The sequence below is a fragment of the Streptomyces luteireticuli genome (genome assembly GCF_041519305.1).
GTDB lineage: Bacteria > Actinomycetota > Actinomycetes > Streptomycetales > Streptomycetaceae > Streptomyces > Streptomyces luteireticuli.
Genome location: NZ_CP167927.1, coordinates 5,848,474 through 5,903,962 on the forward strand (window position 1 = coordinate 5,848,474; position 55,489 = coordinate 5,903,962).

Below are 55,489 nucleotides of genomic sequence, written 5' to 3' on the forward strand. Positions count from 1 at the left end.
GCGGGGCGGGGGCTGGCGACGCTGCCGGGCGCGGCGGTGGCGGGGCGTGACGATGTCGTGGGGGTACCGGTCGTCGCGCCGCGGCTGGTGCACCGCGTGGAGGCGCTGCGCACCGGGACGGGCTCCCCGGTCTTCTGACGAATCGCCGGCCCGTGCGCCTCGCCCCGGCTCAGCCGCCGGCTTCCGGGGGCGACGTGTCGGCGCCCAGCAGGGCCAGGAAGGCGGCGGCCGCGGGTGACGGGGTGAACCGGCTCCAGATGAGGCGCTCCACCCGCACCGGCCCGTCCGTGACCGGCACGCTCCGCAGGTCGTGCAGTTCGGCGGCGAACGTCGCGGGGAGCAGGGCGATACCCAGTCCGTGGCGGACCATCCGGGCCATGAGCTCGGCGCTGGACACCTCGAAGGCGACGTCGCGGCGCAGTCCGGCCGCGGCGAACGCCTCGTCCGACTGGGCGCGGGCGGCGCTGCCCTCGGCGAAGTCCACGAAGTCCTCGTCGACGAGCCGGTGGAGGTCCACCTCGCGCTCCCGCGCCAGCGGGTGGCCGGGGGCGACCACGGCGACGTGCCGCCCGTGGGCGAGTTCGCGGTCGCGGACGCCCTGCGGCCGGAATCCCGGCGGTACGCCGAGGAACCCCGCGTCCAGTCTGCCGTCGCGCACCTGCTCGACCATCCGCTCGCTGGAGACGGCCCGCAGGCTGATCCGCACCCGGGGGTAGCGCCGGCGGTACTCCCGCAGCACCGCCGGGAGGTCGACGGCCGTCAGGGTGGGGATCGATCCGACGGCCAGCCGGCCCCGTATCTCGCCGGTGGCCGCCGCCACCTCCGCCCGGGCTCGCTCGGCCGCTTCCAGGGCCTGGCGGGCGGCGGGCAGGAACGCCTCCCCCGCGGCGGTCAGCCGCACCCGGCGACTGGTCCGCTCGAACAGCCGGGCGCCCAATTCCTGCTCCAGCCGGGCCACTTGGTGGCTGAGCGCGGACTGGACGATGTGGCACCGCTCGGCGGCACGGGTGAAGTTCGCGGTCTCCGCCACGGCGAGGACGTAGCGCATCTGCTGGAGGTCCATCCATCCATCGTGAACCACGATGGATAAGGATGACAAACATGTCTTGGACTGATGGATGGGTGCCGGGAGATGCTGAAGTCAACGGCGGGCCACCGCGGTCGGCGACCGGCCGCCGCCGTGTCCCACCGGCGCTCCGGCGCCCCGAACCCGAGGAGTACCCATGCGCGTGATCGCCTTCGACCACCTCGTCCTGAACGTCACCGACATCGAGCGCTCGCTCGCCTTCTACACCGGCCCGCTGGGGCTGGAGCCGGTGCGGGTGGAGGAGTGGCGGGCCGGCAAGGTCCCCTTCCCGTCCGTGCGGGTGAGCCCCACCACCATCATCGACCTCTTCGCGTCCTCCGAGGGGCAGCCGGAAGGGTCCAATGTCGACCACATCTGCCTGGTGGTGGAGCCGCTCGACTGGCAGCAGGTCATCGATTCCGGTGACTTCACGGTGGTGGACGGCCCGGGCAAGCGCTTCGGCGCCCGGGGCACCGCGATCTCCCTCTACGTGCGGGACCCGGACGGCAACACCGTGGAACTGCGCTGGTACCCGCAGGACGCCGCCTGATGTTCGGATTCCTGGTCCGTCACTTCCGTGCCGTCGGGTTCACCCGCGACGCCGTCGGCCACCAACTGGCCGGGGAGGCCCGGTTCGCCGCCCGGCGGCCCGGGGCGGACGGCCTGCTGCCGTACGTCCCGCGGCAGCCCCGCCGTGTTCACGAGCGCGGTGTTCACGAGCGCGTCGGCGGGTGAGCGTCCGGCCCGAGGCGTATGACCACGTGCCCCGAGTCGAGGTCGACCGGCCCCCGCCCGGGGTCGCCGTCCCCGACGTCGTCGAGGCGCATCTCGCGGCGGTCGCGCTCCTCCCTGGTGCGCTTGTGGCCCGGGGCGAACAGTTCCATCAGCGCGTCGAACATCCCAACTCGCCTCCCGCGGGCGGATTTCCGCCCCGGGGGTGCAACGTCCCCGCCGGGCGGGACGGTTCCCCGGGTTGTTTCTGTACCTACTGGTATGTACGCTCGTGATCATGAGCACCTCCGAGCGACTCATCGAGAGCACCCGCGAACTGCTGTGGGAGCGCGGCTACGTCGGCACCAGCCCCAAGGCGATCCAGCAGCGGGCCGGGGCCGGGCAGGGCAGTATGTACCACCACTTCAGCGGCAAACCGGACCTCGCCCTCGCCGCGATCCGGCGCACGGCGGAGGAGATGCGGGCCAAGGCCGAGGAGCAGTTCTCCGGCCCCGGTACGGCCCTGGAGCGGATCTCCGCCTATCTGCTGCGCGAACGGGACGTGTTGAGGGGCTGCCCGGTCGGCCGGCTGACCCAGGACCCGGACGTCGTCGCCGACCCCGCGCTGCGGGCCCCCGTCGACGAGACCTTCGCATGGGTGCGCTCCCGCCTCGCGGAACTCCTCGGGGAGGGGTGCGAACGGGGTGAACTGGATGCCGCGCTCGACCCGGAGGCGACCGCGTCCACCGTCGTGGCGGTCCTCCAGGGCGGCTATGTGCTGGCCCGCGCGGCCGGCTCGTCCGAGCCGTACGAGCAGGCCGTCCAGGGCGTGTTGGGGCTGCTGCGGCAGCAGGCGCGATAAGGAAGCGGCACACATGTACGCGAAGCAGTACGAGATCACCCTGCCCGCCGACTACGACATGGGCATCATCCGCCACCGGGTCGCGACCCGGGGCCATGCCCTGGACGACCGTCCGGGGCTCGGCCTCAAGGCGTACCTCGTCCGCGAGCGGGGAGCGGCCGGTTCGCCGGTCAACCAGTACGCGCCGTTCTATCTGTGGCAGGACATCGGGGCGATGAGCCACTTCCTGGTGGGCGGCGGCGGATTCCAGGGGATCGTCGCGGACTTCGGGCGGCCGGTCGTCCAGCACTGGACGGGTGTCGCTCTTGAGGCCGGACCGGCCCGGGGCGCGGTGCCGCGCGCCGCGTCGCGGCGGCTCACACCGATTCCCGTCGGTGAACCGGGCGACTTGGCCGCGCTGTTCGAGCGCGAGATCGCGGAGTTGGAGGAGCTGTCCGGGAGGGATGGTCTGCATACGGCTGCGCTTGCCTTCGATCCGCGGGGTTGGCAGTTGCTGCGGTTTGCATTGTGGGAGGGGGAGGTTCAGGAGGGGGCGGCGGATCGGTATGAGGTGTTGCATGTGTCGTCGCCGGGGTTGGGGGCGATGGGGGCTGGGCGTCTTTGGTAGTTGCCCCGGTCCCGCCCTTTCACCGTTTCTTCCGGGGCGGAGCCCCGGGGCCCCGGCGGGGGCTGCGCCCCCTGCACCCCTGCTTCCGGGGCTTCGCCCCTGGCCCCCGTTTGTCGCGGCTTCGCCGCTCGTCCTCAAGCGCCGGACGGGCTGGGTTTCGCGCCCGGGCCGGATTCCAAAGCCCGGGCGCGCACTTCAGCCCAGGTGTGCACTTCAGCCTGGGCGCGCACTTCAGCCCGGACGGGCTGGATAGCCTGTCCGGCGTTTGAGGACTCCGCCCGGAGGGCGGATGGGGTCCGGGGTCTCCCCGGAAGAAACGGTGAAAGGGCGGGGCAGGGGCACATACCCAAGCCTGTCCGGCGTTTGAGGACAGCGCCCGCAGGGCGCTTCAGGGGGCCAGGGGGCGCAGCCCCCGGTGGGGCGCAGGGGCGAAGCCCCGCCCACCCGCGCGAAGCGCGGGCCCCCGCGCGCGGCAGCGCGCAGCGGGGTACCGCAGGGGCGCAGCCCCTACGAAAACGGATTAGGGCGGGGCGGGGAGCAACCCCCCTAGTCCCACGAACCCCGCGCCGCCGGCAACGCATCAAGCTCCGCCAAATCCCCCACCCCCAACCGCACCCCCGCCGCCCCCGCATTCTCCGTCGCCCACCGCTCCTTCTTCGTCCCGGGCACCGGTATCACATGCCGCCCCTGCGCCAGCACCCACGCCAGCGCGACCTGCGCCGCCGTCGCGCCGTGCCGGGCGGCAACGCGCCGCAGTCCGGCGACGATCGGCTGGTTCGCGGCCATCATCTCCGCCGTGAAACGCGGATGCCGCGCCCGGATGTCCTCCGGCTCGAACCCCTGCCCAGGGGTCAGCGTCCCGCTGAGGAAACCGTTCCCCAGAGGCATCGCCGCGAGCAGGCCGACGCCCCGGGAGGCGCACCACGGCGCCAGCGCGTCCAGCGCCTCCCGTGACCAGAGCGAGAGTTCGGCCTGCACGGAGCTGACGGGGAAGACCTGCTGCACCCGTTCCAGCTGGCGGATCGTCGCGTCGTAGAGGCCGCCGCGCGAACGGCGGTGCGTGCGGGCGCCGATGGCGCACCAGCCGAGGGCGCGCACCTTTCCGGCGGCGACCAGGTCCGCCATCGCGCCCCAGGTCTCCTCCACGGGGACCTCGGGATCGGGGCGGTGGAGCTGGTAGAGGTCTATGACGTCGGTCCGGAGGCGGCGCAGGGACGCGTCGCAGGCGCGTTTGACATAGCCGGGGCGGCCGTTGGCGACGATGTGCTGATCGCCGACGAGCAGTCCGCACTTCGTCGAGACGAACGCCTCCGAGCGCCGCTCGCGCAACACCCGCCCCACCAGCCGCTCATTGGTGAACGGGCCGTACATGTCCGCCGTGTCCAGGAGGTTCGCACCGGCGTCGAGGGCCGCGTGCACGGCGCGCAGGGCGCCCTCGCCGCCCTGTTGGGAGGCGGTGTACGCCCAGTGCATGGGCATGCACCCGAGGCCGATCGCGCCCACTTCGAGGGCCGTCGCACCGATTGTCCTGCGCTCCACCGGCCGTGCCCTCCCGTTCCCTCCTGCATCGGCGCGCCCCCAACTTAACCTTTGCGGACCGCGGCCCTTCGCCTAGCCTCCGGGCATGACCGCAGTTCACAGCAGCAGCAACGGCAGTAACACCGGTAACCGGCCGCTGGCCTGGCTGCCCTTCCGGCCCGAGGAGATCGATGGTCTCCCGGAGCAGCTCGAGTACGCCTTCTGGGACGGTACGGGGGAGTTCCCCACCGACCCCGCCCGCTGCGCCTTCTACTGCGTCCCCTACGCGGTGACCGGCACGCTGGCCGCCGCCGAGGTGTGCACCCGCCCGCTGCCGCTGATGCGCAACGTCCGTGTGGTGCAGGCGCTGACGGCCGGAGTCGACCACCTGCTCCCCGCCGTGGCCGCGCTGCCGGCCGACGCCGTGCTGTGCAACGCCCGCGGCCTGCACGACGCGAGCACCGCGGAGCTCGCGCTCACGCTGATCCTCGCCTCGCTGCGGGACGTCCCCGGCTTCGTCCGGGCGCAGGACGCGGGGGAGTGGCGGCAGGGCTTCCGCCCGGCGCTCGCCGACAAGTCGGTGCTCATCGTGGGGTACGGCTCGATCGGCCGTGCCGTCGAGGACCGGCTCGAACCCTTCGAGTGCGCGCGGGTGGTGCGCGTCGCGCGCTCGTCACGGCATACGGAGCGCGGTCCCGTGCATCCGGTCGCCGCCCTGCCGGACCTTCTGCCCGACGCCGACGTCGTGGTCGTCGCCACCCCGCTCACCGAGGAGACCCGGGGCCTGATGGACGCCCGTCACCTGTCGCGCATGAAGGACGGGGCCCTGCTCGTCAACATCGCGCGCGGCCCGGTCGTGGACACCGGCGCGCTCCTGGCCGAGTTGGAGAGCGGGCGGCTGCTGGCCGCGCTGGACGTCACCGACCCCGAGCCGCTGCCGCCCGGTCACCCGCTGTGGACGGCTCCCGGCGTTCTCGTCACCCCTCATGTGGGTGGTCCCTCGTCGGCCTTCGCACCGCGCGCCAAGGCGCTGCTCCGCGGCCAACTGGCCGGATTCGCACTGGACGAGCCTCTGCGAAACGTCGTAGCCACTGCCGCCTGAAGCCACGTACAGATACCGTTCGACTGCACTGCGTGTCCATAATCCCGTAGCTAGTTACGCTATGTATATGAGCTATGTCCCTGAGTGACGGGTCTGGTGTATCGTCCGGACCGGGGGCTGCGCCGGGCACCGTACGGCCGCAGCGAAGCACCGGAACTCAAGGGGGGCGACGGGCGATGCACGGCCAATGGACGATCAACCCGACGCGGCTCATCCACACCCGGCTCGTCGCCGACAGCGTGGCGACCCTGCTCCCGCGGCTTCCCCGGGCGGCCGCGCCGGAGGCGTTCCGGGCCCTGCCCGGGACGGCGGAGCGGTGACCGCCCAGGGAGCGGCCCTGCCCCGGCGGCCCGTCCCTGCCGGAGGGCCGGCCGGGGGGCCCGCCGGGGCCTCGGGAGTGGTGTCCCAGCTCCTGCTCGCCGTCGTGTGCGGGGGGTACGCGACGGGGGCCGCCTTCGGCTGGGGCTCGCCCGAGCTCGCCACCACCATGGGCGACTTCGGGCTCAGCGGGGCCGCGGTGCTCGCCGCGGTCTCCTGCTTCTGGTACGCGCGCACCCGCACCACCCGTTTCCGCCCCGCCTGGCTGCTGTTCGCCGTCTCCTCCGGCATGGCCGGCTTCGGCAACGCCGTCTGGGGCTGGTACGAGGTCGTCCTCGGGGCCCGGGTTCCGGCCACCTCCGCGGCCGACTTCGCCTTCCTGCTCTTCGCGCCGCCGGCCATCATCGGCCTGCTGGTCCTCGCCCGGCGCCCGGTCACCCGGGCCGGCTGGGTCTGTCTCGGCCTCGACTCCTGGCTGATCGGCGGCTCGCTGCTCACCCTCTCCTGGAGCCTGGCCCTCGCCCACACCGCGCACTTCGCCGGCGAGACGGTGGCCCACGCCGCCCTCTCCCTGGCGTATCCGCTGCTGGACATCGTGCTGGTCTCCATGGTGCTGGCCCTGCACTTCCGCCGCTCGTCCGCCAACCGCTCCGCGATCAACACCGCGATCGCCGCGCTGGCCCTGACGGTGCTGTGCGACGCCCTGTTCACCTCGCCCCTGCTGCGCGAGAACTACCGCTCCGGCCAGATCCTCGATGCGGGCTGGTTCGCGGGCTACATGCTGATGGCGTACGCGCCCTGGGTCGCCCGCGAGCAGCACGGGACGCCCGCCCCGGTCGTCCGCCCGCAGCGGGCCGTCCGGCCCATCGCCGCCCTCACGCCCTACCTCGCCGCCGCGGTCTGCACGCTGGGCATCCTCTACAACGTCCTGGACGGCCACCACGTCGACCGCGTCGTGCTGTTCACCGGCTGCACGGTCGTCCTGGCCCTCGTCGTCCGCCAGGGCATCATGCTGCTCGACAACATCTCCCTCACCCAGGAACTGGCCCAGCAGGAGAACCACTTCCGCTCCCTGGTCCAGGGCTCCAGCGATGTCATCATGATCGCCGCGCCCACCGGGATACTGCGCTACGTCAGCCCCGCCGCCGCCGGGGTCTACGGCCGCGAGGCCGAGGAGCTCGTCGGCTCCGAACTGGCCTCCCTCATCCACCCCGAGGACCTGGGCCGCGTCGTCCACGAGGTGCGCCGCTTCCTGGCCGCGCCGCCCGCCGACGAGCCCAGCACCCGCATCGAGTGCCGCTTCCGCTCCGGCGACGGCGAGTGGCTCAATGTCGAGTCCACCGTCAACCGGCACCATGGCGGCCTCATCTTCAACAGCCGTGACGTCACCGAACGCGTCCGTCTCCAGGCCCAGTTGCAGCACACCGCCGAGCACGACCCGCTCACCGACCTGCCCAACCGCGCCCTGTTCACTCGGCGCGTCCAGCAGGCCCTGGCCGGCCGGAGAGTGACCGACCCCGGCACCGCCGTGCTCTTCATCGACCTCGACGGCTTCAAGGCCGTCAACGACACCGTCGGCCACCAGGCCGGCGACGAGCTCCTCGTCCAGGCCGCCCGCCGGCTCCAGGAGTCCGTCCGCGCCGGGGACAGCACCGCCCGGTTCGGCGGCGACGAGTTCGCCGCGCTGATCATCGGCGACGGCACCCGCGACCCCGCCGCCCGGGAGTACCGGATCCTGGAGATCGCCGACCGGCTGCGGGTCACCCTCTCCCAGCCCTACGCGGTGGAGGCGGGCACCGAGGTCCGCGTCGCCGCCAGCATCGGCGTCGCCTTCGCCGAACCCGGCATCACCCCGGGCACGTTGATGCGCAACGCCGACCTCGCCATGTACCGCGCCAAGCAGGCGGGAAAGGGGCGCGTCGAGCTCTACGCCCCGCAGATGCAGGCCGACGTGGTGCGCCGCGCCGAGCTCGCCACCCGGCTGCGCACCGCCCTGCACGACGGCGAGTTCGCCCTGCTCCACCAGCCCGTCGTGGAGCTGGCCACCGGCCGGATCACCGCGGTGGCTGCGCAGCCCCGCTGGCGCTCGCCGCAGGGAATCCTGTTCACCCCGGCCGAGTTCCTGCGCGTCGCCGACCTCGACCGCGACGAGGAGAGCACCCGCACCGCCGAACTCGGGCGCTGGACCCTGGAGAAGGCCGTCGAGCAGGCCGCCCAGCGCCGCCGCGCCGGGCACTGCGTCCCGGTCTACGTCCGGCTCTCCGCGGCCCGGCTGATGGACAGCTCCCTGCCGCCCAAGCACCTGGAGTCGCTGCTCCTGCGGCACGGCATGCCGTCCGGCGGCGTCGTCCTGGAGCTGACCGGCGGCGACCCCCGGGTCCCGCTGGAGGAGCTGGAGCGCCGGCTCGTCTCCCTGCGCCGGTTCGGCGCCCGCGTCGCCCTCGACGGCTTCGGCAGCGGCTACGCGGCGATGACCGCGCTGCGCCGGCTGCCCGTCGACGTCCTCCGGCTCGACCGCGAGCTGGTGGACGGCGTGGCCGAATCCGCCCGGCTGCACAAGATCACCGCGGGGCTGCTGAGGATCGCCACGGACCTCGGCGTGCTCTCCGTCGCCGAGGGTGTGGACGACGCGGAGCAGGCCCGGGCCCTGCGCGCCATGGGCTGCACCCATGCCCAGGGCCTGGCGTTCTCCGGCCCGTTGGACGAGCACCGGCTGCGCCATGCGCTCGGCCGCGGCGTCTTCCCGGTGCCCGGCGAGGCCCCGGACGGAGACGGTGCGCGCGGCCCGCTGCCCCCGCTCGGGGGCGGCGGGAAGCGGGTGCTCGTCGGCGGCCCGCTGCCCGGCGGGGGGATGTTCCTGTCGGCGGGGGCGCGGAGCGGAGCCGCGGGGGGCGCGGGGGCGCTCGCACATGCTCCATTGCGCTCAAATAATGAGACGCCCGTCCCACCCACTTGACACCTCGCCCGCGACGGGGAGAGGGTCGGTCCCATGCGCACCCGAATTCTCGTACTTGGACAGCGCGTCGGCTGAAGCAGGCCGTCACCCACCGCCTGCTGATCGCACCGGCGCGCTCCCCTCGCTTGCCTTACGGCACGAGGGGTTTTTTGTTGCACAGACGCCCGCAAACACCGCGAAATCTGCGAAACCCCCGCAGCACCCTCCCCAGAAACCACCGTCAGCCACCACCGTCGAAGCATCCGTCAAGCAGTCCTGAAGCAGTCCTGAAGCAGTCCTCAGGCAGTCGAGTCTCCGAGAAGAGAATGTCGATGACCGAGCAGGCCACCGGGTCCCATCATCCGCAGCCGCGCAGCCGCGGCGGCGCTGCGCAGCAGCAGCCCGCGATCGTCGAGCGCGACGTCACGGGCGCGCAGTCGCTCATCCGCTCGCTGGAGGAGGTCGGGGCCGACACCGTGTTCGGCATTCCGGGCGGGGCGATCCTCCCGGCCTACGACCCGATGCTGGATTCCTCGAAGGTCCGCCACATCCTCGTCCGCCACGAGCAGGGCGCCGGGCACGCCGCCACCGGCTACGCCCAGGCCACCGGCCGCGTCGGGGTGTGCATGGCCACCTCCGGCCCCGGCGCCACCAATCTGGTGACGCCGATCGCCGACGCCCATATGGACTCCGTCCCGCTGGTGGCCATCACCGGCCAGGTGTCGTCCAAGTCGATCGGTACGGACGCCTTCCAGGAGGCGGACATCTGCGGCATCACCATGCCGATCACCAAGCACAACTGGCTGGTCACCGACGCGTCGGAGATCCCGCGGACGATCGCCGAGGCGTTCCACGTCGCCTCCACCGGCCGCCCCGGGCCGGTCCTGGTCGACATCGCCAAGGACGCCCTCCAGGCGAGGACCACGTTCGTCTGGCCGCCCCACACCGACCTGCCCGGCTACCGGCCCGTCACCAAGCCGCACGCCAAGCAGATCCGCGAGGCCGCCAAGCTGATCACCCAGGCCAGGCGGCCGGTGCTCTACGTCGGCGGCGGGGTGCTCAAGGCCCGTGCCACCGCCGTGCTCAAGGTCTTCGCCGAGCTGACCGGCGCCCCCGTCACCACCACCCTGATGGCGCTCGGCGCCTTCCCCGACAGCCACCCCCAGCACGTCGGCATGCCGGGCATGCACGGTTCGGTCGCCGCCGTCACCGCCCTGCAGAAGTCGGACCTGATCGTGGCGCTGGGCGCCCGCTTCGACGACCGCGTCACCGGCCGGCTGGACTCCTTCGCGCCGAACGCCAAGGTCGTCCACGCCGACATCGACCCGGCCGAGATCGGCAAGAACCGCGCCGCGGACGTGCCGATCGTCGGGGATGCCCGGGAGGTCCTCGCCGATCTGATCGTCGCGGTCCAGGCCGAGCACACGGCCGGCCACGTCGGCGACCACACCGCGTGGTGGGCCGACATCGACCGCTGGCGCCGTACCTACCCGCTGGGCTACGGCCACCCCGACGACGGCAGCCTCGCCCCGCAGCAGGTCATCCAGCGGATCGGCGAACTCGCCCCGGAGGGAACGGTGTTCGCCGCCGGAGTCGGCCAGCACCAGATGTGGGCCGCCCACTTCATCGGCTACGAGAAGCCGGGCACCTGGCTCAACTCCGGCGGCGCGGGCACCATGGGCTACGCCGTCCCGGCCGCCATGGGCGCCAAGGTCGGGGTGCCGGACCGCACGGTGTGGGCGATCGACGGCGACGGCTGCTTCCAGATGACCAACCAGGAGCTGGTCACCTGCGCGCTCAACAACATCCCCGTCAAGGTCGCCGTCATCAACAACGGCGCGCTGGGCATGGTCCGTCAGTGGCAGACGCTCTTCTACAACGAGCGCTACTCCAACACCGTGCTCCACTCCGGCCCCGCTGTGTTCAATGGTGGCTCCGCCACGGCCAACGGCAAGGAGCCCTGCTCCGGCACCCGCGTCCCCGACTTCGTCAAACTGGCCGAGGCGATGGGCTGCGTCGGGCTCCGCTGCGAGGACCCGGCCGAGCTCGACGCCGTCATCGAGCAGGCGAACGCCATCAACGACCGCCCGGTGGTGGTGGACTTCATCGTCCACCAGGACGCCATGGTCTGGCCGATGGTGGCCGCCGGCACCTCCAACGACGAGATCCTCGCCGCCCGCGGGGTCCGCCCCGACTTCGACGACGTCGTCGACGACTGACCGGGAGAACCGTTCATGACCAAGCACACGCTCTCCGTCCTGGTGGAGAACACCCCCGGCATCCTGGCCCGGATCGCCGCCCTGTTCTCCCGCCGCGGCTTCAACATCGACTCGTTGGCGGTCGGCGTCACCGAGCACCCCGACATCTCGCGCATCACGATCGTCGTCAACGTCGAGTCGCTGCCGCTGGAGCAGGTCACCAAGCAGCTCAACAAGCTCGTCAACGTGCTGAAGATCGTCGAGTTGGAGGACAACACGGCGGTCCAGCGCGAGCTCGTCCTGGTGAAGGTGCGCGCCGACAACGAGACGCGCTCGCAGATCGTCGAGATCGTCAAGCTGTTCCGTGCGAAGACGGTGGACGTCTCCCCGGAGGCGATCACCATCGAGGCGACGGGGGGCGGGGACAAGCTCGGCGCGATGCTGAAGATGCTGGAGCCGTTCGGCATCAAGGAGCTGGTGCAGTCCGGGACGATCGCGATCGGGCGCGGCGCGCGCTCGATCACGGACCGCAGCCTGCGGGCGCTGGAGCGGTCGGCGTAGCCGGGCGGTTTTTGGTCCCCCACCCCGCCCTTTCACCGTTTCCTCCGGGGCTCCGCCCCTCGGCCCGCATCGCCCTTCGGGCGATGTCCTCAAACGCCGGACAGGCTGAATCAGCCCGTCTGGGGGTTGCCCCCTCCGGGGAGCTTGAGGACGAACGCGGCGCAGCCGCGTTGCCCCGCGCGGCAGCGTGCAAGAAACGGTGAAAGGGCGGGCCAGGGGCAAGCCCCCTCCCGACTCCGTCCCGCACCCGACCGAATACCGAGACCCAACGACCAACCCCGTCCCACCCGTCATACGGTGGGACACACAACCCGTACACGAGGAGACAATTCACGTGGCTGCCGAGCTGTTCTACGACAACGACGCCGACCTGTCCATCATCCAGCGCCGCAAGGTCGCCGTCCTCGGCTACGGCAGCCAGGGTCACGCCCACGCGCTGTCGTTGCGTGACTCCGGCGTCGACGTCCGCGTGGGTCTGCACGAGGGGTCGAAGTCGAAGCAGAAGGCCGAGGAGCAGGGGCTGCGCGTCGTCATCCCGGCCGAGGCCGCGGCCGAGGCCGACGTCATCATGATCCTCGTCCCGGACCCGATCCAGGCCGAGGTCTACGAGAAGGACGTCAAGGAGCACCTCAAGGACGGCGACGCGCTGTTCTTCGGTCACGGCTTCAACATCCGCTTCGGCTTCATCAAGCCCCCGGCCGGCGTGGACGTCTGCATGGTCGCCCCGAAGGGCCCCGGCCACCTGGTCCGCCGTCAGTACGAGGAGGGCCGCGGCGTCCCGTGCATCGCCGCCGTCGAGCAGGACGCCTCCGGCAACGCCTTCGCGCTCGCCCTCTCCTACGCCAAGGCCATCGGCGGCACCCGCGCGGGCGTCATCAAGACGACCTTCACCGAGGAGACCGAGACCGACCTCTTCGGCGAGCAGGCCGTGCTCTGCGGCGGTGCCAGCGCCCTGGTCAAGGCCGGCTTCGAGACCCTGGTCGAGGCCGGTTACCAGCCGGAGATCGCCTACTTCGAGTGCCTCCACGAGCTCAAGCTGATCGTGGACCTGATGTACGAGGGCGGCCTGGAGAAGATGCGCTGGTCGGTCTCCGAGACCGCCGAGTGGGGCGACTACGTCACCGGCCCGCGCATCGTCAACGACGGGACCAAGGCCGAGATGAAGAAGGTCCTCGGCGAGATCCAGGACGGCACCTTCGCCGAGAACTGGATGAAGGAGTACAAGTCCGGTCTGCCCAAGTACAACGAGTACAAGAAGGCCGACCAGGACCACCTGCTGGAGACCACCGGCAAGCGGCTGCGGAAGCTGATGAGCTGGGTCGACGACAACGAGTGAGGCGGCTCCGGGCGGCGGGGGGCGTGCACCGGCGCGTCCCCCGCCGCCCGTTGTCCATCGTGTCCCGGCCCGTGGGGGTGATCCTGACGAAACGGCGCAGGACGTCCGCGGGCCCGCGGCTAGACTGCCGCACAACGAAAGCGCGTCAGGCTCACAGCGTCGTGCGTCTCCACGCGGCTGCGCCCCTTCACCGCCTGCGGCCGTCGGGACGGCCGTCGTCCCCCGTTGCCTTAACGGCACGGGAGGTACCCCCATGGACCAGTGAGGAAGACCCCGTGAGCACTGCTTCGACCCGCAAGCCCGTCGTACTCATCGCCGAAGAGCTCTCGCCCGCCACCGTCGACGCCCTGGGCCCGGACTTCGAGATCCGGCACTGCAACGGCGCGGACCGTGCCGAGCTGCTGTCCGCCGTCACCGATGTGGACGCCGTCCTGGTGCGCTCCGCCACCCGGATCGACGCGGAGGCGGTCGCCGCCGCCAAGCGGCTGCGGGTCGTCGCCCGCGCCGGTGTCGGCCTCGACAACGTGGACGTCGCCGCCGCCACCAAGGCCGGTGTCATGGTCGTCAACGCCCCGACGTCCAATATCGTCACCGCCGCCGAGCTCGCCTGCGGCCTGCTCATCGCCACCGCCCGCAACATCCCGCAGGCCAACTCCGCGCTGAAGAACGGCGAATGGAAGCGGTCGAAGTACACCGGCGTGGAGCTCTCGGAGAAGACGCTCGGCGTGGTGGGCCTGGGCCGCATCGGGGTGCTGGTCGCCCAGCGGATGTCGGCGTTCGGGATGAAGATCGTCGCCTACGACCCGTACGTCCAGCCCGCGCGCGCCGCGCAGATGGGCGTCAAGCTCGTCTCGCTCGACGAGCTGCTGGAGACGGCCGACTTCATCACCGTCCACCTGCCCAAGACCCCCGAGACGATCGGTCTCATCGGCGACGAGGCGCTGCACAAGGTGAAGCCCTCGGTCCGCATCGTCAACGCCGCCCGCGGCGGCATCGTGGACGAGGAGGCGCTCGCCGCGGCCCTCAAGGAGGGCCGGGTGGCCGGCGCCGGCCTGGACGTGTACGCGACCGAGCCCTGCACGGACTCGCCCCTCTTCGAGTTCGACAACGTCGTGGCCACCCCGCACCTGGGCGCCTCCACCGGCGAGGCCCAGGAGAAGGCCGGTATCGCCGTCGCCAAGTCCGTGCGCCTCGCGCTCGCCGGCGAGCTGGTGCCGGACGCGGTCAACGTCCAGGGCGGAGTGATCGCGGAGGACGTCAAGCCGGCCCTGCCGCTGGCCGAGAAGCTGGGCCGGATCTTCACCGCGCTGGCCGGCGAGGTCGCGGTCCGCCTCGACGTCGAGGTGTACGGCGAGCTCACCCAGCACGACGTCAAGGTGCTCGAACTCTCCGCGCTCAAGGGCGTGTTCGAGGACGTCGTGGACGAGACGGTCTCCTATGTGAACGCCCCCCTCTTCGCCCAGGAGCGCGGTGTCGAGGTGCGGCTCACCACGGGCTCGGAGTCCTCGGAGCACCGCAACGTCGTCACGGTGCGCGGCACCCTCTCGGGCGGCGACGAGGTCTCCATCTCGGGCACCCTGGCCGGCCCCAAGCACTTCCAGAAGATCGTCGCCGTCGGTGAGAACGGGGTGGACCTGGCCCTCGCCGACCACATGGCCTTCCTGCGCTACGTCGACCGCCCCGGTGTCGTCGGCGCGCTGGGCCGCATCCTCGGCGAGGCGGGGATCAACATCGCGGGCATGCAGGTCTCGCGCTCGGCCGAGGGCGGTGCGGCGCTGGTGGCGCTGACCGTGGACGAGTCGATCCCGGCGCCGGTGCTGGCCGAGATCGCGGAGGAGATCGGCGCGGCATCGGCCCGCGCGGTGAACCTGGCCGACTGAGTCCCGCCCGACCTGCGGAGAGGCCCGGCCGTCGTGCCGGGCTTTTTCGTGCCCTCGTTTAGTTGTACGATTCCAATGATTGGGATTTTGCAACTGTTGCTCTCCCGGGAGGTTGGCGTGACACCCGACCGCCGTTGGCTCGTCCTCGGCATCTGCTGCTCGGCCCTGTTGCTGGTCAGCCTCGACAACACGATCCTCAACGTGGCCCTGCCGTCGCTGCGGACGGATCTCCACGCCTCGGTCTCCGGGCTGCAGTGGACGCTCGACGCGTATGTCGTCGTGCTGGCCTCGCTGTTGATGCTGTCCGGCTCGATGGCCGACCGGTTCGGCCGCCGCCGGGTGTTCCTCACCGGGCTGGTGATGTTCACCGCCGGGTCGACGCTGTGCAGCCTGGCGCCGGGGCTCGGCTGGCTGATCGCCTTCCGAGCGGTGCAGGCCGTCGGCGGTTCGATGCTCAGCCCCGTCGCGATGTCGATCGTCACCAACGTCTTCACCGATCCCAAGGAGCGCGCCCGGGCCATCGGGATCTGGGGCGGGGTCGTGGGCATCAGCATGGCGGCCGGGCCCATCGTGGGCGGTGCGCTGGTGGGATCGGTCGGCTGGCGCTCGGTGTTCTGGATCAACGTGCCCGTGGGGCTGGGGGCGTTGGCGCTGACGCTGCGGTACGTCCCCGAGTCCCGTGCCCCGAAGCCGCGCCGCTTCGACCCGGCCGGACAGCTGCTGATGATCCTGTTCCTCGGCTCGCTGACCTACGGGATCATCGAGGGCGCGGCGGCGTTCTTCGGGATCGCGGCGGCCGCTCTCGTCGCGCTGCTCGCCGTCGGGATCCGGCGGGACGAACCCCTCGTGGAACCACGGCTGTTCCGCAGCGTTCCGCTGGCCGGGGCGACGCTCACGGCGGTGTGCACCTTCGCGGCGCTGGCCGGGTTCCTCTTCCTGACCATGCTCCAGCTCCAGGAGCGGCGCGGGCTCTCCGCGCTGGCGGCGGGGGTGCACCTGCTGCCCATGGCCGTCATGTGCCTGGTGCTCGCCCCGGTGTCGGGCCGGCTGGTGGGGACGCGGGGGCCCCGGCTACCGCTCGTCCTGGCCGGGGTGGCGCTGACGGCGAGCGGCGTGCTGTTCGCGGTGTTCCGCGCCGAGTCCTCCGACCCGCTGCTGTTCACCGCGTTCGTGCTCTTCGGGGCCGGGTTCGGGCTGGTCAACGCGCCGATCACCAATACGGCGGTGTCCGGTCTGCCGCGCTCCCGGGCCGGGGTGGCGGCGGCACTGGCCTCCACCAGCCGGCAGGTCGGTACGTCGCTCGGGGTCGCGGTCGTGGGCGCGCACGTCGGGGCCGCGGGCTGGTGGATCATCACCGGCTGCGGAGCGGCCGTCCTCGCCCTCGGTACGATCACCACCGGCCGCTGGGCCGCACGGACCGCCGAACGGGCGGCGGCCCGCCTCGACTGCGACGGCTGTGATCAGGCCAGGGTTCCGGTGACGACGACATGAGTACGAAGGACGAGACGGCGCGCCGGGCGTGGGGCGGTCTGCGCGAGGTCGTCCTCGGCGGCAACGAGCGGCGCAAGGAGGTCGTCGAGGCGCTCGGCATGAGCTTCTTCCGGGTGAAGGCGCTGCGGCGGATCGCGAAGGGGGCTTTGACGCTGCGGGAGTTGGCGGAGTCGCTGGCGACCGACCGTCCGTACACGACGCTCGTCGTCGACGATCTGGCGCGGCGGGGGCTCGTCGTACGGTCCGAGAACCCGGCGGACCGGCGGTCGAAGATCGTGTCGGTGACGGAGGAGGGGCGGTGTGCGGCGGAGCGGGCGGAGGCGATTCTGGGGACTCCGCCGGCGGCGTTGTTGGCGTTGCCGGAGGGGGAGTTGGTGGAGTTGGAGCGGATTGTGGGGCGGATGGTGGGGCGGCGGCGGGGGGAGGGGTAGTTTTCCCCGCCCCGCCCTTTCGCCGTTTCCGCAGGGGCTGCGCCCCTGCGGGACCCTGCGTGCGCGCTGCCGCGCTCTGCGGGGCGGGTTGGGTGTGCCCCGGTCCCGCCCTTTCACCGTTTCTTCCGGGGAGACCCCGGACCCCGTCCGCCCTTCGGGCGGAGTCCTCAAACGCCGGACGGGCTGGATGGCGCACCGGGCCGAAACGGCGCGCCCGCTCCTGCAAATTCGGCCTGAGCGTGCGATCCGGCCCGGGCGTGCACTTCAGCCCGTCTGGGGGTTGCCCCCCTCCGGGGAGTTTGAGGACGAGCGGCGGAGCCGCGATGCCGGGGGCCAGGGACGGAGCCCCGGAAGCGGGGGTGCAGGGGGCGAGGAGGCGGAGCCCCCGAAGGAACGGGGGAATAGAGACAGGATCCCAGTCCTGACCTGTGTCGCACTCGCCCCACTACCGTCGATGACGACTGCGGAACGCGAAGAAGCCCCCGCCTGAGCCCTGGCGGGAGCCGGATGCCTGCCTTGGCCGCTAACCGTCCTCACCTGACGAGGGAGCGGCCGAGGCAGGTGTCTACGGGGCGTTCCTCACTCCATCAGGACGGCTCGCCAGAACCGATGGATGATCTCGCGGTAGCCGGTGTGGGAGGGGTTGCGTCCGACGTGCCGGAAAGCCCAGTCTCGCACTTCTTCGAAATCCTCGTTGGCTCCGGAGATGGCGCCGCAGGTGGTGCACTCCAGCTCATGGATGATGCCGGGGGCTTCTGGGGCCGTTTCAGGGGTGATGGTCCAGTCGGCGAACCGGATCACGGTGTGTGCGCTCATTTTCCCTCCCCTTCTTCGGCGTTCGTGGCTTCTACCTTGTCGTTCAGGACCTCTTCCATGGTCGCCCGGCGGACCTCGGTGGGCTTGGCGTCCCATTCCAACCCGCCTCTGATGCGGCGGAGTTGGAGGCATCCGCGCTGGCGGGCCATGACTTCGCCGATCTTGTTCCGTTCGAGGTCTGCGACGTACGAGCCGATCACGGGGAGGTTGGTCATCGGTCCGCCTCTCCGGCCTGGGGCTGGCGGACGATGTTGAGGCCCTGGGGCTCGTTCACGGCGGGGACGCTGGGGCGGAACCGGCAGACCTGCACGCATCCGCAGAGGAGTTGGCGCTCCTGGGGCCATGCCTGGGGCGTGGGGGTGGCGGGCGGGGTCGGCATGGCTGGGGGGCTTACGGGAATCTCCGGGCCGATGTCGAGGAAGAGGGCGTCCCTGAGCCACCGGAGTCCTCGGGAGATAGAGTTGAGCATGTCGGCGCTCCTATCCAGCGTTGGCCACGCCCCCGGACCGGTCGCACGGCCGCGGGGGTCTGCTGCGTTCCTGCGCCCTGCCAGCGGGTGTCGCAACGGAGGGACGTTCAGCAACGAGCCGTGGGTAAGGCGTAGTTGAACCACGAGCAGAGTGACCTACGCGACAACTGGTTGGCAAGCGAGACGCCGAAACTGGCAATTTTGCCAACCCAACGAGTGATCCGTCTGTGCGAGCATGCTCGGGCAGCACGGTCTGAACAGCGGTAGCGACGGGAGGTGGCGCGGGATGGCAGTACCAACCGTGCGGCGTCGGCGACTTGGCGCTGAATTGCGGCGCTTGCGCGAAGAGTCCGGCTTGACCCTGGACGAGGTTGAGGCCCGGTCAGGGATCAGCACCTCAAAAGTGTCAAGGATCGAGAGCGCAACGCGGGGCGCCAAGCCTGGCGACGTGGAGCGGCTCCTCGATGTCTACGGGCTCACCGATGACGGCGCTCGTGACCTCTTACTCAAGATGGCGCGGGACGGAGGTCGGCGAGGATGGTGGCAGACGTACGACCTGTCTCCCGCGTACTCAGATCTGATCAGCATGGAGTCGGACGCCTCATCGGTGCGCACCTACGAGCCGCTGGTGATTCCTGGCCTCTTTCAAACCTCCGCATATGCACGTGCGGTGATCACCGCACACAGCATGACAGCCTCAGTCGAAGACGTAGACGCGCTTGTTGAGGTGCGAGTGGCGCGGCAGGCCGTACTGACGAAGCCGGACCCATTGCGGCTTCGAGCGATCATCCACGAAGCGGCATTGCTGGCAAGTGTTCCGGGAACGGGAGTCATGCGGGATCAACTCCAGCGCTTGCTGGATGTTGCCGCGTACCCGCATGTAACCATCCAGGTTCTCCCCCTGGATGCGGAGCTACATCCGGGCGGAACTGGCGGGTTCACGGCCCTCGGGTTCGAGCAGCCTGGCATGGAGGTGGTCCTGTTGGAGAATCTGGAAAGCAGCCTCTACGTGGAGGAACCCGCGAACGTGGCACGCTACGCGGAAGCGTTCGAGCGGCTTACGGCCGCAGCACTTCCATTCGAGAGATCACTTTCCCTCATCGCTCGATTGAAGGAACAGGAAAAGTGAGCAAGCATATCCATACACCTCCCAATGTGGGCACTGGATGGTTTAAGTCCAGCTATAGCGCAAGCAACAGTAATTGCGTTGAAATGAGTGCATTCATACCAAACGTAGACATAGCGATACGTGATAGCAAAGAGCCGCGACGCCCCTTCCTGTGTGTCACAGAGGGGGCATGGAGTCGGTTCATATCGGAACTGAAGGCGGAACCTTTCACCGCCTAGCCGCCGCTCCCGGGAAATGGATCACAACCGCTCTCCATGTTCGCTGTCGGGACGGGGGCGAGCGCCGCGTGAGCGGTGTCGGGGCGCTCGCGCGGGACGAGCTCGGCGAGGGCCTGCCGGGCGCGGCTCTGGACGTATGCGTTGTTGGCCTGCTGGGCGAGTTCCGCGGCCTTGATCAGCAGCGGGTGCGCGTTCTCGGCAGTACCGAGGCGGGCGTGGGCTTCGCCCAGATCCGTCAGGATGTATGCCATGCCGAGAGTGTCGCCAACGGCTTGGGCCTGCTGAAACGCCGAGCCAAAGGCGGAGGTGGCGGCAACAAGGTCGGCTTCGCGGACGAAGATCCGTGCTAGGTCGCAGTGGGCTTCGGCCTGTCCCCGCCGGTCATCGCTCTGCTCGTAGAGCATGAGCGCGCGGCGCAGTGACTCCTTGGCCGATGTGAGCTCATCAAGGTGTGTCTGTGCCCGGCCGAGATTCAGCCATAGGTTGGCGCAGGTGCGCCTGTTGGCCGGCCGCAGGGCGAAGCCGCGTTCACAGGCCGCCTTGGCGGCCGTCGGGTCACCCTGTATTCGGCACGCATCGCTGATCAAGGCCATGACGGCCGCCTGGCCTTCGGTATCGCCGAGGCGGCTGAAGATTTCCGCCGACCGGCACAGGTGGGTTTCGGCTTCGCGGTAGTCGCGGAGGACCAGCGCGCGATAGCCGAGCGAGTGCAGCAGAGCGGCCTCGCCGTAGCTGATGCCCACTGCGGCCAGCGCGTGCGCGTGTGTGGTGTGCCACAGGTCGAAGTAGCCACCGGCTTCCAGAGCTGTCTGCGGTGCGACCGCGAGTTCCCAACAGGCTTCATACAGGCCCGCCTCAGCCGCCCGTTGCACCATCTGGGAGATGCGCGGCAAGCGTGCCACGAACCACTCGGTGGCCGAGCCCGTGATCTGCGGCGGTGCGTCCATCGGCGTCCACCGGGCAGTGCCGCCGGTCAAGGCGCGCTCTTGGGGCCCGTGCATCGCGGTGTAGGCAGCGTCGGTCAGGGCCAGCTGGGCGCCGAAGGCACGGTTCAGCTCGACGCGGAGCTCGGCTGGATCGCCATCGGCCATCGCCCGCTCACGCGCATAGGCCAAGACCAGGTCATGGAGTCGGCAGTGGACGTAGGGGAAGTTGAGGAGCCCCGAAGTTTCCGGACAGGCATCCAATAGGGTTGTCCTGAACAGGAAACGAGGAAGAAGAAGTGGCGCCACCCAGCAAGTACACCCCGGAGTTCCGGGAAGAAGCCGTCCAGATCGCGTTGCAGTCGAGCAAGACCGTCACCGAGGTAGGGCGTGAACTCGGAATCAACCCGGAGACGCTCCGCGGCTGGGTGAAGAAGCATAAGCGGCGCAACGAGCCGACGGCCGATGCACCATTGGCGCTTGACGAACGGGCCCGTCTGAAGGAAGCGGAACGGCGCGTCCGTGAGCTTGAGATGGAGAACGCGTTCCTGAAAAAAGCCGCAGCGTACTTCGCGAGGGATCCCCGGTAGCCAGCAAGTTCGAGTTCATCGAAACGATGCGACTCGACACCGAGGAGTACGCCTACACAGTCGAGTTCATGTGCCAGCGGCTCGGCGTGTCCAAATCTGGCTACTACGACTGGCGCTCGCGCTCCGATTCCGCGACGGCGAAACGCCGCGAGGAACTGAAGACGCTCATCCGGAAGGTATTCGAGATGTCGGACAGCACATACGGGTACCGGCGCGTGCATGCCCAGCTGGCCCGCTGGGGCGTGGCCGCCGGCCTGGAGCTGGTCCGCCAGCTGATGCGGGTCCTGGGCCTGGTGACCTGCCAGCCGAAGCCGAAGAGGTTCGGCCTGACCCGGCCCGCGGCCGGCGCGTTGCCCGACCTCGTCGGCCGCGACTTCACCGCCGATGCCCCCGGCGAAAAGCTCGTCGGCGATATCACTTACATCAAAACCGGTGAAGGATGGCTCTATCTGGCGACGGTCATCGACTGCTGCACCAAGGAAGTCATCGGATACGCAATGGACGACCACTACCAGACACCTCTGATATCCCGGGCCATACGCAACGCCGCCCGCAACCGGAAGCTGGCCGCGGGAGCCATATTCCACTCGGATCGCGGCAGCAACTACATGTCAGCCGAGTACGCGGGCGTCCTCTCAGGGCTCGGACTGCGGCAATCAGCCGGCCGCACCGGAATCTGCTTCGATAATGCTATCGCCGAATCGTTCTTCGGCACACTGAAAAACGAGCGAGCATCACGCGTAACTTACCTGACCCGTGAAGCTGCCCGACAGGACATCACCCGGTACATCGAATTCTGGTACAATCACAAACGCCTTCACTCGGCAGTGGGATACCGGCCTCCCCGTGAAGTCCATGCCGAATACCAGAAGTTGCGATCCGTCGCGTAAGAGACCGTCAGACGCTTGTCCGGAGAACTCGCGGCGCCTCAAGTCCCCGTGACGGTCAGCAGATGGGCTGCGGCAAGTTCGTCCAGCAGAGGGGTGACCTCGCCGACAGTGCTGTCCGCAAGGGCAGCCGCGGTCCAAGCGCTGGTCTCTCCGACGCCGAGATTGCCGATCGCCCGCATGAGGGCCCGGCCACCCGGGGAGAGGAGTTGATAGCCAAGTTCGAAGCAGGTGCGGACGTCGCGGCCGTCAACGCTGAGCACCGAAAGCCGCTGGTCGATGTCCGCAAGCCGACCTACAAGGTAGGGCAAATCCCAGTGGCGGTGGGTGGCGAGTCTGGCGCAAGCCAGGTCCAGGGCCAAGGGCATGCCCCCGCACAGCTTGATCAGCCGTTTGAGCACGCCGGGTGTGCCGTTGCGGTCGACGCCGACCCGATTTCTGATCAACTCGCCGGCCTCGTCCTGGTCCAGCGGGCCGAGCATGATGTGCCCACCGCCGAGGCCGGGCATCGGGTTGCGGCTCGTCACGATCACCGCGCAGCCGGGCTCTCCAGGAAGCAACGGCACCACCTGTGCCGTGGTGGCGGCGTCGTCGAGCACGATGAGCAGCCTCTTGCCGGCAACGGCCGCCCGGAACACCTCGGCCTTGGCGTCAACCGTCGCCGGCATCTCGGAAATGCCGATGAACGTGAGGAATCGAGCGAGGACGTCCCCCGCGCTCGCGGGTGGCAGCTGCGAGCCGGACAGATGGGCGTACAGCTGGCCATCTGGATAGTCAGCCCTCATGCGATGGGCGGCCTCGGTGGCCAGGGTGGTCTTGCCATAGCCTCCCGGCCCGCTGAGGACGGCGATCGGCAGGTGTCCCTCAGCATCCGCGGTCAACGCCCGCTGTATGAGAGCCAGCTGATCGGCGCGGCCGATCATCCCATGGGGGCGGGCCGGTAGGTTGGCCGGGGCCCTGGCCGGACCGGCTGCCGGGACCGGCTCGGGTCCAACCGCCGTGGACGCGACCGGTGTCTCCGAAGCCGATTCCTGTAGCTCCAATCACTGGCGACACCTCCGAGGAGTGCGCCGAGGCGCTGGACGCAGCCGAGCGTGCCGTGAGTCTCGTAGCGGGCAGTTGAGCCGTGGGCAGGCAACCTATGGCTGCGGACCAGATCGCAGCGGTCGGCGCGGCAGCTACCTGGCGAGCGGCGCCACGGACGGTCAAGGCCGTGATCGCCGGGGTGTTCGTGAACCGGCTCGGCGGCTTTCTCCAGGCATTCCTGGTGCTGTACCTGGTACACGACGGGTACGACGCCGGGCAGGCCGGCATCGCGCTCGGCGCAAACGGCGTCGGCGCGATCGCCGGCATCCTGCTAGGCAGCTGGCTGGTGGACCGCATCGGAGCCCGCCGGGCGATCACCGGGTCAATGGCATCAACAGCCCTGCTCACCGCTGGCGTTCCGGCGGTGACATCGTTCCCCGTCCTGCTCATCATCGTGACCGCGCTCGGTGCCACCAGCCAGATCTACCGGCCTGTGTCCGCTCAACTGGTGAGCGCAGGGGTGCCGGAGCAGCGGCATGTGATGGCTTTCGCCCTGTACCGCATGGCGCAAAACCTGGGAACAACGGCCGCACCGCTGCTCGGATCCCTACTGGCAGCGATGTCCTACCAGGTGTTGTTCTGGGGTGAGGCTATTGCCGCGCTGATGTGTGCCGTCATCTGCCAGCAGTCCCTACCCGCCGACCCGCCGCGCGCAGCTCGAACTTCCCACGCCCCGGGTGCACATGGTGGATACCTGACCGTGCTGCGCGACATCCGGTACCTGGGCTTCCTCGTAGGCATGCTGGCCTACTCTGCGGTCTACATCCAGTACGTCTCCGTCCTGCCGTTGGCCGTCCAAGATGCCGGCTGGCCCACCATGGTGTACGGAGTCATGGTCGCGATCAACGGATTCATGGTGATCACGTGCGAGCTCGCTGTCACCAGAAAAGTGCAGCACTGGCCACGGCGGTTGGGCGCGGCGTGCGGCGTGGTTCTGGTCGCCGCTGGGCTGTCCGCCTATTCCCTTCGGCTGGGGGTCGTGGGCTTCGCCCTGGCCACGGTGGTCTGGTCACTCGGCGAAGTCGTCGGCTCTCCAACGATGGTCGCGTACCCCGCGCAGGCGGGCTCCACCGAGCTCGTCGGCAGGTACCTCGGCGCATCACAAGCCATGTTCGGTGTAGGGACCGCAATCGGCCCCGTGATCGGAGTCGCGCTGTGGCAGGGCCTGCGAGGTACGGCTTGGCTCGTGTTCGGCGGGGTCGCCCTGGCCGCTGCGGCCGCCATCGCGTCGGGCATGCGAGGCAACCGGACTCAGACACCAGAGCCGCCCCTCTCCGGGGCATCAGCAGGTGAGGACGATCATGGCAGAGCAGGAACTGACGACGGCCCCGCCCTCACCAGGTGATCAGGCAAGCGACACTCCCCTTCTTGGCCGCGCTGCTCCTGACTCACTCGGCCATACGCAGAAGGCGTGGCTGCATGACTGCTACAACCAGGCTTGAACCTTGACCAGTTGCGATTGGAGAAGCATGGAGAACGCACCGACTTCGCCCCCACCCGCTGCCGCGATCCTCGCCGCCGCTGGGGTGGCCTACAACGTGCACCAGCACGTGGAGATCCGCACCGGCGCGGACATCCGGACCCGCACCGGCTTCACAGAGGAGAACATCCAGAACTCGCTGAAGACGGTGGCGTTCACCGTCGGTCTCGACCGCCTTGTATTGGCGGTCGTTCCGGGCCCGGCTCGCATCCGCTACGGTCGGCTCGCGTCTGTCCTGGGAGTGTCGCGCTCTGCCCTGAAATCTGCCGACGAGGTGGCCTTGCAGAGGCTGAACATGGAACGCGGCGGGGTCGGCCCTGTCTGCGACGCTCCGGACGTCACTGTAGTCTTCGACGCCATGGTGCCTCAGATGGGCACCGTGCTGTGCGGGAGTGGCCAGCCGCATTGCACCGTAGAGGCGAAAGCGTCTGACATTGTGCGGATCCCGTCGAATGCCATGGTCGCCGACATCACTTCTCCCTGAGAGGTGTAGAGGGCAGGCCGACGTGTACTGGCGATGACGGCGGTCCGCTGATGCACTCGCACGGTGGCACTTACCAAGTCCTCGGTGTTCTCTCCGGGGCCTTTGGCGCCAGCGGGGCTGAGAGCGCCGCGAACCACTACACGCGCATGTCTTCCCCCGTCCCCGGGATCCGTCAGTATGTGCGCGATCTACCGGAAGTGGTGGCGGGGCGTTCCGTGGGCGGGTAAGTCGTGGCGGCTGCGTGGCGAGGTGAGGCTGCTGCCCCGCTCCAGGCGGAGTGGGGCAGCAGCGTGTCATGGGGCAGGCGGGCAGAACGGCAGCATGTTGTCGTATTGATCCGAAACGGTAGGTGCTCTGGGGCGTCGATTCCTTCGAGAGTGAACTGGCGGGGGATGCACGGCGGTTGCCGCCGTAGACGCTGGAGGTTCTTCGTTGCGGGCGGTGGCCGCGTTGGCGGCAGACTGGACTCGCGCGGATTTCCCGGCGGTGTTCCAGGTCTCGCTCAAGGCGGTGGACAGCTGGTGGGCGAAGTGGCTGACCGGCGGGCGTGAAGCGCTCGTGGCCAGCCGCGTGGCCGCCGGGTCGGCGAATATCAGATCCTCGATGCGGTCGAGCAGCAGGCGATCCGGCAGGCCGGCCACCGCATGGACGGGAACGCCACCATCCGGAATAATGGTTGCCCGAGGATACTAGTCCGCTTGCCGGAGGTCGCCATGACCGAAACCGCGCACGACGCCCCGTCCACCCCCACCTCCCTCGCCTGGCCGCAGGAACGCACCTGCCCCTACGACCCGCCCCCCGCCTACCCCGCCCCGGGCGAGGACGCCCCGCTGAACCGGATGCGGCTCTTCGACGGCCGCGAGGTCTGGTTCGTCACCGGCCACGCCGAGGCCCGCGCCCTGCTCACCGACCCCCGGATCTCGGCCGACCGGCAGCGCGCGGACTTCCCCGTCCTGATGCCGCGCAACCGGGACCAGCGCACGATCCAGCTGCCGCTGCTCGGCACGGACGACCCCCGGCACAACGAGCAGCGCAGGATGCTCATCCCGGGCTTCGGGCTCAAAAAGATCGCCGCCCTGCGCGACGACATCCAGCGGACCGTGGACACACTCCTCGACCGCATGCTTGCCGCCGGGCCGGAGGCCGACCTCGTCGCCGCGTACGCCCTGCCGCTGCCGTCGACGGTCATCAGCGCCCTGCTCGGAGTGCCCTACGCCGACCACGAGTTGTTCGAGCGGTGCTCGCGGACGCTGCTCCTGGCCGGGACCGCGGACGAGACGAACGCCGCCCGCGAGGAGCTCCGGGCGTATCTGCGCGGGCTGCTCGACGCCAAGCGCGGGATCCCGGGCGACGGGCTCCTCGACGGTCTGGTCAACGACCAGCTCGCCGACGGCCGGGTCGACCGCGAGGAACTGGTGATGATGGCGCTGCTGCTGCTCGTCGCCGGTCACGAGACCACGGCCAACATGATCTCGCTGGGGACGTACGCCCTGCTCCAGCGGCCGGACCAACTGGCCGCGCTGCGCGCCGACCCGGAGCTGATGCCCGGCGCGGTCGAGGAGCTGCTGCGCCATCTGTCCATCGCCGACGGGATGATGCGCGTGGCCACCGGGGACGTGGAGGTGGCCGGGGTGACGATCCGGGCGGGGGAGGGCGTGGTGTTCGCCACCCCGTCGATCAACCGCGACCCGGCCGTCTACGCGGACCCCGACGCCCTCGACATCCGCCGCTCCGCACGGCACCATGTGGCCTTCGGCTACGGCGTCCACCAGTGTCTGGGCCAGAACCTGGCCCGCGCCGAGCTGGAAATCGCCTTCTCGTCCCTGTTTGCCCGTATCCCCACGCTGCGGCTGGCCGTTGCCCCGGATGAGGTGCGCGCCAAGCCCGGCGGCACCGTCCAAGGACTGTTCGCCCTCCCGGTCACCTGGTGACCGCGAAACGGAGTACGACCATGCGTGTCAGCATCGATTCGGATCTGTGCATCGGCTCGGGTCAGTGCGCCCTCACCGCACCGGCCGTGTTCGACTCGGACGACGACGGCTTCGGCCTCGTCCGCCCGGGCAGTGAGGACGGCCGGGGGGATCCGATGGTCAAGGAGGCGGTACGGGCCTGTCCGGTGCAGGCGATCGCGTTCGCGGAGGAGTAGCCGGTAAAGAAGAGGGCGGGTGCCGGACGGCACCCGCCCTCATGCCGCCGTCACGCCTGCGGCGGCATGACCTCCTGCGGGTGGGCCGGCGGGAGGATCAACTTGCCGTGCCGCACCGCCGGGTTGACGTCCCTGTGGATCGCCCGGGCCACGGCCTGGATGGTGTCGATGCCGCCCTGCCAGGTGCGGTTGCCGTCGGTGAGGACCGACATCGTGTAGGTGCGGCCGCCGGTGGTGAAGGCGCCGATGCTGTGCACCCGCCACAGGCCGTCCTTGCTGCGCTGCAGCCAGCCGTTCTTGACGTACACCTTGGTGCCCTGGGGGGCACCGGCCGGGGTGCCCCAGCGCTGCGAGGCGATGACCTTGTTCATCAGGTCGAGGGCGTAGGCCCGGGACTTGTCGTTCAGCAGCTTGTTCCGGTTGGTGAACAGGGCGAGCAGCTTCTGCTCGTCGCGGGCCGTGATCTGGGTGGTGCCCCAGGTCTGGTTGGGGACGGTCCGCGTCATCCCCGCGGTCTTCACGAACGTGGTGATCCGCGCGGTGGTGAGCTGGTTGCGCAGCGCCGTGGTGGAGTCGTTGTCCGACTCCGTGATCATCTTCTTGGCGAGGGTCTTCTCCCGGGCCGTCAGCGAGCGCTTGTGCTGCTCCGCGTCCCACAGGAGGGTGCCGAGGACGATCGGCTTGAAGACGCTCGCGGAGTCGAACTGCCGGTCCGCGTCGTAGGTGCAGGTCGTCTTCGTGGCCGGGTCGCTGAAGGCGATGCCGGTCTGCCCCGCCCGGCCGCGCAGCGCGGCCGTGACGTCCTTGGTCAGCTTGTCGGCGAGGCCCTTCTTCGCGGACGTGCAGACCACCTTGGGGCCCGCGGCCGCGGCCGGCTCAGCCATGGCGAGCGGCGCGGCGAGCGCCGCGGCCGCGAGGGCGGCCGTCAGGGCGCGGCGGGATATGGGGTGGTGAGTCATGGGTGGTTCCCCCCTGTGCTGGGTCGTATCGAGTCACCATTGGTGAACTCGAACCCCATGACTCACACAGGAATCGAATGGTTGCACGATGAATGGTTGTGTTCGCCACATCGCCGCCGGTCACACCGGGATGCGGTACCGGTACAGCAAGTACCGGCAGACGTCCGTCACTTGCCGGTCGTCGAGGGCCGCGTCGCAGATCACCGCGGTGGCCAGCAGCCATGGGGGCGTCAGCGCCGGGACGCCCTGGCCCAGCGTCGGCCCGGACCAGACGACGGTGCGTACCCGGTCGTCCCGGCGGAGCTCGTACGGATACCCGTTGGCGTAGGTCTGGAGCCTGCGCTCCGGACCGGCGGTGCACCGGACCGCGTACACCGCCCAGTCGGTGTCCGACTCGGCGCAGCGCGATGTCAGCTGGAAGTCCAGCTGCCAGGCGGGCCCGGGCGTGCGCAGGGATCCGCGCACCCCGGGGGCCGAGTCGAAGAGGGGGAAGCGCTGGGCGACGAAGAAGAGCGTCGCGGCGCCCGTCGTGCCGCGCAGGGCGGGGAAGGCGTAGTGGCCGCCGACGAAGCGCAGTGCCGGGCGGCCGTTGGCGGCCGTGTTGTCGTAGAAGGCCGGATTGCCCACGGCGTCACCGTCGTTGTGGGCGTCGCTGCGGTCGACGAGGCGTGTCACGACGGGGCCGGGCACGATGACGGCGTCCTCCGCGCGGTAGTAGCCGATCAGGCCCGGCAGGGCCCGCACCAGGTCGTCGGAGGCGGACGGGAGCGGTACCGAGACCGGGGGCGGCACCGACCGCGTGCCGATCCTGGCGGAGGCGCCGGGGGCCGCGGTGTTGGCGACGAGAGGCATCGTCCTCGGCGGGACGCCCTCGAAAAGTCCTTGCCACAACGGGCCGTCGACCGCGACCAGGGAGCGCATACGGAGATCGGCATGGCTGTTGAACGACCTCTCGATCCCGCACCAGCCGCCCGCCGCGCGGGCCGAGTCGGGCAGGCCCGCCCCGCGTTCGTTGCTGACCAGCCGGACCGCCACCGTGTGCTCGTCCCCGGACATGCCCCCGAGGCAATCGCGCACGACCAGCTGGGTCGGCCCGCCGATGTCGTCGGCGATGCTGGCCCAGACATAGCTGTCGCGCGGCAGGGATTGCGTGAAGCGCTCGAAATCGATCAACCAGTTGTCGAGCCGGGCCGGGGACTGGAACAGTTTGACCACGGACTCACAGACGTCCGAGTCGGTGCAGGTGACATTCCGGTAGGCGAGATCGGCCCGCAGGGCCTTCAGCGCGGAACGCCCGTAGTAATTGAGCCCCACATTGTCGCCACGACCGTTCTGGAAGAAGGCGTAGATCGAGCAGTCGGTCTGGTGGTCGAACTGGCAGGAACGCAGCTCCACCGGATAGGTCGTGCCCAGGTGGAACGAACTCAGCCCCTGCGCACCGAATTCGACCAGCATGTCGTCCAGGGTGAATCCGTAGACGAGCCCCAGTCCGATCGCCTGGCCGTAGTTCATCGGGAAGGGAGCCAGGGAGAATCCCTTGATGTTCAGCTTCTCGCAGCCGTTGCGCAGCATGTACTGATTGCCGACGGCCGGGATGAAGAAGCCGTGCCCGGAGGCGTTGAAGACGGCGCTCCCCGAGACCTGCCGCGCCTCCCAGAGGATCTGGAGATCGGGCACGCCGGCGGCGCTCTTGTGCACGGGATCCCGCATCGTCAGGGCACCGAAGACATGGTCCTCGACGGTGAGCCACCGCCGGTCGTCGACCGCTCCGTTCGCGTCCTGCTGCGGGTCCCCTTTCTCCAGGACCCGGTAGCGGAGGATGTCGGAGAAACGGAGCGCGCCGAAGGTGAGGTCGACCGGGCCGCCACTGCCGGGGAGCTGCCCGCCGCCGCCCCAGTCGTTCTCGTTCGGACCCACCGCGGCGAGCCTGAACGGCGCGTACCAGTTGGGGACGAACCGGAGCGTACGGCTCGCGTCGGTCCACCCGTCGTTGATCAGGGCGAGATCGGGCGTCACCTGCTCGCGCTTCGTCTCCTCATGGAGGTTGATCCAGGCCGTCACCGTGCGGGCCGCCAGGTCGAGTTGGAAGGAACAGCGCAGTACGGCCCGCGTGGGGTCGAAGGGAATCCGGAGCTCGCGCAGCAGGCCGTCGTCCGTCCGGAACCGGAAGACGACCGAGGGCGGACTGGCCGCCGCGCTGACGAAGGCGTAGAAGGGCGAGGGCTCGAAGAACGCGTCGGACAGGCCGAACAAGGGCTGACCGGCCCAGGGCATCGCGTCGTTCCGCACGATGAAGTCCAGCGTCAACTGCCGGACATCCGACCAGTAATTGCCGGTGGCCGGCCCGAACTGGAACGGCGAGCAGGGAAAGGTCACCGTGGCCTCGGTCGGAGGCTGCCCCGCCACCGGGGAGGGGACGCGGGAACGGCACCCCCACCGCTGGTCGGTGACCGAGCCGTCGAGCATGCCGCTCAGATCGGCCCAGTGGCCGTCGCCCAACGGCCGGTTGCCGACGACGCGCTTCACACCGAAGGTCAGGGGTGCCGTGGCCCCCACGCTTTTCAGCCGGCTCGTCAGCCGGTTCTCGCCGTGAATGCGCACCTTGTCGCGGTCGACGATCACCGAGCGGAGGAATTCGTACGGCAGTGGATCGGCCGGGACGAACACGACCCCGCCGAGATTCTCGTCCAACGCGTCCACCGCCCGCTGGAACGCGTCGGAACAGGTGGCCCGTCCGGCCTCACCCGGAACGGCACCGAATTCGGGATCGCGGACATTGACGAAGACACGGCCCATAGGGGCAGGCTAGCCAGGCGCGCCCGGCCAGGACAGGCTCAAGCGTGAATTCATATCTTCCGAAGAAGTCGGCGAATTCGCCGGAGTTGCACGGGAGTTGCACCGGCGTACCGTCATCCCAGCCGGGACGCCTTGAGCGTCATGTGCAGCAGCAACCGGTCCTCGCCGTTGTCCAGGTCGAGCCCCGTCAGCTGCTCCACCCGGGACAGCCGGTAGTAGAGGGTCTGCCGGTGGATGCCGAGGGCCGCGGCGGCGCGCCCGGCCTGGCCCGCGCAGTCCAGGTACACCTCGGCGGTGCGCCCCAGTTCGGTGTGCGGACGCTCCAGCAGCGGCCGGACCGCGGGGTCCGCCGCCCGGTCCTGCGGCAGCCCGGTCAGCACCCGGTACGGGCCCAGCCCCGACCACTCGGCCAGCGGGCCCAGCCGCCGCTCCGCCGCCGCCGCCCGCGCGGAGGACAGCGCCTCCGCCCAGGCGTCGGTCAGCTCCGCCAGCCCCCGCCGCGGCGTGCCCATCCCGGCCGCGGCCGGCCCGCCGGCCCGCGGTGAGTGCAGCAGCCGGTCCGCGGCCGCCCGCGCCGGGGCCGGTGCCGTCAGCGCCCGCAGCCGCACCAGCGCGGCCAGCGCGGCGCCGCCGTCCGGCAGACAGCCGGGGACCGCGCACAGCGCCGCCACCCCCGAGCGCGCCGCGAACGCCGAACCCGGCTGCTCCCCGGCCCCGTCCCCGTCGTCCGTCCGCCAGGGCGCCACCGCCACCAGGGCCAGCGGCCCGTCCGCGGCCTGCCCCAGGCCCTCCCGCAGCGCGGCCCGCGCCGCGTCCCGGCCGCCCGGCCGGGCGGTCAGCAGGTCCCGCAGCAGCTCGCCCAGTTCGGCCCCCGCGCGGGCCTCGGCGGCCAGCAGGGCGCCGATCCGGGCGGCCGTCTCCATGGCCTGCGCCACCCGGGGGTCCGGCGTCCCCGGCCCCAGCTCCAGGCCCGCCAGATGCTCGTCGTCCAGCAGCCAGACGTAGCCGTGCACCACGCCCCGGTGCCGCACCGGCAGACAGATGCGGCCCTTGAACACCCCCGCCGCCGGATCCGGCGGAATGCGCAGCGGCGCCACCGCCCGCGCGATCCCGAACGCCTCGAACCAGGCCCGCACCGCCGCCGTCGACCGACGCTGCAGGATCGACCGCGTCCGCACCGGGTCCATCGTCAGCTCCACGTCGTCGCCCCCGTGGGCCCCGAACGCGATCAGGCCGAAATCCCGGTCCTCCAGCGTCGCGGGCACACCGAAGACCGCCGAGATCTCGTCCACGAGCTGCTGGTATTCGCCCCGCATGACATCCCCCGTCCACTTCGTACGTCCCCGTCACCGTGGCCACCATTGTCATACATCTGTCTGAGATCCTGGCCACGGATGCGTGACAGCTGTCGCTGGTTGCGCGTCGACGCGATCTCTAGGTTTCACGATGAATTACGTATGCCGTCTCCCGTCGTGGAACCGGCCGTTCATCGTGGAGGTGCCCCGTGCTGGGTCCCGTGCTGCTCGCCGCGTCACGCAGCGACGCCATCCGCCGTATCGTGTCGGCCGCTCTGGTCACCCGTCCGGTGGTTGACCGTTTTATTGCCGGTGAGGTCCTGGAGGAATCCATGGCCGCGGTGCGGAACCTCGACCAGCAGGGCCTGGAGATCACCCTCGACCACCTCGGCGAGGACATCACCGACCGCTCCGAGGCGCTGCGCACCCGCGACGCCTACCTGGCGCTGGCCAAGGCGCTGAAGACCGAGGGCCTGGGCGTGCGCGCCGAGATGTCCGTGAAGCTGTCCGCCTTCGGACAGGCGCTGCCCGGCGGCCACGACATAGCCCTCGCCAACGTCACCCCGGTCGTCGAGGCCGCCGCCGAGGCCGGCACCACCGTGACGCTGGACATGGAGGACCACACCACCATCGACTCCACGCTCGCCATCCTCGCGGAGCTGCGCAGGCGCTTCCCGCAGACCGGCGCGGTGGTCCAGTCGTACCTCTTCCGCACCGAGGACGACTGCCGCGCCCTGGCCGGCGAGGGGTCCCGGGTCCGCCTGGTCAAGGGCGCCTACAAGGAGCCCGCCTCCGTCGCCTACCAGGACAAGCGCGAGGTGGACCTGGCGTATGTGCGCTGCATGAAGATCCTCATGGCGGGCAAGGGCTACCCCATGATCGGGTCGCACGACCCGCGCATGGTCGCCATCGCCCAGGAACTCGGCCGGCGCAACGGGCGCACACTGGACGAGTACGAGTTCCAGATGCTGTACGGCATCCGTGAGGCCGAGCAGCAGCGGCTCGTCGCCGAGGGTCACCGCATGCGGGTGTACATCCCGTACGGCACCGACTGGTACGGATACTTCATGCGGCGGCTGGCGGAGCGCCCGGCGAACCTGACCTTCTTCCTGCGCTCGCTCGCCACCCGCGGCTGACGCGCGGCTGAACCCCCGACCCCCCGACACCAAGGAGACATGGCCATGGACGCCGTCACCCAGGTCCCCGCGCCGGTCAACGAGCCGGTCCACAGCTACGCCCCCGGTTCGCCGGAGCGCGCCCGCCTCGAGGCCAAGCTCAAGGAGCTCGCGGGCAACCCGATCGACCTGCCGATGACCATCAACGGCGAGCAGCGGATGGGCGGCGGCGAGTCCTTCGACGTCGTGCAGCCGCACAACCACGCCGCGGTCCTCGGCACCTTCAACAACGCCACGCAGAAGGACGCCCAGGACGCCATCGACGCCGCCCTGGCCGCCGCCCCGGCCTGGCGCGCGATGTCCTTCGACGACCGCGCCGCGATCATCCTGCGCGCCGCCGAGCTGCTCTCCGGCCCCTGGCGCGAGACGCTGGCCGCCTCCACCATGCTCGGCCAGTCGAAGACCGCCCAGCAGGCGGAGATCGACACCCCCTGCGAGCTCGTCGACTTCTGGCGCTTCAACGTGCACTTCGCGCGCCAGATCCTCGCCGAGCAGCCGGTCGCCAACTCCGCCGGCGTGTGGAACCGCAGCGACCACCGCCCGCTGGAGGGCTTCGTCTACGCGATCACGCCGTTCAACTTCACGGCCATCGCCGGCAACCTGCCGACCGCGCCCGCCCTGATGGGCAACGTGGTCGTCTGGAAGCCGTCCCCCACGCAGACCCACTCCGCCGTGCTGCTGATGCGCCTGCTGGAGGAGGCCGGCCTGCCCAAGGGCGTCATCAACCTGGTGACCGGCGACGGCATCGCCGTCTCCGAGGTGGCCCTCGCCCACCCCGAGCTGGCGGGCATCCACTTCACCGGCTCGACCAAGACCTTCCAGTACCTCTGGAAGACGGTCGGCAACAACATCGAGAACTACAAGTCCTACCCGCGCCTCGTCGGCGAGACCGGCGGCAAGGACTTCGTCGTCGCCCACCCGAGCGCCGACCGCGCCATCCTGAAGACCGCGCTGACCCGCGGCTCCTTCGAGTTCCAGGGCCAGAAGTGCTCGGCCTCCTCCCGCGCCTACGTCCCGCGCTCCATCTGGGAGGACGGCTTCAAGGAGGAGTTCGCGGCCGAGGTCGACGGCATCACCATGGGTGACGTCACCGACCTGTCGAACTTCATCGGCGCCGTCATCGACGAGCGCGCCTTCGCCAAGAACAAGGCCGCGATCGACCGTGCCAAGGCCGACCCGTCCTGCACGATCGTCGCGGGCGGCACCTACGACGACTCGGTCGGCTACTTCGTCCGCCCGACCGTCATCGAGTGCACCGACCCGGCCAACGAGGTCTTCACGACCGAGTACTTCGGCCCGATCCTCGCCGTCCACGTCTACGAGGACGAGGACTTCGACGCCATGCTGGAGCAGATGGAGTCCGTCTCGGCCTACGCCCTGACCGGCTCAGTCATCGGCCAGGACCGGGCCGCGGTCGCCGACGCGATGGAGAAGCTCCGCTTCGCCGCGGGCAACTTCTACATCAACGACAAGTCGACCGGCGCCGTCGTCGGCCAGCAGCCCTTCGGCGGCGGCCGCGCCTCGGGTACGAACGACAAGGCCGGTGCCGCGACCAACCTGCTGCGCTGGACCTCGACCCGCTCCATCAAGGAGACGCTCGTTCCGCCGACCGACTACCGCTACCCGCACATGGGCTGACCGGAAAACTCAGCGGTCAGGTGGGCATGGCGAAGTAGCCCCCGGTGGCGTGTGCTGAGAGCGTCGAGTGTTGTCAGGCGGCTGCCGGGGTGAGGGTGACGTCGTGGCCGAGGGCCTTGAGCTGGCGGACGAGGTCTCGGCTTTTGCGGCCCGGGTCGAGGTTGCGGGTGTGGAAGTCGGCGCCGAGGTCTCGGTAACGGGCGGTCGGGTCGTTCATGAGGTGCCAGACGGACACCAGGATGGAGCGGGCGACGGCGACCAGGGCTTTCATGTGGCCACGGTGTTTGGTGATCCTGCGGTAGCGGGCGCCGAGGAAAGTGTCGGTCCGTGCGGCGGAGATCGCTGCTTCGCCGAGGGCGCCGCGGAGCCAGGGGTTGCCCCTGCCGGTGGGGCCGGAGGTGTTCCTGTTTCCGGACTGCAGGGTGCGTGGGGAGAGTTTCGCCCAGGACACGAGATGGCCGGCGGTGGGGAAGACCGACATGTCCAGGCCGATCTCGGCGAGGATGACCTGCGCGGTGCCGGGGCCGACGCCGGGGATCTCGTCGAGGCGCTCGGTGTCGGTGATCGGCATCAGGGTGCCCTGTCCGGGGCCTTCGTCGTCCTCGGTGGTGGACAGTTCGGTCAGACGCAGGGTGATCCGGGCGGTGAGCTTGTCGATCTGCACGGTGAGGTGGTCGACGGTGTCCAGCAGCATCCGGCACATGAATGCGTGGTGCTCTTCGAACCGGCCGGTCAGGGCCTCGGCCAGGGTGCTGTGGCTGGCCTTGATCGTGCCGTGGGCCAGGTCCGCCAGGGCCTTGGGGCTGCGCTCGCCCGCGATCAGTGCCTCCAGCATCGCGCGTCCGGAGACGCCGAAGATGTCGGCGATCACGGTGGACAGCTTGATCTGGGCGTCCTCGAGGAGTTTCTCGGTGCGCTGCTTGTGGCGGGTGCGCTCGTGCGTCATGACCGCCCGGGCCCGGGTCAGATCGCGCAGTTCACGGACCGGCTTCGGGGGCACGAACGAGGGCCGGAGCATGCCGCGTTCGGTGAGCTTGGCCAGCCAGACCGCGTCCAGGCGGTCGGTCTTGGGCCGGCCCGGGACGTTCTTGACGTCACGGGCGTTGACCAGCCAGCACTCCAGACCACGCGACTCCAGCAGGAAGAAGTACGGCTTCCAATAGGTCGACGTCGCCTCCATCACCACCCGGGTGACGCCCTGGCAGATCAGGTGGTCGGCCAGGTCCAGGATCGCGCCGCTGGTCGCGACGGTGTTGAAGACCCGCTGCACGCGCTTGCCGGGCTTGTCCTCATGCGGCACCCGCACACAGACCATGCCCGACGCCTTGGCGATATCGATCGCCGCGACACGGGCCACGAGCTCCTCGGCCTGCTCGATCTCCTCGACGCCACCGCTGTCGTCGGTGTCCGCCATGCGCCACTCCCCGGTATCGATCCGTACGGGCCGACGCCTGCCCAGGGGGCCGCGGGGGGAGCGAGAATCTGACCGGCGTGCTCGATGGCAACAGTGCGTGGCCCCTCTGCGGCCCCGGCACCAGACTGACCTACGGGCTCAACGTCCCAACGAGCTACCGGCATCGGCGGGCAGGCGCCGCAGCCATGTTTTCACGCCGGCAAGGCGCACCCGAAGGGATCAGGGGGACTGACCTGTCCGTGCTGTCGCCCGCCCCTGTCCGGCTCGTGCCGGGCGGGGGCGGCGGTCGTTGCGCGGCGACTGTTCACGCGGCGACTGTTTACGCGGCGACCGCGTAGGCGGGCTCGCCGCGGCGCAGTTCGGCCAGTGTGCCGTTGCGCGCCGCGTCCAGAGCGGCCCTGACGCGGCGGGCCTGGTGCGGCGTACAGCGGTCGCCGAGCTCGTCGGCGGCCACCCACGCGTAGCCGGTCGGCTCCGGCTCCCCGGGGAGCCTCACCGTGACCTCGCCGTCGAGGGGGACGACGGCGTAGACGAAGGTGATGCCGGACTCCTGCGCCCAGTCCGTCACGAGCAGGCGGGCGGGGCGGACGGCGAGGCCCGTCTCCTGCCCGACGGTTCTGGTCATCGCCTCCCAGACGGGCTCGTTCGCGGCCGTCGGCCCGCCCGGCAGACGGAAGTTGGTGCCGGGGGTGCCCGGGTACGCGGGCGAGACCATCAGTACTTCCCGCTCGCGGGCGGGGGAGCGGCGGCAGATCAGGGCCCGGGCGGTCACGCGCGGACGCGGCGGCGCGGACTGCGTCAACGTCCGCCCGTGGGCGAGGAGTTCCCTGCTGATCAGGGCCAGGCTCCGGCCGTATGTGAACGCCGACTCCAGCCCGATCCCGGGGCCCGCGCACCTGGCCCGGTACGTGGCCTCGTCGGCCGCCCGCTCGGCGGCGACCCGGAGAGGGTCGTCCACCGCCAGCGACTGCCGTGCGGTGACCTTGGTCCAGGGCGCCCGTTCGCCGATGAAGCGGCGCAGTGCCGCGGTCGCCGACTCCAGGGTCCCGGCCGGGGGCGGCGCGGTCGCGGCCAGGATCAGGTCGGTGACCCTCTCGATCTCCGCCTCGGCGTCGGGGCCGGGGGCCGGGTGGCTCCCTCCGCTGGGCATGGCTGTACCGGGCCAGACGGGCATGGCGCTGATCTCCTCGGAGCGGTGAGGGGCGGGTCGTGGTCACCGGAACCGCTGCAGGTTGGCGTGAAGCTTCCACTCGTTCCACTCGCGGACGTGTGTGATGCGGTGGGGCGGGCATCACCCAGGGGATTCGAACGCGGTGTCGGGTGGCCGGAGTTGTGCGTCCCGGTTCCGGACTCCAGTATCGGTCCGGACCCCTATGCTCGGCCCCAACACGGGCTTGAGTGATCCACTGAGTCAACTGGGGAATACAACTATGGCTGGTCCCGGGCCGCTTGATCCGTACGAGGTGCGTGTGGCCGCGCTCGGTGCGGCCATCCGTGACGAGCGGATCGCGAAGCGGATGACCCAGGCGGAGCTCGGCAAGGCGGTTGCCCTGTCGAACACGGCGATCGCCCATTTCGAGTCGGGTGCGCATGTTCCCCGTCGGGATGTCGCGCGTCGCATCGACGATGCGCTGGAGGTGCATGGCCGTATCTGGAGGCTGCGCGACGAGCTCGACGACAATCCCGATGCGAAGTGGATTCAGAGGGTCTCCAGGTACGAATCGCGGGCCGTCAGGATCCGTCATGCTGACGGTGTAGTCCCTGCCCTCCTCCAGAATCCCGAGTACGAACGGGCGATCATCGAGAAGAACATCCCGTTCTTCGGCGGGAAAGTCGAGGACAAACTCAAGTATCGAGCCCGCAGGCACGAGATTCTGAAGCGCTCCCACCCTCCTCTGTTCTCCACGGTGCTGACCGAAGCTGCCCTCTATGCGGTGATCGGCAGCGGTTCGGTCATGCGAGGCCAGCTCCTGGACCTGATCGCCGCGTCGCAGGAGCCGGGGATCGAGGTGAGAATCGCGCCGTTCGAGGGCAATGCCGATCTCCTCCAGATCGTCGGAAGCTTCTCGATCATGGATCTTCCCGCAGGAGGAGCGGTCGTGTACGCGTCGTCCGGTGTCCGAGGGCTCCTCGTCACCAAGCCGGAGGCTGTGGACGGATATATCGGCATCTATGATCAGCTCCGAGCGAGGGCGCTCGACGTCGAAGCATCAAGGGTATTGATTCGTAAGGTAGTTAGGGAGACTTACCGTGCGCACGGTTACGCTTGACCTGTCCATAGCTGCCTGGCGTAAGAGCTCGTACAGCCAGAACAGCGGCGGCTGCGTCGAAATCGCGGAGCGGTTTCCCGGCGTCGTGCCCATACGCGATTCGAAGTCCCCCGCCCATGCCCCGATCATCGTTTCCCGCCGCGCCTGGGCCGCGTTCGTGAACATGCTGCGCACCGACCCCTCGGCCTGAGCCGGGTGTTTCGATTTAGGTGAAACGTTACTTCCTCTCTCGCTGCCGCCGTGGCTATTGCCGCATGCCATGAACCAGAGGAATACTCATGTCAGTTGGGGAGTGCCGGAGAGATCTCGTGCGGTCGCGGAGCGGCTATGTTGATGGATATTGCACAAGAGCTGGCGCCTTATCTGACCGGCCTCGCGGGGGCGCTCGGCACCGCGGTGATGACACAGGCCACGGAGCGCTTCTCCGAGGTCGCCGTCGCGGAAGGCGAAGGCTTCTTCCGGCGCCTGGTCCGCGAACACGGGCGCGGCCGCGAGCGGACGCCCACGCTCGACGGCCCGACTGCGGACCGGCTGGACGGCCTCCTGCGCGAACTCGGCGCGGAGGACCGGAACCGGCTGGCCGAGGCCCTCACCGCCTGGCTGCGGGAAGAGCCCGGGCGGCTCGACGAGGGACACCTGATGGCGCACGTCCGGAAGGCCGTTGAGGGACCCACCGTCATCCACCACAACGCCACCACTCACGGATCCCACTCCATCGCGGCGACCCAGGTGCACACCATCTACATGGGAGACGACAAGCGTCCTCAGGGCCGACCATGATGGCCCCGGAGCCTGGTCACAACGTCGAGACGCGCGGCCCCCATTCAGTGGCGGGCGGTCATATCGGCCAGATCTTCATGAATCCGGGAGGCCGGGGTCGACTGCCCCCGCCGCTCGTCCTCGCCATCCTGGCTCTCCTGCTGGTCCTCGGGGCCTTCGGCTGGTGCCTGTGGAGACGGCCGAGCGGGGACTGGGGCCCGTACGTGGGATTCCTGGTGTTCGCCGGGCTGGCCCTGCTGACCGCGATCGGCGCGACCGCCGGGAGCGTCCCGGCGGAGGGCGGCGCCGGACCGCTCGGGGCGAAACCTGCGGTGTGGCTCGCGCTCGGGTCCGTCGTGCTCACCGTGGGGAGCATGCTCACCTTCCGCTACGCCCTCGACCACCGGGACATCCCCGTCGGTGCCGTGATCGAGGGGAAACAGCCGCTGGTCATCGGAGAGAACACGGTGCTCCTCCTGGTGGTGCCCCAACGGCCGCCCGACGACCGCCGGGAAGGGCTGCGTCTCTCCTTCGACCTGAGCGAGGACGATGCGTCGGAGCCGGCCTGTGCGTACAAGTCCCGGGTGCTCGTGACCGCGATGACGTCGGGGGTCGAACCCCGTGAGGCGGCGGGTCTGCCCGCGAAGGCCCGCACGGACTTCCACGTCGGGACGGAATGGGACGGCGGGCTGCGGTTCCGCTACGAGCTGCGGGAGGCGGCGGCGGGTTGCCGCATGCGGCTCCAGAAGGTCTCCGGGACTCTTCACGACTGAGGGTGGCGATGGTGTTTTCGACAGCGCCGCAGGGGGCGCGCGTGGCCGGGGCGGCGCTGGCCGTCTGTCTGGTGGCGTGGATGGCAGGCTGCGGGGACGGGACGCCGGGGCTGTGGGACGGCAAGGAGATCAGGGTTGCCGTCAAGAACGACCAGCCGGGTACGTCCTTCTCGCCGCACGCGGGCGAGTACGTGGGTTTCGATTACATGGTCGCCCGGGAACTGCTCGAGACGGACAGCACGAAGCTCTTCCCCATTGCGGTCCTGTCGAAGAACCGCGCGTCGGTGCTGAAGAGTGGCGAGGCGGACATCGTGGCGGCGACGTACTCCATCACGCCGGAACGGATGCTGCCCGAGGGGGAGGGCGGCGAGGGGCTGGACTTCGTCGGGCCGTATGCGTCCACGCGGCAGGGCGTGCTGGTCCGGGCGGACGACAAACGTATACGGACCGAGAGTGACCTCGACGGCAAGGTGGTCTGCGTCTGGAACGGCACGACTTCGATGGCGGCCTTGCGGGAGCCGGCGTACGAAAAGGTGCACCTGAGGGTGGAGGAGGACGCGGGGTACTGCGCCCAGGATCTGTTGAGGAAGGAGGTGGACGCGATGTCCACGGACCGTCTGATCCTCTACGGTTTCGCGTCGTACAACCATCGGCTCAAGGTCGTCCCGGGCATCGTGATCGGCGCGGCGAACGAGTACGGGCTGGCCATGCGGAAGGGGCGGCGCGAGGAGTGCCGGCGCCTCCAGGAGGCGCTGAAGCGGTACGTGCGGGGCAATCTGTGGCGGCGGGACCTGCAGAGCAACATCTCCGCGCTGCCGCAGGCCGAGATCGAGGAGGGCATGCCGTCCGAGTCGGAGATCGACGCCCTGTCCTGCCGGGACAAGCCGGCCGGCGGCTACGCCGCGGGGCCTCCCGGATAGATCGCCGTCTCAGATAGTAGGAAGTCCGAGTAATCGAGCAGACATCGCGCCCGCCCTCGCTTAGCGTGGAAGCAGCCGATCGTTCCGCTCCATCGAGCGACCCGCGGTCGCGGCCCCGTGTGCGAGAGCAGGTGACCCCTGCGGCACCCGGGCCCCCGCCCTTTCACCGGCTGTCACAGCTCACACCTCATCGCACGAGGAGTCGTGAACCATGGCCGACACCGCTGTCCGCAGGACCCGCCGTACCGCCCGCGCCGCCGAGCGCGACACCGAACGGGCGCAGGCCGCCGCCGCCCTCCAGCGCGCGCTGGACCGCAGGGACAACGGCGGCGCGACGGGACACTAGCGCCCGGGCCGGACCACGTCGAAGTGGTCGATCCGCTCGCCGCTCTCCGCCAGGGCCGTCACCCGCAGCCGCGGGTGGCGGCCCGGCTCGCACTCGACCGCGAGGAAGGAGTAGCCGGTGTAGCGCACCCGCGACCACTCCACGTTCTCGCGGTGCTTGCCCCGGCCCTTCTCCCAGTGGTAACTGGGCACGCTCTCCTGGTCCTTGACGTGGCCCTCGTAGCTGTCGGGGGCGGGGAAGTCGTAGAGGGACTTCCCCGCGCCGCCCGCCGTGACGTAGACGATCCCGTCCCGGGAGGAGTCCGCCGTCCCGCCGATGGGGACCTTCCGGGCCACCTGTCCGCGCCGGATGGCGTCCGTCCGCTCGTAGACGTGGTTGTGGCCGTTGATGACCAGGTCGACCTGGTGCTTCTCGAAGAGCGGGAGCCAGGTGTCGCGGACGCCGCCGTCCGAGGCGTGGCTGTTGGTCGTCGAGTAGGCGCAGTGGTGGAAGAAGACGACGATGAAGTCGATCTCGCGGCGGGCGCGCAGCTCGCGCAGGCGCCGGTCCAGCCAGGCGGTCTGACGGCCGCCGGTGTAGCCGGTGTTGGCGGTGATCTCGTAGGAGACGTCGTTGGCGTCGAGGGCGACGACGCCGACGTTTCCGTAGACGAAGGAGTAGACGCCGGGGGCGTGGCGGGGGTCGTGGCCGTTGGCGGGGAGGGCCCAGCGGGCGCTCTGGCCGCCGTAGCCGTTGGGGGAGTACCAGGCCTCCATGTCGTGGTTGCCCGTCGTGACCATCCACGGCACCGACTTGGCGACGGACTCGGTCTGGGCGAGGAACTGGTCCCAGACCCGGGCGTCGTAGACGTCGTCCGGCTTGCCCGCGCCGCTGTCGTCGGCGTAGCAGATGTCGCCCGCGTGCAGGTGGAACGCCGGGTTCTGGCCGAGGATCACCTGGTCGTTGGCGAGGGCGTGGTAGCTGACGCCCTGGTCGCCGAAGGCGGTGAAGGTGAACTTCCCGGGCCGGGCCGGGGCGGTCCGGAAGGTCCCTATGGTGCCCATGTTGTGGGCCTCGGCGGGGTCGAAGCCGGTGTGGCCGACGCCGTAGTAGTACGTGGTGCCCGGGCGGAGACCGTCCAGGGCCGCGTGCAGGTAGTACTGGTCCACCGAGGGCAGCTTCTTGGACAGGGCCGGGGTGTGCAGGTGCCGCACCTCGGCGTCGATTCTGCGGCCCAGGTCCCAGGGCTTGAGGCCCACGCGGACGAAGGGCTTGCGGACGGCGAAGGGGACCTGCCAGGAGATCCGCATCTGGGTCTGCGGGTCCGCGCCGAAGGCCAGGTGGCGGCCGAAGGGGGCGACGAGCGCGCCGCTGACGCGGGTGGTGGCCGGCGAGGTGATCAGGGTCGGGGAGAGCGGCGCGGCGTACGCGGCGGTGCCCGGGCCGCCGCCGAGCAGCCCCGCGCCCGCGACCGCCCCCGCGCCGGCCGCTCCGGCGCGCAGCATGCCGCGGCGGGTGAGTTTCGTCCTGAGGTACTCGTGCTGCTCCGGCATGGTCATGCGCTCGGCGAGGCGTTCGGGGATGCCTACCCGTGGTGTGTCCATGCCGCGAAACGTGCCAGGAATCGGCGACATCGTCACGTACTTCGGGTGAACTCAGCCCGACAGGCTCGCAATGTGTCCGTATGGTGGACTGAGTGTGTCATCCAGCGGGACGGCGGAGTACGGTCCCGTCATGTCGAGCAGCACGCGCAGCATGCGCCTCGCAGTGATCCCCGGTGACGGCATCGGCCCCGAAGTGGTGGCCCAGGGCCTCCGGGTCCTCACGGCGGTCCTCCCCGCCGACGTCAAGCTGGAGACCCGGGAGTACGACCTCGGAGCCCGGCGCTGGCACGCCACCGGCGAAACCCTCCCGGACGCGGAGCTGGAGTCGCTCAAGGACCACGACGCGATCCTCCTCGGCGCGGTCGGCGACCCCTCCGTCCCCTCGGGCGTGCTGGAGCGCGGGCTGCTGCTCAAGCTGCGCTTCGCCTTCGACCACTATGTGAACCTGCGCCCGTCGCGGCTCTTCCCGGGGGTGGCCGGGCCGCTCGCCGGCGCTCCGGAGATCGACTTCGTGGTCGTCCGCGAGGGCACCGAGGGCCCGTACACCGGCAACGGCGGCTCGCTGCGCACCGGGACGCCCGCCGAGGTCGCCACCGAGGTCAGCGTCAACACCGCCTACGGCGTGGAGCGCGTGGTGCGCGACGCATACGCACGGGCCCAGGCGCGGCCGCGCAGGCACCTCACCCTCGTGCACAAGAACAACGTCCTGGTGCACGCCGGGAAGCTGTGGAAGGACACCTTCGACCGCATCGGCCGGGAGTTCCCCGAGGTCACCACCGACTATCTGCATGTGGACGCGGCGACGATCTTCATGGTCACCCGGCCCGGGCGGTTTGACGTGATCGTCACCGACAACCTCTTCGGCGACATCCTCACCGACCTCGCCGCGGCCGTCACCGGCGGCATCGGGCTCGCCGCCTCCGGCAACATCAACCCCGACGGCGCGTTCCCGTCCATGTTCGAGCCCGTCCACGGCTCCGCGCCGGACATCGCCGGGACCGGGACGGCCGACCCCACGGCCACGGTCCTCTCGGTGGCCCTGCTGCTGCGCCACCTCGGGTACGAGGCGGAGGCGGTACGCGTCGAGACCGCCGTCGCCGAGGACCTGGCGGCGCGGGACGGCTCCGCCGCCGCCCGGACGACCGCCCGGACGACCGAGGAGACCGGGGCGGCGCTCGTCGCCCGGGTGACCGCCGCCGCAGCGGGCTGACCGGGCCGTTCCGCCTCCGCGCGCGGCCCGGTCCTCCCCCCGACCGCCGGACCGCGCGCATCTTCGGCGTTCGCAGGCGTTTCGTTAACACCCCTGTCCGAGCGATAATCGGACACGGGGCCGCGAAAACGATGCGAAAGAAGTGGGCATGAGCGCGGTCCGCAGCACCCTCAAGTGAAGGACACGCATCCATGACCACGCTCACGATCGAGCTCAAGCCCTCCTCGCAGCCGCTGCCCGACGCCGAGCGCGAGCGCATCCTGGCGAACCCCGGTTTCGGCCGCCACTTCACCGACCACATGGTCACCATCAAGTGGTCCGAGGGCGTGGGCTGGCACGAGGCGCAGCTCGTCCCCTACGCGCCGCTCTCCCTCGACCCGGCGAACATGACGCTGCACTACGCGCAGGCCATCTTCGAGGGCCTCAAGGCGTACAAGCGGGCCGACGGCACCGTCGCCACCTTCCGGCCCCGGGCGAACGCCGAGCGCTTCCAGGCGTCCGCGCGGCGGCTGGCGATGCCGGAACTGCCCGTCGAGACCTTCATCGACGCCTGCGACGCGCTGGTGCGGCAGGACCGCGCCTGGGTCCCGTCCTCCGGCGAAGCCTCCCTGTACCTGCGCCCCTTCATGATCGCGACCGAGGTCGGGCTGGGCGTCCGCCCGTCGAACGAGTACCTCTTCGTCGTCATCGCCTCGCCCGCCGGCGCGTACTTCTCCGGTGGCGTCAAGCCGGTGTCGGTCTGGCTGTCCGAGGAGTACGTGCGCGCCGCCCCTGGCGGTACGGGTGCCGCCAAGTGCGCCGGGAACTACGCCGCTTCGCTGGTCGCGCAGGCGCAGGCGGCGGAGAAGGGCTGCGACCAGGTGGTCTGGCTCGACGCGGTCGAGCGGCGCTGGATCGAGGAAATGGGCGGCATGAACCTGTACTTCGTGTACGGGGACAAGATTGTCACGCCCGAGCTGACGGGGTCGCTGCTGCCGGGGATCACGCGGGCGTCGCTCCTGAAGATCGCGGAGGACCTCGGGTACGAGGTCGCCGAGGGGCGGATCTCGGTCGAGGACTGGAAGAACGGGAACGCGGACGGGTCGCTGACGGAGGTGTTCGCGTGCGGGACGGCTGCGGTCATCACGCCGGTGGGGTCGGTGAAGTCGACGCGGGCGGACTGGACTGTGGGGGATGGGCGGCCCGGTGAGGTGACGATGCGGTTGCGGAAGGCGCTGCTGGACATTCAGACGGGTGAGGTGGAGGACGCGCACGGCTGGATGCACCAGTTGGGGTGAGGGGTTTTTGCCCCGGTCCCGCCCTTTCACCGTTTCTTCCGGGGCAAGCCCCGGGGCCCCGGCGGGGGCTTCGCCCCCTGCACCCCTGACCGGGGCTTCGCCCCTGGCCCCCGTTTGTCGCGGCTCCGCCGCTCGTCCTCAAGCGCCGGACGGGCTGGATTCCGCGCCCGGGCCGCAATCCAAAGCCCGGGCGCGCACTTCAGCCCGTCCGGCGTTTGAGGACTCCGCCCGGAGGGCGGATGGGGTCCGGGGTCTCCCCGGAAAGAAACGGTGAAAGGGCGGGGCAGGGGCAAACATCCAGCCCGCCCACCCGCGCTGAGCGCGGGCCCCCGCGCGGCAGCGCGCCGGCGGGGTCCCGCAGGGGCGCAGCCCCTGCGGAAGAGGGTTGGGGCGGGCCAGGGGCTCAATCCCCCTGCGGCTCAACCCCCGCCCGCCACAACCCATACGCATACGCATCGTCCAACGCCTGCCAGGACGCCGCGATGACATTCTCGGCGACGCCGACCGTCGACCATTCCCCCCGCTCGTCGCTCGTCGAGACGAGCACCCGCGTGATCGATCCCGTGCCCAGACTCCCCTCCAGGATGCGGACCTTGTAGTCCGTCAGCTCCAGAGCGGCGAGTTCGGGATAGATGCGCTCCAGGGCCACCCGCAACGCCCGGTCGAGCGCGTTGACCGGACCGTTCCCCTCCGCCGTGGCGACGATCCGTTCGCCCTTCGCCCAGAGCTTCACCGTCGCCTCGTTGGCGTGCGTCCCGTCGGGGCGGTCCTCGACGATCGCGCGCCAGGACTCGACGCGGTAGTAGCGCAGGGCCCGGCCCGTCACCTCGGCGCGGAGGAGGAGTTCGAAGGACGCGTCGGCCGCCTCGTACGTATAGCCCTGCGCCTCGCGCTCCTTGACGCGCTCCACGACCCGGCCGACGAGCTCGCGGTCGCCGCCCAGGTCGATGCCGAGCTCTTTGCCCTTGAGCTCGACGGAGGCCCGGCCGGCCATGTCGGAGACCAGCATCCGCATGGTGTTGCCGACCCGTTCGGGGTCGATGTGCTGGTACAGGTCCGGATCCACCTTGATCGCGGAGGCGTGCAGCCCGGCCTTGTGGGCGAAGGCCGAGACGCCCACGTACGGCTGGTGCGTGGACGGCGTGAGGTTGACGACCTCGGCGATGGCGTGCGAGACCCGGGTCATCTCGGCGAGCTTGCCGGGCGGCAGCACGCGCCGGTCGTGCTTGAGCTCCAGCGCGGCCACGACGGGGAACAGATTGGCGTTGCCGACGCGTTCGCCGTAGCCGTTGGCCGTGCACTGGACGTGGGTGGCCCCGGCGTCCACGGCGGCCAGGGTGTTGGCCACGGCGCACCCGGTGTCGTCCTGGGCGTGGATGCCCAGCCGCGCGCCGGTGGCCGCGAGCACCTCGCCCACGACGGCGCCCACTTGGGGCGGCAGCATGCCGCCGTTGGTGTCGCAGAGGACGACGACGTCGGCGCCGGCTTCGTGGGCGGTCCGCACGACCTCCGTCGCGTAGGCGGGATTCGCGCGGTAGCCGTCGAAGAAGTGCTCGCAGTCGACGAAGACCCGGCGGCCGTGCGCACGGAGGTGGGCGACCGTGTCGCGGATCATGGCGAGGTTCTCGTCCAGCGTGGTGCGCAGGGCGAGTTCGACGTGCCGGTCGTGGGACTTGGCGACCAGGGTGACGACCGGGGCGCCGGAGTCGAGCAGCGCGGCCACCTGGGGGTCGTCCTCGGCCCGGGTGCCCGCCCGGCGGGTGGCGCCGAAGGCGACCAGCCGCGCGTGCCGGAACGGGATCTCCTCCGCGGCCCGCCGGAAGAACTCCGTGTCCCGGGGGTTGGCGCCGGGCCAGCCGCCCTCGATGAAGCCCACCCCGAAGTCGTCCAGGTGCCGGGCGATGGTCAGCTTGTCCGCGACGGTGAGGTTGATGCCCTCGCGCTGGGCGCCGTCGCGCAGCGTGGTGTCGAAGACATGGAAGCCGTCGTCCGGGCGTTGTTCCGGGTGTGCGTCCGTCATGCTGGTCTGACTCCTGTCGGGATCTCGGTCTCCTTCAATGACCGGTTCCACCGCCCTCCATGGTCCCTCGCGCTCCGTCCCCGGTGCTGGTGGTCCGGGAAACGAAAAGACCCCTCGCGGGTGCGAAGGGTCTGCGCGCGGGTCTGGGGCGACGGTGGCCGCGCCGTACGGGGGTTGCGTACGGGCGGTCACTGCGGACCGGCGCGCCTGCTGCCAATAATCGTGATCAGCGAGAGCACAGAGGCAGTCTGGCACGCCTGTCCAGTCCGAGGGGCGTCCGTCTCAGGATGTGGGCACGGCGTCGTCCCGGGAGGCCGGGGAGGCAGGGGAGCCCGGTGCGGGGACGGCCTTCCCCGGTCCCTTGAGGTCGATGTCCCTCGTCTCGCGCATGGTCAGGTAGACGACGAGCGAGACCGCCGCGCACCCCGCCACATACCAGAAGAAGCCCGACTCCATGCCGCCCTTCTTGAACCACAGCGCCACGTACTCCGCCGTCCCGCCGAAGGCCGCGTTGGCGAGTGCGTACGGCAGCGCGACGCCCAGCGAGCGGACGCCGGTCGGGAACAGCTCCGCCTTCACACAGGCGTTGATCGAGGTGTAGCCGGTGACGACGACCAGCGCGAGCAGGGAGAGCCCCAACGCGGGCCAGAACGAGCCCGCGTGCTTGAGCAGCGTCAGGATCGGCACGGTCAGCAGGGTCGAGCCGACGGCGAAAGTGATCAGCAGGGGGCGGCGGCCGATCCGGTCCGAGAGCGCTCCCGCGAGCGGCTGGAGACAGGCGAAGACGATCAGCGCGAAGAAGCTGACGAGGGTCGCGGTCTGCTTGGACAGACCGGCGCTGTTGGAGAGGTACTTCGTCAGGTAGGTGGTGTACGTGTAGTACGCCACGGTGCCGCCCATGGTGAGCGCGATGACGAGGAACGCCTCGCGCTTGTGCCGCAGCAGGGCGCGGATGGTGCCGCGTTCGGACTCGGCGGTGTCGCCCTCCTCCTGCGTCGCGGCCTCGTAGGCCTCCGTCTCCAGCATGTTGCGCCGCAGATAGAAGATCACGGCCGCGCCGAGGGCGCCGACGACGAAGGGGATCCGCCAGCCCCAGTCGTGGAGTTGGCCGTTGGTGAGGGTGTGCTGGAGCGTGATCAGCAGGCCCAGCCCGAGGATCTGGCCGGCGGTCATCGACACGTACTGGAAGCTGGAGGCGAAGCCGCGGCGGCCGGGGGCGGACGCCTCGGTGAGGTAGGTGGCGCTGGCCGCGTACTCGCCGCCGACGGACAGGCCCTGCAGCAGCCGGGCCACCAGCAGGACGGCGACGCCGCCGTAGCCGGCGACGCCGTACGTCGGGGCGGCGGCGATCAGGACGGCCGAGGCGGACATCAGCGTGACGGTCAGGGTCAGCGCCGCCTTGCGGCCGCGCCGGTCCCCGACCCTGCCGAGCAGCCAGCCGCCGACGGGGCGCATGAAGAAGCCGACGGCGAAGATGCCGGCGGTGTTCATGAGCTTGGCGGTGTCGTTGCCGTCGGGGAAGAAGGACCCCGCGAAGTAGGTCGCGAAGCTGGCGTAGACGAACCAGTCGAACCACTCGACCATGTTGCCGGCCGAGCCGATCCAGATCTTCTTCCAGTGCTGCGCGCGTGGTTGTGCCTGTGGCTGTGCCTGTCCCATGGAGGGACACGGTGGCGGAGGGCCGGGATTCGGACAAGGGCCCGGCCGGCAACGATCCTGCGTACTTGCGTGTGTTGTGTTCGCGCGACGGACACGCCCTACCGCCCGAAGCGTTCCCCCAGGCCCGCGTCCAGCAGCTCGTACGCCCGGTCCACGTCCGCGTGCGCCTCCGGCAGGACCTCGTGCATCGGCCGCCCGGACACCAGCTTCCGCCAGTTCTCCTGCGCCAGGCGCTGGTGCACCGTCACGATCTGGGCCGCCGCCAGCCGGGCGAGCAGGGGATCGGCCGCGGGCAGCGCCTCCGCCAGCAGTTCCTCGTCCCGGTCGGCGTACCGCACCAGCCGCGCCAGCAGGCTCGGCGTCGTGTAGAGCATGTCGTGGAAGGCCCGGACGACGGGATGGTCCGTGAGGCCCGTGACCGGGTCGTGCGCGTCCAGCCGGGCGTGGAAGTGGGTGCGCAGCGCCGCCAGCGGGGGCTGCCCGGCCGGGCGGGCGCGCACGACCCGTGCCGCCTCGCCCTGGTGGTCGGCGATGCGGTGCAGCGCCAGGTCCTCCTTGGTGGGGAAGTAGCGGAAGAGCGTCGGCTTGGAGACATCCGCCGCCGCCGCGACGTCCGCGACCGACACCCGGTCGAAGCCGTGCTCCAGGAAGAGGGCGATGGCCGCGTCCGAGAGCGCCTGCCGCGTCCGGGCCTTCTTCCGCTCGCGAAGCCCTGCCGTCTCGCCTGCCGTCCCGCCTGTCGTCTCGTCTGTCGTCTCGTCTGTCGTCTCGTCGGTCATGCGTCCAGCGTACCAACAGAGACGTTACTCGGAAAGATTTATTACCCGGTTGCGTTTTCTTCGCCGTGGGGCTTTCATGGCCGCATGAACACCGATGTACTGATCGTGGGCGCCGGCCCCACCGGACTGACCCTCGCCTGCACCCTCGCCCGCGCCGGAGCGGCCGTGCGGATCATCGACAAGTCCTCCGTCTTCCACCGCCATTCCCGCTCGAAGGGCGCCAACCAGCGCACCCGCGAGGTCTTCGCCGATCTCGGCCTGGGCGACGCGTTCGACGCCGTGGGTTCCACGCGCACCGTGCTGCGCAAGTATCGCGACGGGGTCCCGCTGCACGACGCGGACGTCGGTGCTGGTGCCCGCGCCACACCCGAGGTGCCGTATCCGACCGGGCTGGCGCTCCCGCAGTTCCGGACCGAGGAGCTCCTGCGCGAGGGACTCGCGGCGTACGGCGTCCACGTCGAACTCGGCTGCGAAATGGCGGAGTTGGAGCAGGGCGAGGGTGGCGCCACCGTCACGCTCACCGACGGCCGCCGCATCACCGCGGCGTACGTCGTCGGCTGCGACGGCGGGCACAGCGCCGTCCGGCGCGCGCTCGGCGTGCCGTTCCCGGGCGAGACCCGGGAGGACCAGGTCGGCTGGGTCGCCGACGTCGAGGCCGACGGTCTCGACCGGGACTACTGGCACCAGTGGTTCGACGAGGACGGCGCGCTGCTGATGTGGCCGGTGCCGGGCACGAGGTCCTGGCAGCTGCAGAGTTCTGTGGAGCGGGACGCCGAGGGCCGGGTGCTGCCCCCGTCGCTCGACGCGTTCCAGCGGCTCTTCGACAAGCACGCCCGCGTCCCCGGCGTACGGCTCGCCAACCCCACCTGGCTCTCCGTCTACCGCGTCAACTCCCGTATGGCCGAACGCTTCCGGACCGGCCGGGTCTTCCTCGCGGGCGACGCGGCCCATGTCCACCCGGTCGCCGGCGGCCTCGGGATGAACACCGGCGTCCAGGACGCCTTCAACCTGGGCTGGAAACTCGCCCTCGTCGTCCGGGGAAGGGCGGGGGAGGCGCTGCTGGACAGCTACGACGAGGAGCGCAGGCCCGTCGCGGCCTGGACGCTGGACTTCACCGGCGACCGGCTGCGGGCCGCGATGGAGGGCACCCGGAGGCCGGGCGTCGGCACGGAGGTCGTGCTCACCGACGACGGCACCACGCTGGGCGTCTCCTACCTCTGGAGCTCGCTGGCCCGGGGCGGTCCGAAGGCGGGCGAGCGCGCGCCCGACGGACGCGCTGTGGACGGACGGAGGCTCCACGAGGCCTTCGCGGGGCCGCACTTCACCCTGCTCGGCTTCGGCGAGGGCGGCGCGAAGGCCCTGGCGGAGGCGGGGGAGCGGGGCCCGGACGGCCTGCTGCGCACCTGCGCGGCCGACGACACGGCCCGCGCGGCGTACGGGATCGGGGCGGAGGGCGACGCGCTGGTGCTCGTCCGGCCCGATCACCACATCGTGCTGAGCACGACCGCGGACCGAGGCGCGGAGGTCACCGACCTGTTGCTGCGCCTCGGTCGTTGAGCGGCATGTGGATCAGCCCTGCGGCGCGGTCCGGACGGCGGAGATGTCGAAGGTCAGCTTCACCTTGTCGCTGACCATGACGCCACCGGCCTCCAGGGCCGCGTTCCAGGTCAGGCCCCACTCGGAGCGCAGGATCTCGGCCGAGCCCTCGAAGCCCACGCGCTCGGCGCCGTAGACGTCGGTGGCCGAGCCGTTGAACTCCAGGTCGATGGCGAGCGGACGCGTGACGTCCTTGATGGTGAGGTCGCCGGTGATCCGGTAGCGGTCGCCGCCGAGCGCCTCGGCCGCGGTCGAACGGAACGTCATCAGCGGGAACTTCTCGGCGGAGAAGAAGTCGTCGCCCCGCAGGTGGGCGTCGCGGTCCTTGATGCCGGTGTCCACGCTGGCGACGCGGATGTCGAGGGCGGCGGTGGAGCGGGACGGGTCGGCGCCGTCGAGGCGGAGGGTGCCCTCGTGCTCGCCGAACGAGCCCCGGACGTTGGTGACCATGGCGTGGCGCACGGTGAAGCCGATGCTGCTGTGCGCGGGGTCGATGGCGTAGTCGCCAGTGAGGGCGGCCAGCGCGGGGTCGATCACCGCCGTGGTGGCGGCGGGGGCGGTGGACTTGCGGGTGAAGAGGCCCATGGCGTGCTCCTCGGCGGGTCGGTGCGGAGTGGCTCAATGTGGTTGAGCCTTCAACGAGAAATACCGTAGCGCGATGTAGTTCAGAATTCAACATCTGGCGGGAAGTCCTTTCGGGAAGTCCTTTCCGGCGTTCTTGCGGGACGGCGCCGCCCGGTGCCACGGTGTCCCGCACCGCCGCACCCCGAGGACCGCCATGCCTCCCGCCTGGACCCGCCGCGCCTTCCTCGCCACCGCCACCGCTCTGCTCGGCGTCCAACCCGCCCGCGCCGACGACGAGTTCGCCGCCCTCCGGCAGCGCTGGTGCGGGCTGGTCCTGGGCACCGGCTTCGACCCCGGGGCCGAGCCCTACGCCGGCGTGCTGCAGCGCACCGGGGCCGCCGCTCGTCTCCACCGCGGGCGGATGAGCCCCGGGCCCGCCTCCCTCTGGCCCGACGCGCCCTTCGACCCGCCCGCCGGCATCACCCTCAGCTGCACCAGGCTCCTCACCATGGCCCGGGCGTACATCCAGCCCGGCACCGGACTCACCGGCGACGCGGGGCTGCTGGCCGACACCCTCGCCGGGCTCGACCACGTCCACCGGACCGCCTACCACGCGGGCGCCGCGCGGTACGGCAACTGGTGGGAGTGGCAGATCGGCACGCCCCGGCCGCTGCTGGACGCGCTCGCCCTGCTGTACGACGCGGCCGGGCCCGTCCGCCGCGCCGACTGGCTCGCCGCGGTCGGCCACTTCGTCCCCGACGCGGCGGTCGGCCCGTACACCGGCACCAGCACCGGCGCCAACCGCGTCGACCTGTGCCGTGTCGTCGCCCTGCACGGCATCCTCGGCGCGTCCGCCGGGCGGACGGCCCTCGCCCGCGACGCCCTCTCGCCGGTCTTCCGGCTCGTCGACCACGGGGACGGGCTGTACGCCGACGGATCGTTCCTCCAGCACACCTCGGTCGCCTACACCGGTACGTACGGGCAGGTGCTGCTCGACGGGCTCGCCCGGCTCTTCGCCCTGCTGCGCGGCTCCTCCTGGGACGTCATCGACCCGGGCCGCCGCACCATCCACGACAGCGTCGAGCGGGCCTTCGCCCCGCTGGTCCACGACGGGCTGGTGATGGACAGCGTCTGCGGCCGGGCCGTCAGCCGGGGCCGCACCGCGGACGGCGGCGTCCCGCAGGGCGCCCGGCAGCGCGGCCACGCGCTGATCGCCTCGATCGCCCTGCTCGCCACCGGCGCGGATCCCGGCGAACGGGACCGGTGGCACGGGATGGTCAAGGGCTGGGCGGCCCGCGACCCCGAACCGCTCCGCTCCGACCCGCAGTTCGGCACCGCCGACCTGGCACGCCTCGCGGCCGTCCTCGACGGACCCGCGACACCCGTGCCCCCGGCCGCCGGGCACCGGCTGTTCCCCGCCATGGACCGGGCCGTGCACCGGCGGCCCCGCTGGACCGCGAGCCTCGCCATGGCCTCCGACCGCATCACCTACTACGAGAACGGCAACGGCGAGAACCCGCGCGGCTGGCACACCGGCTCCGGGATGCTCACCTGGTGGGGGCCGGGTGGCGCCGACCCGTACGGGGACGGCTTCTGGCCCACCGTGGACCCGTACCGGATGCCCGGGACGACCGTCTCCGCCAAGCGCCTCGCCGACAACGAGGGCGGCCCCTGGGGCGCGCCGAGACCGGCGGTGCGCTGGGTCGGCGGGGTCACGGACGGGACGTACGCGGCCGTGGGCCAGCACCTCAAGGGGCTCTCCTCCACGCTGGAGGCGCACAAGTCCTGGTTCTTCTCCGACGATGCCGTCGTCTGCCTCGGAGCCGGGATCACCGCCCGGGACGGCGTCCCCGTGGAGACCGTCGTCGACAACCGGCCGCTCGGCGCGGACGGCGACCCCCGGCTGACCGTGGACGGCAGGCACCGGCCCGAGCGGAGCGCGGTGTTCCGCGGGGTCCGGTGGGCCCACCTGGAAGGGCACGGCGGCTGGGTCTTCCCCGGCCCCGGCGGCGCCCCGATCGCCGTCCTGCGCGAGAGCCGCACCGGGGCCTGGCGGGACATCAACGCGGCGGGCTCGGCGCAGCCGCTCACCCGCCGCTACCTGACCCTCCGGCACCCGCACGGCACGGATCCGGTGGCCGGCTCGTACGCCTATGTGCTGCTGCCCGGCGCCTCGTCCGCCGAGGTGGCCGCCCGCGCGGCCGACGGCGGCGGGCTCACCGTCCTCGCCAACTCGGCCGCCTGCCAGGCGGTCGGGCTCGGCCCGTCCGGCGTCACCGCCGCCAACTTCTGGAGCGCCGGTACTGTGGCCGGCATCACCGTGTCCGCGCCCGCCTCCGTGCTGGTCCGCCGGCGCGGTCGACGGGCCGTCCTGCACCTCTCCGAGCCCCCGCGCACCGGCGCACCGGTCGAGATGACCTGGCACCGGCCCGTGCGCCGGGTCGTGGCCCACGACCCGGCCGTACGGGTGCGGGGCACCGGGGCGGCCCTGCGGCTGACGGTCGAGCCGGGGGCCGCCTGCGCCGCGCACCGCTGTGAAGTGGATCTCGGCGAGCAGGCCGTCAAGCCGTGGGACGGACGGCGAACCGGGCGCACATTTGTGGAGTAGTCACAGCGTGGGACGCCCCGGCGCACGCCCGGCCCTGATAGTGCACCGCACCTTTCTGTACCGCCTGCCCACGAAATCGAGCACTACCTTGTGAGGAGTCGACATGATGTTCTGGAGGGGGCGCCGCGTACCGTCTATCCATGAGCAATCTCGAAGGTGCGCCCGAAGAGGCGAGTGACGTCCGCGGGCGCGTCGCCGAGCTGCACGCCATCCGCGAGCAGGTTCGGCGTGGTCCCAGCGACCGGGCTACCCAGGCACAGAAGGCCAAGGGGAAGCTGACGGCCCGCGAGCGTATCGATCTGCTGCTGGACGAGGGCTCTTTCTGCGAGGTGGAGCCGCTGCGGCGGCACCGTGCCACGGGATTCGGCCTGGAGGCCAAGAAGCCGTACACCGACGGCGTCATCACCGGCTGGGGCACCGTCCACGGCCGCACCGTCTTCGTCTACGCCCATGACTTCCGCATCTTCGGCGGCGCGCTGGGCGAGGCCCACGCCACCAAGATCCACAAGATCATGGACATGGCCATCGCGGCCGGAGCCCCGCTGGTCTCGCTCAACGACGGCGCGGGCGCCCGGATCCAGGAGGGCGTCTCGGCGCTGGCCGG

The 55,489-nt window shown here is 70.6% G+C and carries 53 protein-coding genes (2 of these 53 running past the window's edge); 35 read left to right on the plus strand and 18 right to left on the minus strand.

The features are described 5' to 3' along the window. Positions 1-138: the final stretch of a LysR family transcriptional regulator gene (locus AB8735_RS26365; RefSeq protein ID WP_372409801.1), read on the plus strand. 693 nt of this gene lie to the left of the window's left edge; the window shows 138 of its 831 coding nt (coding positions 694-831); the start codon falls outside the window, past its left edge; it ends in the stop codon at positions 136-138. A 31-nt stretch (positions 139-169) separates the two neighbouring features. On the opposite strand, the gene AB8735_RS26370 is transcribed toward AB8735_RS26365, so the two are convergent. Next, complete coding sequence (locus AB8735_RS26370; protein WP_372409802.1) at positions 170-1,063, minus strand: LysR family transcriptional regulator; 894 nt, start codon at positions 1,061-1,063, stop codon at positions 170-172. Positions 1,064-1,223: 160 nt separating this feature from the next. Here AB8735_RS26370 and AB8735_RS26375 point away from each other — a divergent pair, with 160 nt between their 5' ends. Then, positions 1,224-1,616, plus strand: coding sequence for a VOC family protein (locus AB8735_RS26375; RefSeq protein ID WP_372409804.1), 393 nt, complete (start codon positions 1,224-1,226; stop codon positions 1,614-1,616). Then, on the plus strand, positions 1,616-1,801 hold the full coding sequence (locus AB8735_RS26380) for a hypothetical protein (RefSeq protein WP_372409806.1): 186 nt from the start codon (positions 1,616-1,618) through the stop codon (positions 1,799-1,801). The genes AB8735_RS26375 and AB8735_RS26380 overlap by 1 nt, the downstream gene beginning before the upstream one ends. Here AB8735_RS26380 and AB8735_RS26385 read toward each other — a convergent pair. Continuing rightward, entirely contained in the window at positions 1,780-1,965 is a 186-nt protein-coding gene (locus AB8735_RS26385) for a DUF6191 domain-containing protein (protein WP_372409808.1), read from the minus strand. The genes AB8735_RS26380 and AB8735_RS26385 overlap by 22 nt on opposite strands. Before the next feature lie 110 nt (positions 1,966-2,075). Here AB8735_RS26385 and AB8735_RS26390 point away from each other — a divergent pair, with 110 nt between their 5' ends. Next, complete coding sequence (locus tag AB8735_RS26390) at positions 2,076-2,639, plus strand: TetR/AcrR family transcriptional regulator (protein WP_372409810.1); 564 nt, start codon at positions 2,076-2,078, stop codon at positions 2,637-2,639. Between the two features lie 13 nt (positions 2,640-2,652). After that, positions 2,653-3,246 (plus strand): DUF4865 family protein, encoded by a 594-nt coding sequence (locus AB8735_RS26395; protein WP_344019546.1) that lies wholly within the window; start codon positions 2,653-2,655, stop codon positions 3,244-3,246. Between the two features lie 546 nt (positions 3,247-3,792). On the opposite strand, the gene AB8735_RS26400 is transcribed toward AB8735_RS26395, so the two are convergent. Continuing rightward, entirely contained in the window at positions 3,793-4,785 is a 993-nt protein-coding gene (locus tag AB8735_RS26400; protein WP_372409812.1) for an aldo/keto reductase, read from the minus strand. An 85-nt stretch (positions 4,786-4,870) separates the two neighbouring features. Between AB8735_RS26400 and AB8735_RS26405 the strand changes: the two genes are divergently transcribed. The 9 genes from AB8735_RS26405 to AB8735_RS26445 all read left to right on the plus strand — a co-directional run bounded on the left by AB8735_RS26405 (position 4,871) and on the right by AB8735_RS26445 (position 17,016). Beyond that, positions 4,871-5,866, plus strand: coding sequence for a 2-hydroxyacid dehydrogenase (locus AB8735_RS26405; RefSeq protein ID WP_372409813.1), 996 nt, complete (start codon positions 4,871-4,873; stop codon positions 5,864-5,866). 176 nt (positions 5,867-6,042) lie between these two features. Beyond that, on the plus strand, positions 6,043-6,186 hold the full coding sequence (locus AB8735_RS26410; RefSeq protein ID WP_344019552.1) for a hypothetical protein: 144 nt from the start codon (positions 6,043-6,045) through the stop codon (positions 6,184-6,186). Further along, positions 6,183-9,140 (plus strand): putative bifunctional diguanylate cyclase/phosphodiesterase, encoded by a 2,958-nt coding sequence (locus tag AB8735_RS26415; protein WP_372409815.1) that lies wholly within the window; start codon positions 6,183-6,185, stop codon positions 9,138-9,140. The genes AB8735_RS26410 and AB8735_RS26415 overlap by 4 nt, the downstream gene beginning before the upstream one ends. A gap of 311 nt (positions 9,141-9,451) precedes the next feature. After that, entirely contained in the window at positions 9,452-11,338 is a 1,887-nt protein-coding gene (locus AB8735_RS26420) for an acetolactate synthase large subunit (RefSeq protein WP_372409816.1), read from the plus strand. A gap of 15 nt (positions 11,339-11,353) precedes the next feature. Next, complete coding sequence (gene ilvN, locus AB8735_RS26425) at positions 11,354-11,878, plus strand: acetolactate synthase small subunit (RefSeq protein ID WP_344019556.1); 525 nt, start codon at positions 11,354-11,356, stop codon at positions 11,876-11,878. A 334-nt stretch (positions 11,879-12,212) separates the two neighbouring features. After that, a complete protein-coding gene (gene ilvC, locus AB8735_RS26430; protein ID WP_372409818.1) occupies positions 12,213-13,214 on the plus strand; it encodes a ketol-acid reductoisomerase in 1,002 nt (333 codons plus the stop codon). A 275-nt stretch (positions 13,215-13,489) separates the two neighbouring features. Continuing rightward, entirely contained in the window at positions 13,490-15,094 is a 1,605-nt protein-coding gene (serA, locus tag AB8735_RS26435) for a phosphoglycerate dehydrogenase (protein WP_372409820.1), read from the plus strand. Positions 15,095-15,211: 117 nt separating this feature from the next. Continuing rightward, positions 15,212-16,585 (plus strand): MFS transporter, encoded by a 1,374-nt coding sequence (locus tag AB8735_RS26440; RefSeq protein WP_372409822.1) that lies wholly within the window; start codon positions 15,212-15,214, stop codon positions 16,583-16,585. Beyond that, positions 16,582-17,016: a MarR family winged helix-turn-helix transcriptional regulator gene (locus tag AB8735_RS26445; RefSeq protein WP_372409824.1), complete on the plus strand. Its 435-nt coding sequence runs from the start codon at positions 16,582-16,584 to the stop codon at positions 17,014-17,016. The genes AB8735_RS26440 and AB8735_RS26445 overlap by 4 nt, the downstream gene beginning before the upstream one ends. Positions 17,017-17,595: 579 nt before the next feature. On the opposite strand, the gene AB8735_RS26450 is transcribed toward AB8735_RS26445, so the two are convergent. Genes AB8735_RS26450 through AB8735_RS26460 form a run of 3 tightly spaced genes read right to left on the minus strand, consistent with a single transcriptional unit; the run spans position 17,596 to position 18,301 of the window. Next, a complete protein-coding gene (locus AB8735_RS26450; RefSeq protein ID WP_372409825.1) occupies positions 17,596-17,832 on the minus strand; it encodes a hypothetical protein in 237 nt (78 codons plus the stop codon). Next, a complete protein-coding gene (locus tag AB8735_RS26455; RefSeq protein WP_372409827.1) occupies positions 17,829-18,047 on the minus strand; it encodes a hypothetical protein in 219 nt (72 codons plus the stop codon). Before AB8735_RS26455 ends, AB8735_RS26450 begins: the two co-directional genes overlap by 4 nt. After that, entirely contained in the window at positions 18,044-18,301 is a 258-nt protein-coding gene (locus AB8735_RS26460; RefSeq protein ID WP_372409829.1) for a hypothetical protein, read from the minus strand. Before AB8735_RS26460 ends, AB8735_RS26455 begins: the two co-directional genes overlap by 4 nt. A gap of 286 nt (positions 18,302-18,587) precedes the next feature. Between AB8735_RS26460 and AB8735_RS26465 the strand changes: the two genes are divergently transcribed. Then, a complete protein-coding gene (locus AB8735_RS26465; protein WP_372409830.1) occupies positions 18,588-19,430 on the plus strand; it encodes a helix-turn-helix domain-containing protein in 843 nt (280 codons plus the stop codon). A gap of 26 nt (positions 19,431-19,456) precedes the next feature. Then, positions 19,457-19,648, plus strand: coding sequence for a DUF397 domain-containing protein (locus tag AB8735_RS26470; protein WP_372411918.1), 192 nt, complete (start codon positions 19,457-19,459; stop codon positions 19,646-19,648). On the opposite strand, the gene AB8735_RS26475 is transcribed toward AB8735_RS26470, so the two are convergent. Continuing rightward, a complete protein-coding gene (locus AB8735_RS26475; RefSeq protein ID WP_372409831.1) occupies positions 19,645-20,880 on the minus strand; it encodes a hypothetical protein in 1,236 nt (411 codons plus the stop codon). The genes AB8735_RS26470 and AB8735_RS26475 overlap by 4 nt on opposite strands. Here AB8735_RS26475 and AB8735_RS26480 point away from each other — a divergent pair. Then, positions 20,871-22,051 (plus strand): IS3 family transposase gene (locus AB8735_RS26480; RefSeq protein ID WP_372409833.1). Its coding sequence is split into 2 segments (ribosomal slippage): positions 20,871-21,135 and positions 21,135-22,051, totalling 1,182 coding nucleotides; the frame shifts between segments, so codons are not numbered across the junction. The two genes, AB8735_RS26475 and AB8735_RS26480, sit on opposite strands and share 10 nt — an antisense overlap. A gap of 38 nt (positions 22,052-22,089) precedes the next feature. Here the strand turns inward: AB8735_RS26480 and AB8735_RS26485 are convergent. Then, positions 22,090-22,971 carry an NB-ARC domain-containing protein gene (locus AB8735_RS26485; protein ID WP_372409834.1) on the minus strand — a complete coding sequence of 294 codons (882 nt, stop codon included), beginning with the start codon at positions 22,969-22,971 and terminating at the stop codon, positions 22,090-22,092. A 218-nt stretch (positions 22,972-23,189) separates the two neighbouring features. On the opposite strand from AB8735_RS26485, the gene AB8735_RS26490 reads away from it, so the two are divergent. The 5 genes from AB8735_RS26490 (at position 23,190) to AB8735_RS26510 (ending at position 27,244) form a co-directional block, all read left to right on the plus strand. Next, complete coding sequence (locus AB8735_RS26490; protein ID WP_372409836.1) at positions 23,190-24,479, plus strand: MFS transporter; 1,290 nt, start codon at positions 23,190-23,192, stop codon at positions 24,477-24,479. A gap of 124 nt (positions 24,480-24,603) precedes the next feature. After that, positions 24,604-25,098, plus strand: coding sequence for a YbaK/EbsC family protein (locus AB8735_RS26495; RefSeq protein ID WP_372409837.1), 495 nt, complete (start codon positions 24,604-24,606; stop codon positions 25,096-25,098). Next, the gene (locus tag AB8735_RS26500; RefSeq protein WP_372411919.1) at positions 25,095-25,325 is read left to right on the plus strand and encodes a trypsin-like serine protease; all 231 of its coding nucleotides are present in this window, start codon (positions 25,095-25,097) and stop codon (positions 25,323-25,325) included. Before AB8735_RS26495 ends, AB8735_RS26500 begins: the two co-directional genes overlap by 4 nt. 486 nt (positions 25,326-25,811) lie before the next feature. Then, entirely contained in the window at positions 25,812-27,029 is a 1,218-nt protein-coding gene (locus tag AB8735_RS26505) for a cytochrome P450 (RefSeq protein ID WP_344026195.1), read from the plus strand. A gap of 20 nt (positions 27,030-27,049) precedes the next feature. Further along, positions 27,050-27,244 carry a ferredoxin gene (locus tag AB8735_RS26510; RefSeq protein ID WP_199891152.1) on the plus strand — a complete coding sequence of 65 codons (195 nt, stop codon included), beginning with the start codon at positions 27,050-27,052 and terminating at the stop codon, positions 27,242-27,244. Between the two features lie 50 nt (positions 27,245-27,294). Here AB8735_RS26510 and AB8735_RS26515 read toward each other — a convergent pair whose 3' ends face one another. From AB8735_RS26515 to AB8735_RS26525, 3 genes are all read right to left on the minus strand, one after another. After that, entirely contained in the window at positions 27,295-28,203 is a 909-nt protein-coding gene (locus AB8735_RS26515; RefSeq protein ID WP_372409840.1) for a serine hydrolase, read from the minus strand. Between the two features lie 120 nt (positions 28,204-28,323). Then, on the minus strand, positions 28,324-30,999 hold the full coding sequence (locus AB8735_RS26520) for a hypothetical protein (protein ID WP_372409841.1): 2,676 nt from the start codon (positions 30,997-30,999) through the stop codon (positions 28,324-28,326). A 113-nt stretch (positions 31,000-31,112) separates the two neighbouring features. Next, positions 31,113-32,315: a PucR family transcriptional regulator gene (locus AB8735_RS26525; protein WP_372409842.1), complete on the minus strand. Its 1,203-nt coding sequence runs from the start codon at positions 32,313-32,315 to the stop codon at positions 31,113-31,115. A 188-nt stretch (positions 32,316-32,503) separates the two neighbouring features. Between AB8735_RS26525 and AB8735_RS26530 the strand changes: the two genes are divergently transcribed. Continuing rightward, entirely contained in the window at positions 32,504-33,430 is a 927-nt protein-coding gene (locus tag AB8735_RS26530; RefSeq protein WP_372409844.1) for a proline dehydrogenase family protein, read from the plus strand. A 45-nt stretch (positions 33,431-33,475) separates the two neighbouring features. Next, positions 33,476-35,107, plus strand: a complete 1,632-nt coding sequence (gene pruA / locus AB8735_RS26535; RefSeq protein ID WP_344031821.1) for an L-glutamate gamma-semialdehyde dehydrogenase — start codon at positions 33,476-33,478, stop codon at positions 35,105-35,107. Positions 35,108-35,180: 73 nt separating this feature from the next. On the opposite strand, the gene AB8735_RS26540 is transcribed toward pruA, so the two are convergent. Continuing rightward, on the minus strand, positions 35,181-36,521 hold the full coding sequence (locus tag AB8735_RS26540) for an IS110 family transposase (RefSeq protein ID WP_372406596.1): 1,341 nt from the start codon (positions 36,519-36,521) through the stop codon (positions 35,181-35,183). A 319-nt stretch (positions 36,522-36,840) separates the two neighbouring features. Continuing rightward, complete coding sequence (locus tag AB8735_RS26545) at positions 36,841-37,695, minus strand: DUF6415 family natural product biosynthesis protein (protein ID WP_372409846.1); 855 nt, start codon at positions 37,693-37,695, stop codon at positions 36,841-36,843. A gap of 256 nt (positions 37,696-37,951) precedes the next feature. Here AB8735_RS26545 and AB8735_RS26550 point away from each other — a divergent pair, with 256 nt between their 5' ends. The 6 genes from AB8735_RS26550 to AB8735_RS26575 all read left to right on the plus strand — a co-directional run bounded on the left by AB8735_RS26550 (position 37,952) and on the right by AB8735_RS26575 (position 41,589). Further along, entirely contained in the window at positions 37,952-38,791 is an 840-nt protein-coding gene (locus AB8735_RS26550) for a Scr1 family TA system antitoxin-like transcriptional regulator (RefSeq protein ID WP_372409848.1), read from the plus strand. Then, on the plus strand, positions 38,772-38,981 hold the full coding sequence (locus AB8735_RS26555) for a DUF397 domain-containing protein (RefSeq protein ID WP_372409851.1): 210 nt from the start codon (positions 38,772-38,774) through the stop codon (positions 38,979-38,981). Before AB8735_RS26550 ends, AB8735_RS26555 begins: the two co-directional genes overlap by 20 nt. 143 nt (positions 38,982-39,124) lie before the next feature. Further along, positions 39,125-39,571, plus strand: coding sequence for a hypothetical protein (locus AB8735_RS26560; protein ID WP_372409852.1), 447 nt, complete (start codon positions 39,125-39,127; stop codon positions 39,569-39,571). After that, positions 39,568-40,323, plus strand: coding sequence for a hypothetical protein (locus tag AB8735_RS26565; protein WP_372409854.1), 756 nt, complete (start codon positions 39,568-39,570; stop codon positions 40,321-40,323). The genes AB8735_RS26560 and AB8735_RS26565 overlap by 4 nt, the downstream gene beginning before the upstream one ends. 8 nt (positions 40,324-40,331) lie before the next feature. Then, a complete protein-coding gene (locus AB8735_RS26570) occupies positions 40,332-41,243 on the plus strand; it encodes a transporter substrate-binding domain-containing protein (RefSeq protein ID WP_372409855.1) in 912 nt (303 codons plus the stop codon). A 211-nt stretch (positions 41,244-41,454) separates the two neighbouring features. Beyond that, positions 41,455-41,589 carry a hypothetical protein gene (locus AB8735_RS26575; RefSeq protein WP_344031806.1) on the plus strand — a complete coding sequence of 45 codons (135 nt, stop codon included), beginning with the start codon at positions 41,455-41,457 and terminating at the stop codon, positions 41,587-41,589. Here AB8735_RS26575 and AB8735_RS26580 read toward each other — a convergent pair. Further along, positions 41,586-43,172: a purple acid phosphatase family protein gene (locus AB8735_RS26580; protein WP_372409857.1), complete on the minus strand. Its 1,587-nt coding sequence runs from the start codon at positions 43,170-43,172 to the stop codon at positions 41,586-41,588. The two genes, AB8735_RS26575 and AB8735_RS26580, sit on opposite strands and share 4 nt — an antisense overlap. A gap of 130 nt (positions 43,173-43,302) precedes the next feature. Here AB8735_RS26580 and AB8735_RS26585 point away from each other — a divergent pair, with 130 nt between their 5' ends. Then, entirely contained in the window at positions 43,303-44,382 is a 1,080-nt protein-coding gene (locus AB8735_RS26585) for a 3-isopropylmalate dehydrogenase (protein WP_372409859.1), read from the plus strand. A gap of 191 nt (positions 44,383-44,573) precedes the next feature. Next, positions 44,574-45,659 (plus strand): branched-chain amino acid aminotransferase, encoded by a 1,086-nt coding sequence (locus tag AB8735_RS26590; protein WP_372409861.1) that lies wholly within the window; start codon positions 44,574-44,576, stop codon positions 45,657-45,659. A 403-nt stretch (positions 45,660-46,062) separates the two neighbouring features. On the opposite strand, the gene cimA is transcribed toward AB8735_RS26590, so the two are convergent. From cimA to AB8735_RS26605, 3 genes are all read right to left on the minus strand, one after another. Continuing rightward, positions 46,063-47,679 (minus strand): citramalate synthase, encoded by a 1,617-nt coding sequence (cimA, locus tag AB8735_RS26595; protein WP_344031798.1) that lies wholly within the window; start codon positions 47,677-47,679, stop codon positions 46,063-46,065. 282 nt (positions 47,680-47,961) lie between these two features. Next, on the minus strand, positions 47,962-49,338 hold the full coding sequence (locus tag AB8735_RS26600; RefSeq protein ID WP_372409864.1) for an MFS transporter: 1,377 nt from the start codon (positions 49,336-49,338) through the stop codon (positions 47,962-47,964). A 98-nt stretch (positions 49,339-49,436) separates the two neighbouring features. Then, complete coding sequence (locus AB8735_RS26605) at positions 49,437-50,117, minus strand: TetR/AcrR family transcriptional regulator (RefSeq protein ID WP_372409865.1); 681 nt, start codon at positions 50,115-50,117, stop codon at positions 49,437-49,439. Between the two features lie 84 nt (positions 50,118-50,201). Here AB8735_RS26605 and AB8735_RS26610 point away from each other — a divergent pair, with 84 nt between their 5' ends. Further along, complete coding sequence (locus AB8735_RS26610) at positions 50,202-51,674, plus strand: FAD-dependent monooxygenase (protein ID WP_372409868.1); 1,473 nt, start codon at positions 50,202-50,204, stop codon at positions 51,672-51,674. 12 nt (positions 51,675-51,686) lie between these two features. Here AB8735_RS26610 and AB8735_RS26615 read toward each other — a convergent pair whose 3' ends face one another. Continuing rightward, positions 51,687-52,298 carry a YceI family protein gene (locus AB8735_RS26615; protein ID WP_372409870.1) on the minus strand — a complete coding sequence of 204 codons (612 nt, stop codon included), beginning with the start codon at positions 52,296-52,298 and terminating at the stop codon, positions 51,687-51,689. A 193-nt stretch (positions 52,299-52,491) separates the two neighbouring features. Between AB8735_RS26615 and AB8735_RS26620 the strand changes: the two genes are divergently transcribed. Together AB8735_RS26620 and AB8735_RS26625 are read left to right on the plus strand one after the other, a co-directional pair. Continuing rightward, positions 52,492-54,885, plus strand: coding sequence for a polysaccharide lyase 8 family protein (locus tag AB8735_RS26620; RefSeq protein WP_372409873.1), 2,394 nt, complete (start codon positions 52,492-52,494; stop codon positions 54,883-54,885). Between the two features lie 140 nt (positions 54,886-55,025). Beyond that, positions 55,026-55,489 carry the beginning of an acyl-CoA carboxylase subunit beta gene (locus AB8735_RS26625; RefSeq protein ID WP_344031786.1) on the plus strand. It continues 1,120 nt past the right edge of the window, so only the first 464 of its 1,584 coding nucleotides appear in the window; the start codon lies at positions 55,026-55,028; the stop codon falls past the right edge of the window.

What these genes read in the sequence shown, in the direction of transcription:
- AB8735_RS26370 (WP_372409802.1), bottom strand. Translation starts at nt 1,063, where the DNA reads ATGGACCTCCAGCAGATGCGCTACGTCCTCGCCGTGGCGGAGACCGCG.
- AB8735_RS26375 (WP_372409804.1), top strand. Translation starts at nt 1,224, where the DNA reads ATGCGCGTGATCGCCTTCGACCACCTCGTCCTGAACGTCACCGACATC.
- AB8735_RS26380 (WP_372409806.1), top strand. Translation starts at nt 1,616, where the DNA reads ATGTTCGGATTCCTGGTCCGTCACTTCCGTGCCGTCGGGTTCACCCGC.
- AB8735_RS26385 (WP_372409808.1), bottom strand. Translation starts at nt 1,965, where the DNA reads ATGTTCGACGCGCTGATGGAACTGTTCGCCCCGGGCCACAAGCGCACC.
- AB8735_RS26390 (WP_372409810.1), top strand. Translation starts at nt 2,076, where the DNA reads ATGAGCACCTCCGAGCGACTCATCGAGAGCACCCGCGAACTGCTGTGG.
- AB8735_RS26395 (WP_344019546.1), top strand. Translation starts at nt 2,653, where the DNA reads ATGTACGCGAAGCAGTACGAGATCACCCTGCCCGCCGACTACGACATG.
- AB8735_RS26405 (WP_372409813.1), top strand. Translation starts at nt 4,871, where the DNA reads ATGACCGCAGTTCACAGCAGCAGCAACGGCAGTAACACCGGTAACCGG.
- AB8735_RS26410 (WP_344019552.1), top strand. Translation starts at nt 6,043, where the DNA reads ATGCACGGCCAATGGACGATCAACCCGACGCGGCTCATCCACACCCGG.
- AB8735_RS26420 (WP_372409816.1), top strand. Translation starts at nt 9,452, where the DNA reads ATGACCGAGCAGGCCACCGGGTCCCATCATCCGCAGCCGCGCAGCCGC.
- ilvN (WP_344019556.1), top strand. Translation starts at nt 11,354, where the DNA reads ATGACCAAGCACACGCTCTCCGTCCTGGTGGAGAACACCCCCGGCATC.
- AB8735_RS26445 (WP_372409824.1), top strand. Translation starts at nt 16,582, where the DNA reads ATGAGTACGAAGGACGAGACGGCGCGCCGGGCGTGGGGCGGTCTGCGC.
- AB8735_RS26450 (WP_372409825.1), bottom strand. Translation starts at nt 17,832, where the DNA reads ATGAGCGCACACACCGTGATCCGGTTCGCCGACTGGACCATCACCCCT.
- AB8735_RS26455 (WP_372409827.1), bottom strand. Translation starts at nt 18,047, where the DNA reads ATGACCAACCTCCCCGTGATCGGCTCGTACGTCGCAGACCTCGAACGG.
- AB8735_RS26460 (WP_372409829.1), bottom strand. Translation starts at nt 18,301, where the DNA reads ATGCTCAACTCTATCTCCCGAGGACTCCGGTGGCTCAGGGACGCCCTC.
- AB8735_RS26465 (WP_372409830.1), top strand. Translation starts at nt 18,588, where the DNA reads ATGGCAGTACCAACCGTGCGGCGTCGGCGACTTGGCGCTGAATTGCGG.
- AB8735_RS26485 (WP_372409834.1), bottom strand. Translation starts at nt 22,971, where the DNA reads ATGATCGGCCGCGCCGATCAGCTGGCTCTCATACAGCGGGCGTTGACC.
- AB8735_RS26490 (WP_372409836.1), top strand. Translation starts at nt 23,190, where the DNA reads ATGGCTGCGGACCAGATCGCAGCGGTCGGCGCGGCAGCTACCTGGCGA.
- AB8735_RS26495 (WP_372409837.1), top strand. Translation starts at nt 24,604, where the DNA reads ATGGAGAACGCACCGACTTCGCCCCCACCCGCTGCCGCGATCCTCGCC.
- AB8735_RS26505 (WP_344026195.1), top strand. Translation starts at nt 25,812, where the DNA reads ATGACCGAAACCGCGCACGACGCCCCGTCCACCCCCACCTCCCTCGCC.
- AB8735_RS26510 (WP_199891152.1), top strand. Translation starts at nt 27,050, where the DNA reads ATGCGTGTCAGCATCGATTCGGATCTGTGCATCGGCTCGGGTCAGTGC.
- AB8735_RS26515 (WP_372409840.1), bottom strand. Translation starts at nt 28,203, where the DNA reads ATGACTCACCACCCCATATCCCGCCGCGCCCTGACGGCCGCCCTCGCG.
- AB8735_RS26520 (WP_372409841.1), bottom strand. Translation starts at nt 30,999, where the DNA reads ATGGGCCGTGTCTTCGTCAATGTCCGCGATCCCGAATTCGGTGCCGTT.
- AB8735_RS26525 (WP_372409842.1), bottom strand. Translation starts at nt 32,315, where the DNA reads ATGCGGGGCGAATACCAGCAGCTCGTGGACGAGATCTCGGCGGTCTTC.
- pruA (WP_344031821.1), top strand. Translation starts at nt 33,476, where the DNA reads ATGGACGCCGTCACCCAGGTCCCCGCGCCGGTCAACGAGCCGGTCCAC.
- AB8735_RS26540 (WP_372406596.1), bottom strand. Translation starts at nt 36,521, where the DNA reads ATGGCGGACACCGACGACAGCGGTGGCGTCGAGGAGATCGAGCAGGCC.
- AB8735_RS26545 (WP_372409846.1), bottom strand. Translation starts at nt 37,695, where the DNA reads ATGCCCGTCTGGCCCGGTACAGCCATGCCCAGCGGAGGGAGCCACCCG.
- AB8735_RS26550 (WP_372409848.1), top strand. Translation starts at nt 37,952, where the DNA reads ATGGCTGGTCCCGGGCCGCTTGATCCGTACGAGGTGCGTGTGGCCGCG.
- AB8735_RS26560 (WP_372409852.1), top strand. Translation starts at nt 39,125, where the DNA reads ATGGATATTGCACAAGAGCTGGCGCCTTATCTGACCGGCCTCGCGGGG.
- AB8735_RS26565 (WP_372409854.1), top strand. Translation starts at nt 39,568, where the DNA reads ATGATGGCCCCGGAGCCTGGTCACAACGTCGAGACGCGCGGCCCCCAT.
- AB8735_RS26570 (WP_372409855.1), top strand. Translation starts at nt 40,332, where the DNA reads ATGGTGTTTTCGACAGCGCCGCAGGGGGCGCGCGTGGCCGGGGCGGCG.
- AB8735_RS26575 (WP_344031806.1), top strand. Translation starts at nt 41,455, where the DNA reads ATGGCCGACACCGCTGTCCGCAGGACCCGCCGTACCGCCCGCGCCGCC.
- AB8735_RS26580 (WP_372409857.1), bottom strand. Translation starts at nt 43,172, where the DNA reads ATGGACACACCACGGGTAGGCATCCCCGAACGCCTCGCCGAGCGCATG.
- AB8735_RS26585 (WP_372409859.1), top strand. Translation starts at nt 43,303, where the DNA reads ATGTCGAGCAGCACGCGCAGCATGCGCCTCGCAGTGATCCCCGGTGAC.
- AB8735_RS26590 (WP_372409861.1), top strand. Translation starts at nt 44,574, where the DNA reads ATGACCACGCTCACGATCGAGCTCAAGCCCTCCTCGCAGCCGCTGCCC.
- cimA (WP_344031798.1), bottom strand. Translation starts at nt 47,679, where the DNA reads ATGACGGACGCACACCCGGAACAACGCCCGGACGACGGCTTCCATGTC.
- AB8735_RS26600 (WP_372409864.1), bottom strand. Translation starts at nt 49,338, where the DNA reads ATGGGACAGGCACAGCCACAGGCACAACCACGCGCGCAGCACTGGAAG.
- AB8735_RS26605 (WP_372409865.1), bottom strand. Translation starts at nt 50,117, where the DNA reads ATGACCGACGAGACGACAGACGAGACGACAGACGAGACGACAGGCGGG.
- AB8735_RS26610 (WP_372409868.1), top strand. Translation starts at nt 50,202, where the DNA reads ATGAACACCGATGTACTGATCGTGGGCGCCGGCCCCACCGGACTGACC.
- AB8735_RS26615 (WP_372409870.1), bottom strand. Translation starts at nt 52,298, where the DNA reads ATGGGCCTCTTCACCCGCAAGTCCACCGCCCCCGCCGCCACCACGGCG.
- AB8735_RS26620 (WP_372409873.1), top strand. Translation starts at nt 52,492, where the DNA reads ATGCCTCCCGCCTGGACCCGCCGCGCCTTCCTCGCCACCGCCACCGCT.